The sequence below is a fragment of the Halalkalibacter sp. APA_J-10(15) genome, assembly GCF_023017105.1.
Taxonomy (GTDB): domain Bacteria; phylum Bacillota; class Bacilli; order Bacillales; family Bacillaceae_D; genus Halalkalibacter.
Map to the genome: position 1 here is coordinate 57,672 of NZ_JALKEV010000015.1, position 57,671 is coordinate 115,342.

A 57,671-nucleotide genomic window follows, 5' to 3' on the forward strand; every position below is an offset into this window, starting at 1 on the left:
GGATGGAACGAGCTATAATGACGGCTACATAAAAGGTTCGGAAGGAGGAAGTTTGATGAATGGGTCATTTGAATTAGTGTCGCCTTACAAGCCTGAGGGGGACCAGCCCAAGGCGATTGAAAAGATTGTTGAAGGAATCCGACAGAATGCTAAGCATCAAACACTTTTAGGAGCGACGGGGACTGGGAAAACATTCACGATGTCGAATGTTATTCAAGCTATCAATAAACCAACGTTAATTATGGCTCATAATAAAACGTTGGCAGGTCAGCTATATAGTGAGTTTAAGGAATTTTTCCCGAATAATGCGGTTGAGTATTTTGTGAGTTATTATGATTATTATCAGCCAGAGGCTTATGTGCCTAGCTCAGATACGTTTATTGAAAAGGATTCGAGCATTAACGATGAAATTGATAAGCTGAGACACTCGGCGACAAGCGCTTTATTTGAACGAAACGATGTCATTATTATTGCGAGTGTGTCTTGTATATACGGTTTAGGTTCGCCTGAGGAATATCGTGACCTCGTAGTTTCACTTCGAATAGGGATGGAAATTGAAAGGAATGATTTACTCCGTCAACTCGTCGACATCCAATATGATCGGAATGATCTTAATTTTGTTCGCGGAACGTTTCGTGTTCGTGGAGATGTCGTTGAAATTTTCCCAGCATCTCGTGATGAACAGTGTATCCGTATTGAGTTTTTTGGTGATGAAATTGATCGGATTACCGAGGTGGATAGTTTAACAGGTGAAATAAAAGGGGAACGGAATCATGTTGCCATTTTCCCAGCATCTCACTTCGTTACTCGTGAAGAAAAGATGAAAATAGCGATCGCGAATATTGAGAAAGAGCTGGAGGAGAGGCTTGCTGATCTGAGAGAAGAGGGCAAGCTACTAGAAGCGCAGCGGTTGGAGCAGCGTACTCGATATGATATTGAAATGATGAGCGAAATGGGGTTTTGCTCGGGGATTGAAAACTATTCTCGTCATTTAACATTACGTGAATCTGGAGCGACACCGTATACATTAATTGACTTCTTTCCTGAGGATTTCCTATTAATTATGGATGAGTCCCATGTTTCGCTTCCACAAGTGCGTGGTATGTACAATGGAGATAGAGCGCGTAAAGAGGTGCTTGTGAATCATGGTTTTCGACTTCCCTCAGCTCTTGATAACCGTCCATTACGGTTTGAAGAATTTGAAAAAAAGGTGAATCAAGCTGTGTATGTATCAGCAACACCAGGATCTTATGAGCTAGAGCATTCACCTGAAATGGTTGAGCAAATTATTCGCCCAACTGGTTTATTAGATCCAACGATTGATGTTCGTCCGATTGAAGGCCAAATTGATGATCTAATTGGTGAAATTCATGAGCGTGTCGAGAAAAATGAGCGCGTACTCGTGACGACGTTAACGAAGAAGATGTCGGAGGATTTAACTGATTATTTGAAAGAGATCGGTATTCGAGTGCGATACTTGCATTCTGAAATAAAGACGCTTGAGCGGATTGAGATTATTCGTCAGCTACGTATGGGGACGTTTGATGTATTGGTTGGAATCAATTTATTACGGGAAGGTCTCGATATTCCTGAAGTTTCATTAGTTGCGATTTTAGATGCGGATAAAGAAGGCTTCTTACGTTCTGATCGCTCGCTAATTCAGACGATTGGCCGTGCAGCGCGAAATTCAAATGGGCATGTCATTATGTACGCTGATAAAATCACAAAGTCGATGAAGATCGCCCTCGATGAGACAAAGCGCCGTCGTACTTTGCAGGAAGAACATAACGAGAGAAACGGTATTACGCCTAAAACAATTCAAAAGAAAATACCAGAAGTGATTCAAGCGACTCTTGTTGCAGAATCGACAGAAGATGGTTACAGTAGACCGAAGGCGAAGCTAAGTAAGAAAGAAAAGGATGCCATGCTTGAGCGGATGGAGCAAGAAATGAAGGATGCTGCACGTGAGTTGAATTTCGAGAGAGCGGCAGAGTTACGTGATCTTATTTTAGAATTAAAAGCAGAGGGGTGATGTGTGGTGGCTTTAGAAGAAATCGTTGTAAAGGGAGCACGATCACACAATTTAAAAAATATTGATGTAACCATTCCACGTGATAAGCTCGTTGTATTAACGGGCTTATCTGGATCTGGTAAATCATCATTAGCATTTGATACGATTTATGCTGAAGGTCAAAGACGGTATGTTGAATCATTATCCGCCTATGCACGTCAATTTCTAGGGCAAATGGATAAGCCAGATGTCGATGCAATTGAAGGGCTGTCTCCGGCGATTTCGATCGATCAGAAAACGACAAGCCGTAACCCACGTTCAACCGTCGGGACAGTAACGGAGATTTTTGATTATTTACGTCTTCTCTATGCTCGGATTGGAAAGCCTGTCTGTCCGAAGCATGGAATCGAAATAACATCACAAACGATTCAACAAATGGTCGACCGTTTGAAGGGTTTCCCGGAGCGAACGAAAATGCAAATTCTCGCACCGATCGTCTCAGGACGTAAAGGAACGCATGCGAAAGCACTTGAAGATATTAAGAAGCAAGGCTACGTTCGGATGCGCATTAATGGAGAAATGTATGAAGTGGCAGATGAAGTGACACTAGAGAAAAATAAAAAGCATAACATCGAAGTTGTCATTGACCGAGTGGTCATGAAGGAAGGAATTGAAACCCGCCTCGCCGATTCACTAGAGACGGCACTTGCATTAGCAGATGGTCGAGTATTAGTCGATGTTATCGGTGACGAAGAGCTGTTATTTAGTCAGCACCATGCTTGTCCAGAGTGTGGCTTTTCGATACAAGAATTAGAGCCACGAATGTTCTCTTTTAACAGTCCATTTGGAGCGTGTCCGACGTGTGATGGTTTAGGGTTAAAGCTCGAAGTTGATGTTGATCTCGTTATCCCAGACCGTTCAAAGACAATACGTGAAGGTGCGATCATTGCTTGGGAGCCTACGAGCTCGCAATATTACCCAAAGTTGCTCGAAGCGGTTTGCTCTCATTATCAAATTGACATGGATATGGCTATTGATCAATTGCCTACGAATTTGCTAGATAAAGTGTTGTTTGGTAGCGGGTCTGAGAGAATTTATTTCCGTTACGAAAATGAATTTGGTCAAGTACGTGAGAATGATATTTTATTTGAAGGTGTCATTCATAATATTAGTCGTCGTTATCATGAAACAAGCTCGGATTACATTCGGGAGCAAATGGAAGCATACATGACGCAGAAGAAATGCCCAACTTGTAAAGGATATCGACTCAAAAAGGAAGCGCGCGCTGTCTTTATAGGTGGTTCTCATCTTGGACAAGTAGCTGCTTTATCGGTGAAGGATGCGTTGATTTTCTTTGAGAGCTTACAGTTAAGTGAAAAGGATTACGCGATTGCTCGACTTATTTTAAAGGAAATTAACGATCGTTTAGGCTTCCTTGTAAATGTAGGGCTTGATTATTTGTCATTAGATCGAGCTGCGGGAACACTATCAGGTGGTGAGGCCCAACGAATTCGTTTAGCTACGCAAATTGGCTCATCGTTAATGGGTGTTCTATATATATTAGATGAACCATCGATTGGTTTACATCAACGAGATAATGATCGTCTCATTCAAACACTTGAACATATGAGGAATTTAGGGAATACGTTAATCGTTGTCGAGCATGATGAAGATACGATGTTGGCAGCTGATTATATTATTGACATTGGACCTGGAGCTGGAATCCATGGTGGAGAAATAACGGCACAAGGAACACCGCAGGAAATTATGGTAAATGAACAATCTTTAACAGGTCAATATTTGGCTGGGAAAAGGTTTATTCCGGTTCCGCATGAGCGTAGACGAAGCGCGGGGCGCTCCTTCACTGTTAAAAAGGCGAGTGAAAACAATTTAAAAAATGTGACGGTTACTTTCCCTTTAGGTGTATTTACAGCGGTAACGGGGGTTTCGGGATCAGGAAAGAGTACCCTCATTAATGGAATTGTTCATAAGGCTTTGGCTCAAAAGCTCCATCGTGCAAAAGAGAAGCCTGGTGCTCACAAGGAAATCACGGGCCTGGACGAAATTGATAAAGTGATCGATATTGACCAATCGCCAATTGGCCGAACACCACGCTCGAATCCAGCAACATATACAGGAGTCTTTGATGATATTCGTGATGTTTTTGCGATGACGAATGAGGCGAAGGTGAGAGGGTATAAGAAGGGGCGCTTTAGCTTTAACGTAAAAGGTGGACGCTGTGAAGCATGTCGTGGTGACGGTATCATTAAAATTGAAATGCATTTCTTACCTGATGTATATGTGCCATGTGAGGTGTGTGAAGGAAAACGTTATAATCGTGAAACGTTAGAAATAACCTATAAAGGAAAGACGATTGCTGATGTGCTTAGTATGACGGTCGAAGAGAGCTTAATCTTCTTTGAAAATATTCCGAAAATCAAACGGAAGATTCAAACGTTGCTTGATGTCGGATTAGGCTATATAAAGCTCGGACAGGCAGCAACGACATTATCTGGTGGAGAAGCGCAGCGAGTGAAGCTTGCCTCCCAGCTTCATAAACGAGCAACAGGGAAAACGTTGTACATTTTAGATGAGCCGACAACCGGGTTACATGTTGATGATATTGACCGCTTATTAAATGTATTGCAAAGACTTGTTAATAACGGTGATTCCGTTATTGTCATTGAACATAATCTAGATGTCATTAAAACCGTTGATCATATTATTGATCTAGGCCCAGAAGGTGGCGATAAAGGAGGACAAATTGTTGCGGAAGGCACACCAGAGAAAGTAGCAGAAATAAAAGGCTCCTATACCGGACAATATTTGAAACCTATCCTTGAACGAGATCGTAGAAGAATGGAAGAGCGAGTGGTTGAAAGTGTGTGAGTAGATTTTAAGTAAGAATAACATTCGTGGAAGGAATCTAGGGTAAAATGTAAATAAACCCTAAGAAAAGCCGCAATCGCGGTTTTCTTAAAAGGTAAGAATGTATAAAATTCGAGGAAGAAAAGTGAGAAAAACCGAAGAAGCTAATGGGATCATTCAATGAAGGGCGTTGGCTTCGCACGTTACACGTTTTTCTGAAAGAACCCCACTTTCAAAAAAACGTAAAACCATTGTAACGGCTCAGCACCACGTAATTAAGAAAAGCCGCAATCGCGGTTTTCTTATTAAATTTCTTTTAGGAGGGACTAAGTAATGGAAGAGCGTAAGATGATATTGAAGATGATTGAGGATGGGAAGATTACTGCCGAAGAAGGAGTAAAGCTATTAGAAGCAATTGAAGACAAAGAGCCTATTGAGCCAAATCAGGAAGCTAAGTCTGAAGTGACTACTAAGGTGAACTGGGATGAAGGGGATTCCTACAGGGAGCGTGCCCGTCATTCTCGAACATCAACGACGAACTTATTTACTTCTTTCATTGATAGTGCCATTCAAAAAATTAAAGATGTCGATCTCGATTTTAATTTTGGCGCATCGTTTGATGTCGATCATATTTTCCAGCATCGCGAACATTCCCCGACCTCCATTGATGTCTCCTTAGAAAATGGTTCGATTACGTTTCAACCGTGGGATGAAAAGGACGTCCGAGTTGAATGTACAGCGAAGGTTTATCGGGCGAAGGATTTAGAAGAAGCACGTCGAATTTTCCTAGATGAATGCTCCTTCCGTATATCCGAACAACGTATGCTTTTTCATACGAAAACAAAATCAATAAAAGTGCAAACCGTTATCTATGTACCTCGAAGGGAATTTGAACATGTGAAGCTGTATACGTTTAATGGTCAAATTATTGGGGAAAGGATAGAAATCGATACGTTTGATATTAATGCGATGAACGGTTCATTGAAATTAACTGATGTACAGTCGAAAAAGCTAATTGCTGAGACAGTGAATGGCGCCATTGATTTGACACAATCAAAAGCAGAGCTCGTTGATGTGAAAACATTAAATGGTGCCATTACAATCGATGGTCAAGTACAAGATTTAGATGCTGAGTCTGTCAATGGGTCGATCACGTATCATGTTGGCCGACTAGATGAATCAGGATATGCCGATTTAAAAGCAGCAACAGGTAGTATACACTTAGTCGTTCCGAAGAGCTTACGAGTTGAAGGGAAATTAAAGACAAATGTCGGAGGGTTTTCAGTCGGAATGTATGATCATGAAAAGCTTGAAGAGAAGAAGGAGTTTGCCCAAAAGCAATTAACGTTTATCGGTAACCAGCAATCATCTCCGCGAGTGAAAGTGAATGCATTAACGAATACCGGCTCAATTGTCGTAAAAGATCAAGTAAACTGAGGTGGTTAACAATGAAACGATTATATCGCTCACAATATGATCGGAAGTTAGCAGGCATATGTGGTGGGCTTGCTGATTACTTTAAAATCGATGCAACGATTATTAGAATTGTCATGGTTATTTTGTTTTGTATTTCTATAGGATTCCCTATGTTAGTTGCTTATATTATCGGTGCCTTTATTATCCCAAATGAAGAGGATGTGTCTTAATATGTTACGTTGGCTCATTGGATTAGTATTAAATGCACTTGTCCTAATGGGCATTGCGTACTTATTTTCGGGCTTTGAGATAGCTGGCTTTGGAACAGCGATTTTAGCAAGCTTATTACTTTCGATTGTCAATATGATTGTCCGCCCAATTTTAGTTATATTCACATTTCCGATTACGATTTTAACATTAGGTCTCTTTTTATTTGTTATTAGCGCTGTAACCTTAATGTTAACAGCGTGGATGATGGGTGATGCCTTTGTCATTGATGGCTTTTTCACAGCGGTATTAGCTGCTATTTTAATTGCATTAGCGCAAACCTTTGTTATCAAACCGTTAAAGAAGAAATAATTGAATGAGAGCACCACTTTCTTTTTGTACGTGGGTACTGTAAAAGTACAAATTAACTTTTTCAGTGCTCATGTTTTTACAGGTGGTGCTTTTTGCTATCGCTCCTTTTACAAACTCATGGTCATAGCGATGTCCGGTTGAACATGCTAGAATGTGTATAAGCACATTTGTTGCATTTTGCTGACAGCTTGTTAGAACGAAAAGGGTGGGATAGATTATGGATAAGGTGACAGTCAAGGATATTGTAGAGAAATTTGATTTAGAAATTTTAGCCGGTGAAGAAGGAATTCACCGAAAGATTCCAATGAGTGATATTTCACGTCCTGGGATTGAGATTGCGGGATATTTTAATTTCTATCCTGTTAAACGGTTACAATTACTTGGACGAACAGAATTGACCTTTCTTGAACATATGGATCCAATTGTCAAAAAAGAAAGAATGGACAAGCTCTGTACATATGATACCCCTGGAATTATTATTACTCGTGGGATGGAGCCGCCACAAGAGTTAATTGAAGAAGCGGAAAAGGTCGGTCTTCCTTTGCTGAGATCATCTTTTTCAACAACAAGATTAAGTAGTAGCTTAACTACGTACCTTGAAAGTCAGATGGCACCAACAACAGCCATTCATGGTGTGTTAGTGGATATTTATGGTGTTGGCGTTTTAATTACAGGTAATAGTGGTGTTGGTAAAAGTGAAACAGCTCTTGACCTCGTACGACGTGGTCACCGTCTTGTAGCCGATGATTCTGTTGAGATTCGTCAAGATACAGAAGGAACGTTAATTGGTAGTTCTCCAGAGTTGATTCAGCATTTACTCGAAATTCGTGGATTAGGTATTATTAATGTGATGACGTTGTTTGGAGCAGGTGCGGTTCGTCCTTTTAAACGAATTGTCCTTTGTGTTAATTTGGAGCTTTGGGATCAGAAGAAGGCGTATGATCGCTTAGGTTTAGAAGAAGAGAAAATGAAAATTATTGATACAGATATTACGAAATTAACGGTTCCTGTTAGACCTGGTCGTAACTTAGCGGTTATTATAGAAGTAGCTGCCATGAACTTTCGCTTAAAGCGATTGGGGTATGATGCGGCACAAGAATTTACAAAACGATTATCGAATGTTATTGAAGAAGGAGATCATGATGATTTCCATTAAGAGGAGTGAGTTGAGTGGAGGGGCAAATTGAACCACTAAATCCGGTGTTTTTAGAGCTAGGACCTTTTACGATTTATTGGTATGGAATTTTAATTGGATTTGGAGTCTTTCTAGGTTATTTCTTAGCATCTAGAGAAGCTGTGAAGAGAGGAATGCCTAAGGATACGATTGCTGATTTATTACTATATGGTATTCCGATTTCGATTCTTTCTGCAAGACTATATTATGTCGTATTTCGATGGGAGCATTTTGCCGATAACCCAATAGATGTCATTAAGATTTGGGAAGGTGGATTAGCGATTCATGGTGCTTTAATCGGTGCTGTGCTTACATGCTATGTGTTCACAAAAAAGAAAAATTTATCTTTTTGGCAGTTAGCTGACGTAGTTGCACCTAGTATCATTTTAGGTCAAGCCGTCGGACGGTGGGGGAATTTCATGAACCAAGAAGTTTATGGGGGACCTGTTACAAGAGAATTTCTTGAAGGACTGTTTTTACCTGAATTTATTATTAATCAAATGTACATAGGCGGCACCTATTATCATCCGACATTTTTATATGAATCGATTTGGAATTTGCTTGGGCTAGTCTTATTACTATGGCTTCGTCGCTTTAGTGTGCGCCAAGGGGAAATATTCTTATCATATCTTATTTGGTATTCTGTAGGCCGTTTCTTTATTGAAGAAATCCGTCTAGATTTCTTACTTGTCGGTGGCTTGAAGACGGCACAGGTCGTTTCGGTGCTTCTTGTTATTGGGGCGGTTATCCTAATGATCTACCGTCGTAGACAACCAGATACACCTCGCTACCATGATCCGGCATTGCCAGAAGCTAAGAAGAAAAAGAGTACAAAGCAAAAGAGTGCTAAGAAAAAGAAAAAATAAGCTGTAGTGATTGAAAGGAAGCTTACGTATGCCAACAATTGATACGATACTTTTTGATTTAGATGGAACGTTAATTAATACGAATGATTTAATTATTGAGTCGTTCCTACACACACTCGACCATTTTCACCCAGGTGAGTATAACCGTGAAAAAGTGATTGAATTTATCGGGCCCCCACTAGTAGATAGCTTTCAATCTGTTGATCCAGGTCGAGTTGATGAGATGGTGACTCATTATCGAGAGTTTAACCATCGAATGCATGACGAGCTTGTGACAGAGTATGTTGGGGTGTATGAGACGATTGAAAGGCTACATAAGCAAGGCTATAAGCTAGCCATCGTCACAACAAAAATTCGCAAAACGGCAATGATGGGGTTACAGCTAATGAAGCTAGACCAATTCTTTGATGTTGTCATTGGTTTAGATGATGTCAAGCATGCAAAGCCACACCCTGAACCACTTGAAAAAGCGCTGGAGCAATTAGGCTCTAAGAAGAAATCATCGATGATGGTCGGTGATAGCCATTCTGATATTTTATCAGGAAAAAATTTAGGAATACCAACAGTTGCGGTTGCTTGGTCAATAAAAGGGATGGATAAGGTAAAGAGCTTTGGAGCTGATTATATCATTGATGAGATGGCCGAGCTGCTGCCAATCGTAGGAGCTGATCATAAGTGAGCCGAAGAACTGAACGCTACCCTGTCAAAACAGCTAATTCTCTTTGGCATGTGTATAAAACAGTTCCCTTTTTCAAAGTAGTAAAGAACTTCATTGTGATTCAGCTAGCTCGTTATACACCTATTCTAGGACTGAAAAATTGGATGTATCGCCGGTTATTACGAATGAAGGTTGGCGATGAAACAGCCGTTGCGTTAATGGTCATGATGGATGTCATGTTTCCAGAACGTATTCATATTGGGAGCAATTCAATAATTGGCTACAATACAACTATTCTTGCACATGAATATTTAATTGAAGAATATCGCTTAGGGGATGTCATCATTGGTGATCGAGTGATGGTCGGTGCTAATACAACGGTCTTACCGGGTGTGACGATTGGTGATGGTGCAATCGTTTCAGCAGGAACGCTCGTTCATAAAGATGTACCCGCTCACACGTTTGTTGGAGGCAATCCTATGAGAGTGATAAGGGAATTGAACGAGTCTACTCATCAAAGTGAAAATACTTAATAAATGTTATTCGCTGGGGAAGTGTGAAAGCACTAACCTCAGCGTTTTTTTCGTTGTGACGGTTTTCATACTGAAGAGTGATGAGTATTATTTTTTTTAAAAGATACGAAAGTATAAAATGATTAGAAGTACTGTGGTGAACCAAGAAGACGGAAGCAGACTCAGTGACGTGCGTCGGCTTCGCTCGTTACAAGTTATTCTGAAAGAACCCCACTTCAGAATAACTTCAATCCATCGTAACGGCTCCGCACAACGCAATTAAGAAAAGACGCTATCGCGTTTTTCCTAAACTATTTCGTCTTTTGTTGTTGACGCTAATGGTAAGACGGTGTACACTACTAATATCTTTAACTTGTTAGCACATTAGCGAACTAAAGTATTTGGTGAATATAAAATGAATCTGCAAGGAGTGGCTAGAATCATGTCTAAGTTGTTTATGTTTGAAAAGCCAATAGGAATGCGAGATACACTACCGCACATGTATGTGACAAAGAAAAACGTACGTGAACAGCTCGAACACGAAATGGCGAGCTGGGGTTATCAAATGATTGAAACACCAACTTTAGAGTATTATGAGACGGTTGGTGCGGAGTCAGCCATTTTGGATCAGCAATTATTTAAATTACTTGACCAGCAAGGCCATACACTCGTTCTTCGTCCAGATATGACGGCTCCGATTGCCCGACTTGTTGCTTCGAGCTTGAAAGGTGAAGCATATCCACTTCGTTTAGCGTATGGATCAACGGTTTTTCGTGCACAGCAAAATGAAGGTGGGAAGCCAGCTGAATTTGATCAAGTGGGGATTGAATTGATTGGAGATGGAACGGTAAGTGCGGACGGTGAAGTGATATCACTTATGATCGCAGCTCTAAAACGTGCCGGCCTGTCTCACTTTAAAGTCGCATTAGGGCATGTAGGCTTCGTAAATGCGTTTTTATTAGAGATCGTTGGCAGTGAACAGCGTGCCGATTCATTACGTCGCTTCCTATATGAAAAAAATTATGTTGGTTACCGTGAACATGTGAAAAATCTACCACTTTCCTCCATTGACCAAGGGAGATTATTAGGTCTATTGAAGCTACGTGGAAATGAAGGAACATTAGATGAAGCGAGAAAGCTTGTTTCAAGTCAACAAGGATTAAAGGCGATTGAAGAGCTGTCTGAACTATTGGCTGTATTGGAGAGCTATGGTTACGCAGACTATGTGAAATTTGACTTTAATCTTGTGTTGCATATGAGCTATTATACAGGTGTTGTGTTTGAGGGCTATGGTGGAAACTTAGGAGTGCCATTAAGTAGTGGCGGTCGTTACGATGAATTGTTAGCCAAATTTGATCGCCCTGGTCAAGCAACAGGCTTTGGCATACGTCTCGATTTGTTAATTGAAGCTTTAGGGGAAACGAAAGGAATAGAGCAAACGTGCATTTTATTTAGTAAAGAGCGTCGAAAAGAAGCGTTTGAGAATGCAGCGTCTTTAAGAGAAGCAGGCAAAGCCGTTGTTCTGCAAGATATTGCTGGTGTAGTAGATGTAGACGCGATGTCAGGACAATATGAAGAGGTGCTTTACTATATCGGTGCCAAGAAGGGAGAGGTGTAGGATGACCGACTGGTTAACAGTAGCAATGCCAAAGGGACGGATTTTTGAAGAAGCTGTAGAGCTATTACGGAGAGCAGGCTATCAGCTTCCATCTGAATTTGATGATTCACGTAAACTGATCATTGATGTTCCTGAGGAAAAGATGCGCTTCATATTAGCAAAGCCGATGGATGTACCGACCTATGTCGAGCATGGAGTAGCTGATATCGGAGTTGCAGGAAAGGATGTCATGATTGAGGAGGAGCGAGTTGTCTATGAAGTACTTGATTTGCAAATTAGCGCTTGCTATATGGCTGTGGCCGGACTTCCTGGTTATGAAAAATCTGATATTAATCCTAAGGTTGCCTCGAAATATCCAAATTTAGCGACGCAATACTTTAAAGAGCAGGGGGAGCAGGTCGAGATTATTAAACTAAATGGCTCGATTGAACTAGCTCCGCTCATCGGCTTAGCAGACCGGATTGTTGATATCGTTTCAACAGGACAAACGTTAAAGGAAAACGGATTAATTGAGCTTGAAACGATGGTTACGATTACGTCACGCTTAATTGTTAACCCTGTAAGTTACCGCATGAAGGATGAACGTATTGATCAAATGGTTGAGCGATTATCAAAGGTGATTGAGGAGGAACGTGCATGAAAATCATCCGAGTCGAAGGTGAAGTGAGCTTAAAGCGTGATATTGATACAGGAACAGCTCAGCAGCTTGAAGCAGTCGAACGCATTATTCATCAAGTGAAAGAAGAAGGAGATCAAGCATTGTTCACTCTAACTGAACAATTTGATCGTGCCGTATTGTCGAAGCTTCGTGTTGAACAAGAAGAAATGCTCACAGCACATGAGCAAATGGATGACGACGTACTGGGAGCACTTCGTGAAGCGATTATGAACGTGCGAGATTTTCACGAACGTCAAAAGCGCCAGTCTTGGATGACGACTAAGGAGGATGGGACGATTCTTGGTCAGAAAATCACGCCTCTCGATTCAGTCGGTGTCTATGTACCAGGTGGAAAAGCGGCTTATCCATCTTCGATTATGATGAACGTCGTACCAGCACAGGTCGCTGGTGTCAAACGCATCGTAATGGTTTCTCCCCCGCAAGCAGATGGGACATTACCAGCAAGTGTACTGGCAACTGCTTATGAGCTTGGTGTTGAGGAAATTTATAAGGTTGGGGGTGCACAAGCAATTGCTGCGCTAGCATTTGGAACCGAAACGATTCAACGAGTTGATAAAATAACCGGACCAGGAAACATTTACGTCGCCTTAGCGAAGCGTGCTGTGTTCGGTGAAGTCGATATTGACATGATCGCTGGTCCGAGTGAAATTGTTGTGTTAGCTGATGAACAAGCGAACCTGCGATATATTGCAGCAGATTTGCTTTCACAGGCTGAGCATGATGAGCGTGCCTCAGCGGTACTTGTGACCCCTTCGCAGTCGTTGGCAGAACAAGTTAGCAACGAAGTTATGAACCAGCTTGAAACATTACCGAAAAAGGAAATAGCAGAGAGTTCGATTCATGATTATGGTGCGATTTATGTAACGGCTAATTTAGACGAAGCGATTGAAGTAGTAAATGAATTAGCACCAGAGCATTTGGAATTGTTAACGAAGGAGCCGATGGCATTAGTAGGACGTATTCGCCATGCGGGGGCAATTTTTGTTGGTCCTTATAGCTCGGAGCCTGTTGGTGACTATTTTGCTGGACCGAACCACATCTTACCGACCAATGGTACAGCTCGTTTTTCAAGTCCTTTAAATGTCGATGACTTTACGAAGAAATCAAGTATTATTTCATATAGTCAACAAGCACTACAACAGAATGCTGGAACTATTTCTAAGCTAGCTCGATTAGAAGGGTTAGAAGCTCATGCAAGAGCAATTGATATTCGTTTGGAGGGAAAGTAAGTGAGAGAAGCGACGATTGAACGTCATACAGGTGAAACACAAATTAAGCTTGCTTATACGATTGATGGAGAAGGAGTATCAAAGCAGGAATCCGGTGTACCGTTTTTAGATCATATGCTTGATTTATTCGCAAAGCACGGTCATTTCAATTTAGAAGTTGACGCAAACGGCGATACAGAGGTCGATGATCATCATACGACGGAGGATATCGGCATTTGCCTAGGCCTTGCGATTAAGGAGGCACTCGGCGATAAAAAAGGGATTCGTCGCTACGGAAATGCCTTCGTGCCGATGGATGAAACGTTAGCACAGGTTGTCGTTGATTTAAGCAATCGCCCTCACTTAGAATTTCGTGCTGAATTCCCGAGTCAAAAGGTGGGGACATTCGATACCGAGCTTGTCCATGAATTCATGTGGAAGCTTGCGCTTGAAGCACGAATGAATTTGCATATTATCGTTCACTACGGTCAAAATACACATCATATCATTGAAGCGGTTTTCAAGGCATTAGCTAGAGCACTTGATGAAGCGACGAGTATTGATGAACGAGTAAAAGGGGTTCCATCCACGAAAGGAATGTTGTAAATGATCGGTATTATTGATTATGGAATGGGGAACTTGCATAGTGTCAGCAAGGCGTTAGAACGACTTGATTTAGGCTATATCATGAGCGATAAAATCGATGATCTTCAAGGGGTAGATGGCTTACTACTTCCAGGAGTGGGAGCTTTTCCTGATGCGATGAAAACATTAAATCATATGGGAATGACAGGATTTATTCAGCAATGGGCAGAAGAGGGGAAGCCGTTGCTGGGCATTTGTCTTGGAATGCAGCTGTTATTTGATGAAAGTAGTGAGTATGGCCGAACAGAGGGCCTTCAATTACTCCCTGGTCGTGTCGAACGTTTTAATGGTGTCGATAAAAACGGTGAGACGTATAAGGTACCTCACATGGGCTGGAACCAACTTCATTTTCAACAGGTCGATCATCCTTTGTTAGAAGGCGTTGATGAGGGGCACGTTTATTTTGTTCATTCGTATGTTGTGAAGCATGACGAGGAGGATGTTCTCATTGCTTCTAGTGAATATGATGGCGTCGTTCCAGCTGTTGTTGGGAGAAAAAACGTGCTTGGCACTCAATTTCACCCTGAAAAAAGTAGTGATGTAGGGATGACGATTTTACGCAATTTCGGCAAGCTAGTGAAGCAAGGGGGAGAAGCGCGTGAGCACGTTTAATATTTATCCAGCGATTGATATGAGAGATGGCAAATGCGTTCGCTTAGTTCAAGGAGATTACGATCAGGAAACGATCTATGGTGATTCACCGTTCCATATGGCTGAACAGTTTGCCAATGATGGAGCTAGTTGGATTCATATGGTTGACCTTGATGGAGCAAAAGCAAAGAAACGAATCAATCATGAGTATGTGATCAGAGTTGCGAAAGAGCTTAATGTAAAGGTACAAATTGGTGGGGGAATTCGCACAGCGGACGATGTCGCTTTTTACCTAGAACGTGGAGTAGACCGAATTATTTTAGGAAGTGTTGCGGTAAATAATCCACAGTTCACGAAAGAAATGCTGAAAAAGTATGGTGGGGAACGGATTGTCATTGGTCTCGATGCGCGAGATGGATATGTTGCAACAGAAGGCTGGCTGGAAACATCGTCCGTTAAAGCGGAAACACTCGCTCAAGAGCTCGTTCGTCATGGTGCGGAAGTGTTTATTTTTACTGATATTTCTCGTGATGGGATGTTATCAGGACCGAATACAGAAGCGATTACAGCGCTTGCTGAAGCAACGGGTAAAGAAGTGATTGCCTCAGGTGGCGTTAGCTCGCTTGCAGATTTGGACGAACTGAGAGAACGTGCAGGTAGAGGTGTGGGTGGAGCGATTGTCGGTAAGGCTTTGTACACGAACCAATTTACGTTGCAAGAAGCTTTAAAAGGAGGCAGCTAAATGCTTACAAAGCGTATTATCCCGTGCTTAGATGTCAAGGAAGGTCGGGTCGTGAAAGGGGTTCAGTTTGTTGACTTAAGAGATGCTGGTGATCCAGTGGAACTGGCTGCTTTTTATGATGAACAAGGGGCAGATGAACTCGTTTTTTTAGACATTTCAGCGTCTCATGAAGGCCGTGAAACGATGATTGAAGTCGTCGAGCAAGTGGCTGGGACATTGGCGATTCCATTTACAGTTGGTGGTGGCATTAATAAGCTTGAAGATATGAAGCGTGTTCTCCGTGCGGGCGCTGATAAGGTTTCGTTGAATACAGCAGCGGTCCTCCGTCCAGAGCTTATTAAAGAAGGAGCTGATTTCTTCGGCTCACAATGTATCGTTGTGGCGATTGATGCGAAGTATGATGAAGAGCTAGGCTCATGGCGTATTTACACTCACGGCGGACGCAAGCCAACTGTATGGGAAGTAACGACGTGGGCGAAGGAAGCCGTACGATTAGGTGCTGGAGAGATTTTGCTAACGAGCATGGACCAAGACGGAGCGAAAACAGGCTTTGATTTAGCGTTAACGAAAAAGGTGAGTGAAGCTGTGTCTGTTCCAGTTATTGCCTCTGGTGGTGCAGGAGGACAGGAAGATTTTAAGGATGTATTTGAGGATGCAAAGGCAGATGCAGCACTAGCCGCTTCAATCTTTCACTACAAGGAAACGTCTGTAGCGGAAGTGAAAGGGTATTTAAGAAAAGAGGGTGTGACAGTACGATGAGTATAGAAGCAATCCAATTTGATGAAAAAGGGCTCGTTCCAGCTATTGTGCAGGATGCGGCTAGTAAAGAAGTACTAACGCTTGCTTATATGAACGAAGAATCGTTGAAGAAGTCGATTGAAACGAAAGAAACGTGGTTCTATTCCCGTTCAAGACAGGAGCTATGGCACAAAGGAGCGACATCAGGAAATATACAAGCAATCGTTGATATGCGCTACGATTGTGATGCTGATGCGTTAGTTGTATTGGTCAATCCAGCAGGGCCAGCTTGTCATAAAGGAGTTTATACGTGTTTTGCCGACTCGTTATTAAAGGAAGAAGTGAAAGTGAACCCGTCCAGATATGCGATATTAGATGAGCTTGAACGAGTCATTGCTGAGCGTGAGGCTGAACGTCCTGAAGGTGCATATACGACTTATTTATTTGAAAAAGGCGTCGATAAGATTTTGAAAAAGGTCGGTGAGGAAGCCGGTGAGGTGATCATCGCTGCGAAAAACCGCGACCATGAAGAATTAAAATGGGAGGTTGCCGATTTATTCTATCACACACTCGTTTTATTACGAGAACAAAAGCTTCCGTTTGATGAAGTGCTACGAGTGTTAGAGGAACGGCATAAAAAGTAGGGGCAACAGCATTCTCGAAAGAGGATGCTGTTTTATTTAGTAAGCCCGAAATATAAACAGGATTCTTACGAAAAGAAAGAGTAAAGCCGACCGTTCCTGGAGCTCGAACCTGTAGGCGGACGCTGAACTACTTGGCTAAACTAGCCCGTGGATTTCAGCTTGCCTTATCTTCCTGCCGGAGTCGGCCCATCCCGTCCACTTGAGTTTCATTTCTGCCAAGATAATTAGAATTAGAACGCAAGAAATGAGAGGTAATCAACTCCCTCCGAGTGATAAAATATTACTGAAGGAAGGGATGTATAGTGGAAAAACGTTCGATTGGTTTATATGAAGGGATTGCATTGTATATTGCTGCAATACTGGGATCGGGTGTTCTGTTTATATCATCGGTTACTGCTTCTATTGCAGGCCCTGCATCCATATTGTCTTGGATAATTGTCATTCTTGCTAATCTTCCACTTGCCTACACATTTGCATGTCTAGCTAGTAAATATCCGGATGCCGGGGGTGCAGCTACTTTTGTACGAAGGTCATTTGGATTTCATTTTGGAAATATTGTAGGTTGGTTTTACTTTTTCACTGCTGTAGTAGGACAAACAATTGTGTCTTTAACTGGGGCATTTTACGTTAGCCAGGCTTTTGGGTTTTCTGACTTTACAAGAAGTTTACTTGCATTCACAATTCTAGTTATTGCAGGTATAGCTAATTATAATGGAGTTAAGATGAGCGGTAGAGTCGCATTAGTCTTGAGTGGTTGTTTATTATTATTACTTACACTTACTGTTATAGTTTCAATACCGAGTATTGATTTAGAGAATTTCACCCCATTTGTAACTAGTGGATGGTATTCAATTGGAATAGCAATAACAGCGATATTTTGGGCGTTTTTTGGATGGGAGGCTATTTGTAATCTTTCGAACCACTTTAAAAACCCCGATAAAAACATTGTTAATAGTACGATTATAAGCGTAATAATCATAGGTGTATTATTTTTATCATTAAGTTTTGTAACAATCGGAACCGGGACATATGGTAGTAAAGAGAGTGACCTTTCACCAATCGGTGCTATAATGGGAGAAACACTAGGAATAGGTGCCCAAATTGTGACCGCTCTATTGGCATTCTTTATATGTGTCGGAACTTCGAATGCGTTTGTAGCAAGTCTAACGCAACTCGGTTACTCTTTGAGTAGAGACGGTGCTTTTCCAAAACAATTTTCACATATACATCCAATTAAGCGAATTCCGAGACGTATGGTTGTTATTGTAATTGGCTTCGCAGGTACCGGAGTTATTATTACAGAATTCTTTACAATGACATTTAATGATATTTTATTTATCCCGACCTCGTTAGGTGTGTTTGTGTATATTTTTTCTATGGCTGCTGGTGTTAAACTTTTTAAAAATAAATCCTTACCCTGGTGGTCCTCTTTAGTATCACTAATCCTATGTATCCTTGTGTTACCGTTTTTTCAATTGTACATTTTTGTCCCGGTAATTATCGTTGGTTTATACATTGTCTTCATGATATTTCAAAAATGGTTTATGTCTTCCAATGAAAGGAAATCTAGTCAAAATTCAATTCAAAATGCACCATAATTAGATTGTTTTTATAAAGATTCTTTATTGATTGGAGCGAGATTATTTCATGAAGTCTAAGTTAATGTGGAGCGCAGTAGTTAAATGTGATAAAAGATATGATGGTAAGTTTTTTTATGCGGTAAAGACAACGGGTATTTTTTGTCGACCATCTTGTAAATCTAAAACTCCAAATTATGATAATATATGTTTCTTTGAAAATGCTACGGATGCTATAGAACAAGGATTTAGACCATGTAAAAGATGTCAACCTGAACGATCTATTAAAACATTTGATCCACAGCAGGAAATAGTAGATGATTCTATTATTTATTTGAAACAGCACTATCAAGAAAAAATAACTTTAAACTCCCTTGCCTTCAAAATTGGTGTAAGCCCGTATTATTTAAGCCGCATCTTCAAAAAAAAATTAGGCATTACCCCACATAAATACTTAGAAATCATTAGAATTCATAAAGCTCAGCGACTATTATTGAATACAGTTCATACTAGCACAGAAATTTGTTTTCAAGTAGGATACAAGAATTTTTCAAGTTTTTACAGACATTTTAAAAAAATATACGGATGCTCACCCTCCCAATTTAGAATTCAAAATGGGAAAAGAAATAGAGAGCCATTGCTTAAAGGTCACAAAAAAAGTTAAAAACCAAACTTTTTCAGTGGCCTCTTTTTTTACCTTTTTCTGCACGCTTGATTCTTTCTAAGGGACTGTGCGAGTCGACAAAAATTGTGTATACTGAGGAGATAGAATAGGAAGTATGAAACAAGTGGAGGGAAAAGGCTGCATGAGAGTAACCGAACATGATCAAGGAAATCAAAATATTGTCCCTTTTTATCAAACAGGTGACTATTTCTTTCATCGTGGAGTCGAAGCGTTTAGAAAGAAGAATCACCAACGAGCGATTAAATTGTTGGAACGAGCGATTAAATTAACAGCACAAGAGCCTGTTTTTCATGTTCAGTTAGCTGCCATCCTTTCTGAAGTTGGAGATTATGAGCGTTCGAATGGTATTCTAAAGCGCGTATTAAAGGAACAAGACGGCAATGTGGCGGAATGTTACTTTTTTATGGCGAATAATTATGCTTATTTAGGCTTTTTTCATGAAGCTGAGCAAGCAACAAAGAACTATTTAGAGTTGAGTGAAGATCAACGTTTTGCTGAGGATGCGAGAAATTTGTTGGAGCTTCTTCGGTTCGAGGCTGAGGATACAGATTGGGAGGATGAGATGGTCGTTGAAGAAGAGTATGAGCTTCTCATGCAACATGATCAAGCTTTGCGACTTCTACGCTCCGGTCAATGGAATGAATCGATCCCTCTTTTAGAAGAGATTATTGATGAGCATCCAACCTATTGGGCAGCATATATTCAAGCTGCTGAAGCGTACTTTCGTATTGGTGATAAGCAATCGGCTTATGAGCTCTGCCAAGCTGTTTTAGATAAAGAACAAGGAAATGTGTTGGCACTGTGTCAACTAGCCATGTTGTATTGGCAGGATGGACAGACTAAGAAGGCTGAGCCCTATATTCATGCTTTACGTCAGCTTTATCCTATCGACGTGGAACAGAAGATGAAGGTCGCAGAGGTGCTCTGTCAATGCGGAGACTACGAGCAAGCTTATCAACGATTAAAATCGATGAAAAAAGCGATACTAGAAACGAAGACGTCCGCATTGTGTTGTTTAGGGATTGCGGCTCATTTTTTATATGACCCTGATGCTATGCGTTTCGTGCAACGAGCAGCAAAGCTCGGTGATGAGCAAGCGAAGAGAATTGTACGTGGAGAGTTAAACATAAGCGAGGCGCAAATATGGCAAGGGTCTTTTTGAATGGGCAAACGGAAACTCATTCCGTTAATGTGTGAAATGGGGCGTTTAAACGTACGAAGTGGAACGTCATTCCGCTAATAGACAGAAAGAAGAGCAAAGCGAAGCACGTATGATCAAATAGCGGAACGAGGATCCGGAAGGGCAATTAAAAAAGGCTGTATGAAGGAAATAGCGGAATGAGATTCAATCAAGGGTTCACGGGTGACCTCGGCTTCGCGCAACGCTTTAAGAAAAGAGCTATCGCATTTTTCTTAAGCAATTAAATAGACAGAATCGGTCGTTTTGATTACGATAAAGATATAAATAAAGAGATCAAAGGAGTGTAGAAAACATGTCTGAAGAAAATGTGTATGATGTTGTCATTGCGGGTGCAGGACCTGCTGGAATGACAGCTGCTGTCTATACATCGCGTGCTAACTTATCAACGATTATGCTTGAGCGTGGAATGCCTGGTGGACAGATGGCAAATACGGAGGATGTCGAGAATTACCCAGGTTTTGACCATATTCTTGGACCTGATTTATCAACAAAAATGTTTGAGCATGCGAAGAAGTTCGGTGCTGAATATGGCTATGGTGACGTGAAGGAAATTATCGACGAAGGTGATTTTAAGCTCGTTAAAGCAGGCTCAAAAGAGTATAAGGCTCGTGCAGTAATCGTAGCAACGGGTGCTGAATACAAGAAGATGGGTATTCCAGGGGAGAAGGAATTTAGTGGACGTGGTGTTTCCTATTGTGCGGTTTGTGACGGTGCTTTTTTTAAAGGCAAAGAACTTGTCGTTGTTGGTGGAGGAGATTCAGCGGTGGAAGAAGCTGTGTATTTAACGCGTTTCGCTTCAAAAGTAACGGTTATCCACCGTCGCGATGAATTACGTGCTCAGAAAATTTTACAGCAACGTGCTTTTGATCATGACAAGGTTGAATTTATTTGGAATCACGTTGTCAATGAAATTCATGGTGGTGATAGTGGCAAGGTCGATCGTATTTCAATAGAAGATGTGAATACAGGAGAACAACGTGAATTCAAAACAGACGGTGTCTTCATTTACATTGGAATGTTACCTCTCAATGACAGTGTGAAACAATTAGGCATTACGAATGAAGAGGGCTACGTTGAAACGAATGAGGAAATGGAAACAAAAGTTCCTGGTATCTTTGCGGCTGGTGATATACGTGAGAAATCCTTGCGTCAAATTGTGACTGCAACAGGTGATGGTAGTGTTGCTGCACAAAATGTCCAGCACTACATTGAAAGTTTGCAGGATAAAGCGAAGGTCTGACATCAATTCGCAATCAAACGTCACTCGTTCTTAATCGCTCTGTAACAGTCATGAAATATAAAAAGGGTACTATAGAGATAAGTAATTGACCCCCTTTTTTATATACTTTATCGCACGGACTACGGTTCGTGCCCTTTTTTTTATAAAAAGGTTGGAATATTGTGTAAAAACGGATTTCGTTGCGACAAAACTTTTAAAATTTGAAATAATAATAGGACTTCTTATAAAGGTTGTTCTTGAATGACCTCGAAGCAATGAGTGTAGTGCTACATCTTTTTAAGTCTCGTGGTGAGTGGTTTTTTCGCCACAAGGCGCGTAGCGAACGGAGCTATTGCTATGCTTTGTTGGTGCTCTTTAAACAGGCTCTAATAGGGCATCTTAGAGACTAAAGTCCTGACTTGGAATGAAAAGAACTCCAGTCGCTTGAGGTGAGAGTGGATTCAAGGGAGAGCATTGACTTTGCTCGTTACATACTGTCTGAAAGAAAAAACGATTTGAAATACTGGCTTTTCGGTCTTTCTTAAACATGTTTTGACGACCTTTCTTGATTGTAGGAACGTTCACTTGAGGGTATAATATAATCATAGTGAGGTGGAAATGTTGCAGCGTGTTACGAATACAGTCTTACAATCAGATGGGAAAGTGTTACTTTTACAAAAGCCTAGTCGGCATTGGTGGGTTGCTCCTGGTGGGAAAATGGAACCAGGTGAGTCGATTATTGAATCTGCCAAACGAGAATTTCGTGAAGAAACTGGCTTACATATAAAGGATCCTAACCTTCGAGCTGTGTTTACGATGGTCATGATGAAGGATCAGAAGGTTGTGAATGAGTGGATGATGTTCACCTTTCATGCAACTGATTATGAAGGACAGTTACTGAAAGAGTCACCAGAGGGGAAGCTTTCGTGGAAGCAAGAGCAAGAAGTGCAACAGCTGACGATGGCTGAAGGAGATTTGTATATGTTTGAGCATGTTTTACAACGTAAAGGGGTATTGTATGGTACCTTTTATTACACAGAAGAGTTTGAATTAATCTCGCAACGATTAACTCCGGATTTTACATAATGTGCTGAACGAAGATGGCACTGAAAAAGTTAGTTTGTCTTTTTTAGTAGTGTCAAAAGAGGGGGAGCTTGATGAACAGCAGCCGTGAAGAAATCGAAATCGTTATTATTACAGGTATGTCTGGGGCAGGGAAAACGGTCGCTGTCCAAAGCTTTGAGGACTTAGGCTATTTTTGTGTGGATAATTTGCCACCTGCCTTAATTCCAAAGTTTATTGAATTAATCGAAGGGTCGAATGGGAAGATGTCGAAGGTTGCGCTTGTGATGGATTTGCGTGGACGGAAGTTTTTTGATCATCTATTTGATGCCATTGATGCGATTAGCTTAGCGCCACATTTACATTTTAAATTACAAATTTTGTTTTTGGATGCAAAGGATGCTAAGCTCGTTCAACGCTATAAGGAAACGAGACGTTCACATCCGTTAGCTCCTGATGGCCTACCGCTTGAAGGCATTAAGCTCGAACGTGAGATGCTAGAGGAAATGAAAGGAAGAGCACAACAAATTATTGATACGACTGATTTAAAGCCGATCCAATTACGTGAACGGATTACACAACAGTTTACGTTAAATGAGCGACACCCCTTTTCCATTAATATGATGTCATTTGGCTTTAAATATGGAATGCCGATTGATGCGGACCTCGTTTTTGATGTGCGTTTTCTCCCAAACCCCCACTATATTGACCACATGCGTCCAAAAACAGGATTAGAAGAAGAGGTCTCTTCCTATGTTTTAAAATGGACGGACACGCAGCAATTCATTGAGAAGCTAACCGATTTGTTGCAATTTATGCTACCTCAATATAAACGTGAAGGGAAGAGCCAGGTAGTCGTTGGCATCGGCTGTACAGGTGGAAAGCACCGTTCTGTTACATTGGCAGAATATTTTGGGAAGGAATTTGCTGATGAGTACAAGGTTCACGTTCGACATCGTGATATCGATAAAGGGAAGGAAACGAAATAAGTGAAAAAAAGAGATCAGATTGTCGTTATTGGGGGAGGCACTGGGTTATCAGTATTATTAAGAGGTCTAAAAACATTTCCAATTGATATTTCAGCAATTGTGACTGTTGCCGATGATGGTGGTAGTTCAGGACGACTACGCAAAGAATTAGATATTCCACCACCAGGTGATGTGCGCAACGTATTAATCGCTCTTGCTGAAGTTGAGCCGTTAGTAGAAGAATTGTTTCAGCATCGTTTTGCAAATGGGAATGGCCTATCAGGGCACTCATTAGGAAATTTGTTATTGGCAGGGATGACGTCAGTTACTGGGGATTTTGCTCGCGGAATTTCAGAATTAAGCAAAGTATTAAATGTTCATGGCAATGTGTATCCGGCTGCCAATCGTAGTATCGTGTTGCATGCTGAAATGACAGATGGCACGATTGTGACTGGAGAATCACGAATCCCATTAGAGAAGAAACGAATTAAGCGAGTCTTTCTTACTCCTAGTAAGGTCGAACCGTTAGAGGAAAGTGTGCAAGCTATTTTACAAGCTGATGTGATTTTATTAGGTCCTGGTAGCCTCTATACAAGTGTGTTACCAAATTTGATCGTTCCTGGTATTCAGGAAGCGATTAAACGCTCACAAGCTAGGAAAGTCTATATATGTAATGTGATGACACAAAGTGGTGAGACTGATGGTTTTTCTGCTGCCGAACATGTTCAGGCGATTATTGATCATGGTGGTGTAGAGCTAGTTGATGAGATTCTCGTTAATGGTGCTCCGATTTCACCATCATTACAGGAACGCTATGCAAAAGAAGGAGCCGTACCTGTTGAAGTTGACCAACAACGACTAGAGAAGATGGGTATTCAAGTTATTCGTGATGAATTTGTCATCGAAGCAAATGGTGTTTTGCGTCATGATGCAGTTAAGGTATCAAAAGCGCTATTACGATCAATGTAAGTCATTCAAGCTGAAGGGAGGGATGGCATTGTCCTTTGCAGCTACAACAAAGAAAGAATTAACACAATTAGAACAGGATGATTGTTGTGCGAAAGCTGAGCTCGCTGCACTTGTGCGTATGAATGGTACGTTATCCTTTAACCAAATGAAAATTAGTTTAGATGTGACGACGGAAAACGCAGCGATCGCAAGGAGGATGTACACGCTTATAAAGCGGGTTTTTCCTAACATGTTTGTCGAGTTGCTAGTGCGAAAGAAAATGCGCTTGAAGAAAAATAATGTCTACCTCGTAAGAATGAAGCATGGTGCTCAGCCATTATTAGAAGACTTAGGGATTTTGGCAGATGGCTTTCAATTTATTCGCACGATTTCCGAATCATTAACGGAAAAACCTTGCTGTAAACGAGCTTATTTACGTGGTGCATTTCTGGCAGGTGGTTCTATTAACCATCCTGAAACGTCTTCCTATCATTTGGAAATTTATTCAATGTATGAGGAGCACAACCATTCGTTATGCGATTTAATGAACGAATATGAATTAAATGCAAAAATGTTGGAACGTAAGAAGGGGTTCATTACGTATATAAAGGATAGTGAGAAAATTGCGGAGCTTTTAAATATCATCGGTGCTCATCAAGCATTGCTTTATTTTGAAGATGTACGCATTATGAAAGATATGCGAAACTCTGTCAATCGCTTAGTTAATTGCGAAACTGCTAACTTAAATAAGACGGTTGGTGCAGCCCTGCGACAAGTAGAAAACATTCGCTTTGTCGATCGTGAAATCGGTTTAGCTGAATTACCGCCTAAGCTTCGAGAGATTGCTGAGCTCAGAATTCGTCATCAAGATGTCACATTAAAAGAGCTCGGCGAAATGGTCGAAAGTGGTAAAGTAAGTAAGTCAGGGGTCAATCATCGATTAAGGAAAATTGATGAGATTGCTAATAAGCTACGTAATGGGGAAGCGTTTGATGTATCAACATAGAACGAAAATTAGGAGGGAGGATACGAAATGGTTGAAAAAGATGTCATTGTGAAACGTAAAACAGGTTTACAAGCAAGACCAGCAGCACTATTCGTACAGGAGGCAAATCGTTTTTCATCGGAAGTGTTTATTCTAAATGGAACGAAGAAAATAAATGCGAAAAGCATTATGGGTCTAATGAGCTTGGCTATTAGCCACGGAACGGAATTGACGTTAAGTGTCGACGGTCAAGATGAAGAAGAAGCGTTAGAAGCTTTAGTGAATTTTATTGAAACGGAATGAATAGAGGCGGCCTTTGGTCGTCTTTTTTACATATTTAGAATTTATAAGTGGAGCCCTCTCCGATAAATAGGTGCTGCATTGGTGGCGTACTGTATGAGGTTCCTCATTCCTCGATTTTTTCTCTATTTCGATATATAGACTTCATTTTTTGTGTTTTTGCTGCAATAGAGGGAGGGAGATTCCATTATGCTACGCTATTTTTTCCATTATGGGTAGGAGGATTCCCTGTGGCGTGCCCTCTTCCCACCCGTGCGATGATAGAACAGAGTACGACGACGAGGCAGGTGACCTCGTGCGACATGTAATCCTCGTTCCTCTATTCACTCTGACTTTCCCTTTTTACAGTCGTTGCGGTCTCCTCATGCCTCTATTTCGGGTTTTACTCCTTTTTTACCTTGTTTAGCTCAAATAGCGGAAGGAGGAATCCTTTTTCTTCTCAGTAAGTCGGATTATCACAATTAACGGAAGGAGGATTCCCTTTGTTTTTGAGCGACTCATGTACCTTGACAGGATATGCGGATTCGAAGCGATTTATAATGGTCATATTCTTTAATCACAAAAAAACTGTCGACTATCTCGCTTATGTGAGACAGTCGACAGGTGTGGCTACTATAACGTGCTACTTTTTTAGTTAGCTGGAATGACGCTATCAATTAAGCCGTATTCCTTTGCTTTTTCCGCGATCATGAAGTTATCACGGTCTGTATCGCGCTCGATCACTTCTAATGGTTGACCAGTACGCTCAGCTAGAATTTTGTTTAAGCTTTCACGCATTTCAAGAATACGCTTAGCGTGGATTTGAATGTCAGATGCTTGACCTTGTGTTCCACCAAGAGGTTGATGAATCATCACTTCACTATTTGGAAGGGCGAAACGTTTGCCTTTCTCACCTGCTGCTAGTAAGAAAGCACCCATTGATGCTGCCATACCGATACAAATCGTTGAAACCTTTGGCTTGATGTATTGCATCGTATCGTAGATGGCCATACCAGCTGTAATCGATCCACCTGGACTGTTAATGTAAATCGAGATGTCCTTCTCTGGATCTTCTGCTTGTAAAAATAATAGCTGTGCGACAATAGAGTTGGCAACATTATCGTCAATCGCACTTCCTAACATAATAATACGGTCTTTTAATAATCGTGAGTAAATGTCATAAGCACGTTCGCCACGGTTTGTTTGTTCAATGACTGTAGGGATTAAATTCATTGTTCATTCCTCCTTGAGTTATACTTATTCTTTTCTTTAGAAGCAATTAATGAAATCGTTACTTCTTTCTTATGTACTTATCATACCTAAAAGGTCAAAGAAGGTCAAATGATATACCTCCATACTATACTATTCCCTATTTATATATTTAAACCCTGCTTTCATGATAACCGAATTTCGCTGAATGTAAACGAAAAAGCCTATCTGGATTTGTTGTTGTCTTTCTTCAATAAATATAATATACTACATTACAACAGTAATGCACTATATTAGTCATGAAGAGAGGTGGGTTGAGTGATCCTTGACCATGATAATGGTAAGCCGTTGTATATCCAAATAGCTGAATGGATTGAAACCGAAATTTTGAGACGGAATTTAACGACTCATGATAAAGTTTATTCACAGTATCAATTAGCTGATATGTTCACGATTAATCCGGCAACAGCCGCTAAAGGGTTAAATCGATTGGCTGATGATGAAATTTTGTATAAAAAGCGAGGACTCGGAATGTTTGTTTCAGAGAAAGCAGAGGAGATTATTCTAAGCCGAAGGAAAGCACTACGACTGCAGCAGTTAGTCGATGATTTAGTGATCGAAGCTAGACATGTTTATGTTGAATTGGACGAAATCATTGACATGATTAAAGTGGCGCACGAGAAGGAAATGGAGGGGAAATGATGAGTGTCATATTTTGTGAGAATGTGAGCCAAACGTTTCAGAAGACGGAGGCGTTAAGAGGGTTGTCATTTACGATTCAACAAAATTCAATAACAGGTATAATTGGGAGAAATGGAGCAGGCAAAACGACTTTACTTAAGCTGCTTGCGGGCTTTACGAAGCCTAAAGCTGGGGAAATTAAAGTTTTTTCTGAACATCCTTTTGATAGCCTGACGGTTTCAGCGAATTCGATATTTGTGGATGATCAAATGAGCTTTCCATCATCGTTGAACTTGAAAGAGATTTTACAGTTCGCTGCTCATTTCTATCCGAACTGGGATCAGGAGCTGGCAGAGCGATTATTTGATTATTTTCAATTTCAACCAAAGCAAGGTCATCAAAAGCTATCGAAAGGAAAGCGAAGTACGTTTAATGCCATTATCGGATTATGTGCACGCTGCCCATTAACGATATTCGACGAGCCGACAACGGGGATGGATGCCGCAGTTAGGTCGGATTTCTATCGGGCATTGATGAAGGAATATTTGGCTTATCCACGTACGATTTTATTATCGAGTCATCATATTGAAGAAATCGAAGAATTGTTAGAGGATGTTCTACTCATTCATGAAGGAAAGAAGCTCATGCATATTCCTGTTGATCAATTAAGTGAGATGGCCGTTCGACTTTCAGGATCAAAAGATGCTGTTGAGAAATGGATGAATAATAAAAAAGTATACGATCGAAAAATGGTTGGAACAGATCAAGTCTACATTGCTGTTGAAAATGATTTCACAGACGATGAAAGGACACAATTGAAGCGAGATGGACTTGATGTTGTGAACGTCTCGGCCAATGATATGTGTGTATATGTGACGAAAACAACGGAAGGTGGGATTGATGATGTCTTTCGCGAGCGTTAAATTTTCAGATGTTGTCAAGAAGCAGTATGCCTTTAAGGTTCGTTCTTATATGGGTTCAATTTTGACGCTAATCTTTCTGCAAATAATAGCCATTTTCCTAGCATCATCGACAGCTAATTATGGCTCACATGGATCGAATGGGATTACGATTACAGGGCATATGTATTCAAGTGATATGGTGTTAATCTTTACTTTTTTGTGGGCAGTTATTACAGCGATCCTCCTTACTACGAAGGCGTATCGTTATGACGATCATTCGTACATTGCAACACGAAATAGTAGCAATCTCGCAAATGTCCTCTATCTTTTGTCAGCTAGTATATTTGCAGGGGTTACGGCGATGTTATCTAGCTTTCTTATTAAAACAATTGGTTATTTTGTACATGAAGTACACATTTATGAACGGGTTTCAATTAGTGTAATCGAATATATGACCGGGTTAAGCGCAAGTGTATTATATGTATGTCTATTTGCAATGGTCGGTTACGTTATTGGTTTGCTCGTGCAATGGAGGAGACTGTTCATCGTTGTCATTCCTGTTCTTTTCATTGGTTCGATGTTTAGTACGAATACGCATCATTCTAATCCAACTGTACTTGAAGTCATTACGAGCTTTATTTTTCAGGAGTCATCCTTTCTACTATTCTCAGTAAAGATCATCGTCACCTGCGTTGTGTTGTTCCTATCATCGATGGTGATCTCTAAACAATTGGAGGTTCGATTATAATGGTCATACTAAGCTTTCTACCATTGATCGTCATCCTTGTTTTGTTATTTGGGTTGGCGAAAGTTCCGAATTACGTTGGTGGGACTGTCATGAAGTGGATAATTGCCGTTTATGTGGTTATTGTATTAGGTTCAATCATGACGTATTCATTGATTCCTGCTTCAAATGCTGAGTCTCAGACATCTTGGGGTGACGATAATGATCCTGAGATGACGATCTTTGAAGCGATAGAAACGGATCGATTAGAAGAGTTTGAACCTTTTGTTCATCAACGGTGGAGTTTTCCGTACGATCGTCAAGATGAGGCATTTACTATTCGTTCATCTAGTCATGATTACGTGGAATATAACGTTTTCTTTATTGAAAAGGAAGAAGATGATGGAGTGATCGATGTTGCTTATTATGCGTCCGATTTTATGGTCAATGGACATCCTATAGAAGATGAACGGCTACACCCTTCTCTTGATTTAATCGGAGATGAATTACTTGTACGAAATCCGGACCCAGTCGAGATTACAATAGCTATGGAAGAGCCTGAGCTTGTCATTCGCCAATTTTCTAATGATCAAGGAGGTTTCTTCAGTGGGGGATTTGGAACCTATACTTATTATGAAAATACGCTTGTTGTGTACGTTCCAGTTGATACGGAGATAGAAGAAGGGATGAATGTTTATCCTATAGAAGATTGATAACTTGACTCATGTTCGTACAACAGTAAAATGATTGTAAATGAAAAAATCGATCCTTATTCCGTTCGTAAGCTTCAGTAATACTGAATGCAAGAAAACATGCAGAAGTGGAATGAGGATTCGATTATGAAATTAATCAACTGACTTCAATGGGAAGTTAGACTAAAGGGGGTTATGTATAATGACAGAAATTGTTATCTATTCTAAACACCATTGTCCATTATGTGATAAAGCGATTGCTAAAATAAAGACGTTAAAGGAACAATATGAGCTATCAATTCGCGTTATTGATATTTATGAAGATGACGAGCTACTTGAGAAATACCAATTAATGATTCCGGTTGTTGAGATAGAAGGAGAAGAGATTGATTTCGGACAAATTTCAGAAAATAAACTATTAAAGCGGTTACAATCGAAAAATGGCGAAAATTAACTTGTGAAATACCGCTATCCTTGTTACTATAAATATGAGCCTGTGGTTCTCTTTTTTTATAGCGATCGGGACATGAAACGTCTATACGGGACAAAAAAAGTCCATTTATGAAAAGGAGCTTGACTCGTAATGAAGCGGATATTAGACATTCAACGGAAATTATTGCCCGATTTGCTTGATGTGATGATCAAGCGCTATAGAATTATTCGATACATAAAATTGATGCAGCCGATTGGGCGTAGAAGCCTGGCGCAAAACCTTCAGCTTTCTGAACGTGTCTTGCGTAAAGAGGTAACGTTTTTAAAGGATCAAGGACTTGTTCATTTTGCTTCAGCAGGGATGAGTATTACGCCAGATGGCGAACAGCTTTTCTTAACACTTGAAGAAGTGATGAAGGAATTGTTCGGTTTACGTGACCTTGAGAAGAGCTTGGAAAGACGCTTTGGCATTAAACGTGTCTTCGTCGTTGCAGGAAATAGTGATGAAGATGAATGGGTGAAAAAGGAGCTTGGACGTGCTTGTATTCAGCTATTGAAATCACGCTTAAAGCCTAACGATGTCGTTGCGGTGATGGGTGGTACAACGCTTGCTGCTGTTGCCGATATGATGATGCCTGAGGTGAATATGCGTAGTGTGACCTTTATTCCAGCACGTGGTGGACTTGGTGAGCAAGTGGAGAATCAAGCGAATACGATTAGTGCAAAATTAGCTAGTCGTGCTGGGGCACAGTACAGGCTGTTACATGTTCCTGAGCAAATTAGCGAGGAAGCATATGCATCTCTTGTATTAGAACCTTCTTTACAGGATATCCTAAAGCTGATTAAATCAGCATCGACTGTTATCCACGGAATTGGAGATGCGAAAACGATGGCGCTCCGTCGTCAGTCTCAGCACTCCTTTGTTGACAAGCTCGTTGACGAGGATGCAGTTGGTGAGGCATTTGGTTTTTATTTTGATCGAATGGGTAAGCCGATTCATAAACAACGGACGATTGGCTTACAGCTAGATGATCTCGAAAATGATGATAAATATGTCATTTCCATCGCTGGTGGAGACTCAAAAGCACAAGCGATATCAGCCTTTATGAACTATCGCCCTAGTGACGTACTCATTACGGATGAAGCAGCGGCTGAATCATTATTAGCATTACCCCACGAATAAGTAGAAAAGGCGCTATGCGTTTTTCTTATAAATTAAGATTCATATTTAGGAGGAGATTGAACATGGCAACAAAAATTGGTATTAATGGTTTTGGACGTATCGGACGTAACGTTTTCCGTGCAGCTTTAAACAACTCTAACGTTGAGGTAGTTGCAATTAACGATTTAACAGATGCAAACATGCTTGCACATCTTTTAAAGTATGACACTGTACATGGCAAGCTAGATGCTGAAGTATCAGTAAATGGTGATGCATTAGTTGTTAACGGAAAAGAAATCAATATTTCTGCTGAGCGTGACCCAGCAAAGCTTGAGTGGGATAAGCGTGGAGTAGAGGTTGTTGTGGAATCAACTGGTTTCTTCACAAAACGTGCGGATGCTGCTAAGCACATTGAAGCTGGTGCTAAGAAGGTTATCATTTCTGCTCCTGCATCTGATGAAGATATTACAGTCGTAATGGGTGTTAACGAAGACAAATATGATGCTGCAAGCCATGACGTTATTTCTAACGCTTCTTGTACAACTAACTGTCTTGCGCCATTCGCGAAAGTTCTTAACGATACATTCGGTCTTAAGCGCGGTATGATGACAACTGTTCACTCATACACAAATGACCAACAAATTCTTGATTTACCACACAAAGATTACCGTCGTGCTCGTGCGGCTGCTGAGAACATCATCCCTACAACTACGGGTGCTGCGAAGGCTGTTGCTCTTGTTCTTCCTGAGCTTAAAGGTAAATTAAACGGTGGAGCAATGCGTGTACCAACTCCAAACGTTTCTCTTGTTGATTTAGTTGCAGAGCTTGACAAGGATGTCACTGTAGAAGATGTAAACGGTGCTTTCAAAGCAGCGGCTGAAGGTCCTTTAAAAGGAATCCTTAACTACAGCGAAGAGCCATTAGTATCTACTGATTACAATGGTAATGCACACTCTTCTTCAATTGATGCTCTTTCAACTATGGTTATGGAAGGGAACATGGTTAAAGTGATCTCTTGGTATGACAACGAGTCTGGTTATTCTAACCGAGTTGTGGACTTAGTTGAATACATTGCAAGCAAAGGACTATAATAGATAGCACAGTAGATAGAGGAGGTAGAAGGTTATTCTCCTCCTCTTTCCGCTGTCTTAAAGCGTATAAACAACTTGAAGGGGGTCTCCACTCTAATGAATAAAAAGTCTATACTTGATCTTGATCTAAAAGGAAAAAAAGTATTTTGTCGTGTTGACTTTAATGTACCAATGAAGGACGGCGAAGTAACGGATGAAACACGTATTCGTGCTGCTATTCCGACGATTCAACATCTTGTTGAGCAAGGTGCTCGTGTTATTTTAGCTTCACACTTAGGTCGTCCGAAAGGTGAAGTTGTCGAAGAGCTTCGGTTAACGCCTGTTGCGAAACGATTAAGTGAATTACTTGGTAAGGACGTAAAGAAGGTAGATGAAGCACACGGGCCTGTAGCAGAGGAAGCGGCGAATGAATTGGCTGACGGTGACGTGCTATTATTAGAGAATGTACGATTCTATGCTGGTGAAGAGAAGAATGACACTGAGCTAGCGAAAGCATTTGCAGCTTTAGCTGATGTGTATGTGAACGATGCATTTGGTACAGCTCACCGTGCTCACGCGTCAACAGAAGGTATAGCACATCATATACCATCTGCAGCCGGTTTGTTAATGCAAAAGGAATTAGAGGTTCTTGGAAAGGCTCTATCAAATCCAGAGCGTCCATTTACAGCGATTATCGGTGGTGCGAAAGTAAAGGATAAGATCGGTGTTATTGAGAACTTATTAGAAAAAGTCGATAACTTAATTATTGGTGGCGGACTTGCGTATACGTTTGTTAAGGCATTAGGTCATGAAATTGGACTTTCTTTGCTTGAAGAGGATAAAATTGAATTGGCAAAATCATTCATGGAAAAAGCAAAGAAAAATGGTGTGAATCTTTATTTGCCTGAGGATGTAACGGTTGCGGATGATTTCTCGAATGATGCGAACATTAAGACGGTTGCGATCGATTCGATTCCATCTGATTGGGAAGCACTAGACATTGGTCCAAATACACGTGCTACATATGAAAAAGTCATCAAAGATTCAAAGCTTGTTATTTGGAATGGACCGATGGGTGTATTCGAATTAGAAGCATTTTCTAAAGGAACGAAGACTGTTGGACAAGCGCTGGCAGACAGTGATGCGTATACAGTAATCGGCGGAGGAGATTCAGCAGCAGCTGTTGAAAAGTTCAACATGGCTGAGAAAATGAGTCATATTTCGACTGGTGGCGGTGCATCATTAGAGTTCATGGAAGGTAAAGAGCTTCCTGGAGTTGTCGCATTATCAGACAAATAATTTAAATCATTAAACGGGGTGAAAAAATGCGTAAGCCAATTATTGCAGGTAACTGGAAAATGAACAAAACGTTAGGTGAAGCAAAGCAATTTGTTCAAGAAGTAAAAAATAGTGTTCCAGCAAATAGTGAAGTGGATGCTGTTGTTTGTTCACCAGCGTTATTTTTAGAAAGTTTAGTAAATGATACAAAAGGTACAGACTTAAAAGTAGGTGCACAAAACGTTCACTTTGAGGAAAATGGTGCATTTACAGGTGAGATTAGCCCAGTCGCTTTAGCGGATATCGGCGTTGACTATGTGATCATTGGTCATTCTGAACGCCGTGAAATGTTTGCTGAAACGGATGAAACGGTCAACAAAAAAGTACATGCCGCGTTCAAACATCACCTTGTTCCGATTATGTGTTGTGGGGAAACGGATGAAGAGCGTGAAGCGGGTAACACGAATGATGTTGTCAAAGTCCAAGTAGAAGCTGGTCTTGCTGGATTAACAGAGGAGCAAGTGAAACATACAGTAATCGCGTATGAGCCAATTTGGGCTATTGGAACAGGGAAGTCTTCGTCTGCCACAGATGCAAATGAAGTATGTTCTTATATTCGTAAAGTCGTTGCCGAGGCGTTCTCACCAGCTGCAGCAGAAGCGGTACGTATTCAATATGGTGGAAGCGTGAAGCCTGCTAACATTAAAGAGTACATGGCGCAATCTGATATCGATGGTGCCCTAGTTGGTGGTGCAAGCTTAGAGACAGCTTCATTCTTATCTCTATTGGAGGAAGGCAAATGAGCAAGAAACCGGTAGCTCTCATCATCCTTGATGGATTTGCGATGAGAGAGGAAGAAAAAGGGAACGCTGTCGTACAAGCGAATAAGCCTAATTTCGATCGCTATTGGAATCAATATCCGCACGCTACACTTGAAGCACAAGGGGAAGCGGTCGGTTTACCTGAAGGGCAAATGGGGAACTCCGAAGTGGGCCATTTAAATATTGGTGCTGGTCGAATCGTTTATCAAAGCTTAACGCGAGTGAATTTATCGATTCGTGAAGGTGACTTCTTTGAAAATGAAACATTTCTTGATGCGATGAACCATGTGAAGAAAAAGAACAGTGCTTTACATGTGTATGGATTACTGTCAGATGGTGGAATTCATAGTCATATTAATCATCTATTTGCCTTACTTGAGCTTGCAAAACGAGAACAAGTGGAGAAGGTCTATGTACATGGCTTTTTAGATGGTCGTGATGTCGGCCAAACATCAGCTGAAATCTATGTTCGTAACTTGCAGGAAAAGTTACAAGAGCTTGGAGTAGGTCAGATCGCTTCTCTTCACGGACGCTACTATGCGATGGATCGTGATAAGCGTTGGGATCGAGTGGAGAAATCATACCGTGCAATGGTGTATGGAGAAGGTCCAACGTATACAGATCCTGTACAAGTGATTGAAGATAATTATAAAAATGACATCTTTGATGAATTTGTCATTCCTTCTGTGATAACAGAGGAAGATGGTATTCCAATTGGAACGATTCAAGATGATGATGCGGTTATCTTCTTTAACTTCCGTCCTGATCGTGCGATTCAAATGTCTCAAGTCTTTACGAATGAGGACTTCCGTGGCTTTGATCGTGGTGATCAGCATCCAACGAACCTTCATTACGTTTGCTTAACTCATTTTAGTGAAACGGTTGATGGGTATGTGGCATTTAAGCCATCGAACCTTGATAACACACTAGGTGAAGTGTTGGCACAACAGCAGTACAAACAGCTTCGTATTGCTGAAACGGAAAAGTATCCTCACGTGACCTTCTTTTTCAGTGGCGGTCGTGAAGAGCCATTTCCGAATGAAGAGCGCATCTTAATTGATTCACCTAAGGTTGCAACCTATGATTTGCAGCCTGAAATGAGCGCATATGAGGTAACGGATGCATTAGTGAAGGAAATTGAAGCTGATAAGCATGATGCAATTATTTTAAACTTTGCTAATCCGGATATGGTTGGACATTCTGGTATGCTTGAGCCTACAATTAAGGCGGTAGAGACTGTTGATGAATGTCTTGGACGTGTCGTTGATGCGATCTTGGCAAAGGGTGGTGCTGCTGTCATAACAGCTGATCATGGTAATGCTGATGAAGTTGTAACGCTAGACGGCAACGCGATGACGGCACATACGACGAATCGTGTTCCTGTTATTGTGACAGATGAAGGACTTTCGTTACGTGAAGACGGCATTCTTGCAGATTTAGCGCCAACCGTTTTAAGTATTTTAGGTGGAAGTCAGCCGAAAGAAATGACAGGAAAGACATTAATTAAATAAGCGACTTCAGTCGTTTATGATAACTAATAAGGAGTGAATGATAATGACAATGATTACAGATGTTTATGCTCGCGAAGTATTAGATTCTCGTGGTAACCCGACAGTAGAAGTAGAAGTATATCTTGAGTCTGGCGCTATGGGGCGTGCACTTGTTCCAAGTGGTGCATCAACTGGTGAATACGAAGCGGTTGAATTACGTGACGGCGGCGATCGTTACATGGGTAAAGGTGTATTAAAGGCGGTTGAGAATGTTAATGAAATCATTGCGCCAGAATTAATCGGAATCGACGCACTTGACCAAGTCGGCATCGATCAATTGATGATTGAGCTTGACGGAACGGATAACAAAGGAAAATTAGGCGCTAATGCGATTCTAGGTGTATCAATGGCTGTTGCACATGCAGCTGCAGATGCTCTAGGTATTCCTTTATACGTCTACCTTGGTGGATTTAACGCAAAGCAGCTTCCGGTACCAATGATGAACATCATCAATGGTGGTGAGCATGCTGACAATAACGTTGACATTCAAGAATTCATGGTTATGCCAGTAGGTGCTGAAAACTTCCAAGAAGCCCTTCGCATGGGTGCAGAAATTTTCCATAACCTTAAAGCGGTTCTTAAGAGCAAAGGCTACAACACAGCTGTAGGTGATGAAGGTGGATTCGCACCTAACCTATCATCTAATGAAGAAGCTCTTTCAACAATTATCGAAGCCATCGAAAAAGCAGGCTTCAAGCCAGGTGAAGAAGTGAAGCTGGCTATGGATGTTGCTGCTTCTGAAATCTACAACAAAGAGGACGGTAAATATCATTTAGCTGGAGAAGGTAAGAGCTTGACAGCTGAAGAAATGGTGAACTTCTATGAGGAGCTTGTATCGAAATACCCAATTATCTCAATTGAAGATGGTCTTGACGAAAACGATTGGGAAGGCTTCAAGCTTCTGACAGATCGCCTTGGTGAGAAAGTTCAGCTTGTCGGCGATGATTTATTTGTTACGAACACGAAGAAGCTTTCTGAAGGTATTGAAAAAGGAATTGGAAACTCTATCCTAATCAAAGTAAACCAAATTGGGACGTTAACAGAAACGTTTGAAGCAATTGAAATGGCGAAGCGTGCTGGTTACACAGCAGTCATCTCTCACCGCTCTGGTGAAACAGAGGATGCAACGATTGCGGATATCGCTGTTGCGACAAACGCTGGTCAAATTAAGACTGGTGCTCCTTCACGTACAGACCGTGTAGCGAAGTACAACCAGCTACTTCGCATCGAAGACGAGCTAGCTAGCGTGGCAACATACGGTGGACTATCTTCATTCTACAATTTAAATGATAAGTAATTTTTAATGAAAAGCCTTAAGAAGGGAGTATGTGCCCTTTTTAAGGCTTTTTTCTTTTGGCGAGCAGTCTCATAGCTCGAAAAGGAATGGGGTGTAGGTTGGAAAGAGAATCGAGAGAAAAGCTATGCCAGTGAGGGTGAGAGGCGCAAGGTTTAGGAGAGAATCGAGAGGAAAGATGGGCCAGCAAGGGTGATAGGTGTATGTTTGGAGGAGGATCAAGAGGAAATATGCGTCATAAAAAGTATAGATGCATGTTTGACTTGAATGCACTTTTAAATCTGCATCCAAGAAAAAAAGCCATTAATTTGAATATCAGTATTTCACTAATATGGGGTTAGTGTAAATACACGGATCTCATTATTACAGGTCTAAAGGGCTTATCTTTTTTATACATATAATTAATGAGTCGGATGACAGAAGGGACTGACAAAGGTGCGCTTTGTTTTTGATCAAGATCAATTAAAAGAATATGATCCAATTCCACCAGGAATTCAATTGTACTCTGTGCGAAAGGAATTTAGAGAACATCCTTTGCAAACGTTACAAGCATTATCGGCCATGGGATATGAGACAGTAGAGTTTGCTGGTTATGGTGATGTGTCTGCATCTGTTATGAAACAATATTTGCGAGATGCCTCTTTACAAGCTCCAGCTTCTCATGTTCAATTTGAGCATCTAGTAGAAGATTTACAAGCTGAAATTGAATATGCGAAGGTCGTTGGTACCACATACATTGTTATCCCTTTCGTTGAGCCTGACATTTTTAAAGAGGAAGCTGCTTTTCAACAACTTATTTATTCTATAAAAAAAATAGCTAAAATCGTTAAAGAAGAAGGTCTCCAACTTGTTTATCACAATCACCAAGAAGAATTTGAACCTTTGCCATCAGGAGAATTAGTCATTGATCGACTATTACGAGAAGTAGATAGTGATTTGGTATTAGAGATAGACCTTTACTGGACATTTAAAGCAGGTTTTGAACCGTTAGAAATGTTAGAGAAATATAAGGGGCGAACACCACTTGTTCATATAAAAGAAGCGGGACCTACATGTGAAACAATCGAATTAGATCGGGGGATTATCGATTATCGCCTAACTTTAAAACAGCTTGAACGATTCGGAGTACGTTATTATTTTGTCGAACAGGAGCATTTTGAACGTCCACCATTAGAAAGTGCGCAAATCAATAGCGAATTTGTTCAGAAATGGAAAGGAAGGAGTCGATAAAAGATGGGTCAACGCTTTTTTTCTCAGGAGGAATATACGCACCAAGAGTTCCAACCGGATCAGATTCCGATTTGCCCACCAGACCGACCAGAGAAACCATTAGATACGTGGGTTCCACTAACGCCTATTGAAGAAATGGCTAAACAAGAATATGATGTGATAATTGTAGGAACAGGTGCAGGGGCCAGTGCGCTTATATGGAAGCTGGCGCAAGAGGAAGGGATAGAAGAGAAAAAGATTGGAATGATTGATGCGGGTGGATTGTATATTCCAACTCATGTTAATAATATTCCAACTTTAGAGGGACGGCGCGATGCGTATCGATTTAACGATAACATTAGCCGACCGATCGGGGAACCGGATTTACCAGCCTCTAAACAGTTGATTGGATTTGGGGGAAAAGCGATCATATGGGGGGGAGTCGCGGTTCGGTTTCAGCCGTATGAATTTACCTTTTGGCCGATTTCGTATGATGATATTGAACCGTATTATGAATTAGCCGAACAAATCCTCTATGTCCAGGAGCCGTCGACAACGGTGGAAACGAATCTTTTTTTACAGCAATTGTGGCGAGATAATTACCCCGCTTTTATTATGCCGTTTGCCGCACGATTAGAGTGGCAGGAAGGTCGAGCGCTTCCTGATGTGTTTTCAAGCTCGCTCACTTTAATTGGAGCAGCATTAGGTAAAAGGGACATCGATATTGCTATTCATGCACCTGTGCAAAAAGTGTTGATGAATGGAGACCAAGTTCAAGGTGTTGAAGCCATCGATCGTGACGAACGTGTTCATCAAATTAAAGCAAAAAAAGTCGTTTTAGCTGCCAATGCATTTCAAACTCCACGTATTTTGTTGCAATCATCATTTGATCATTTACCTGTCGGGCGCTATTTAATCAAACATACTTTCTTCAAAATGAGAGCATTCACATCTGAAAAAGTGGGAGACTTTTTTTCAGAAATTACACCTTGCTACGTCAGACAGCGTCCGGATGCTCCATATTTCGTACAAATATTTCCAGAAGCCGATCGACAGTTAGGCTTTTACGGTTTTGTTAAAGTACTTTCACGTTATCGAAATCGTGTGACATTAGATAATAACAAGCTGTTGACCCTTTATCAAAGTAGTGAATTAGACAGGCAATTGCTACATCAAGCACTAATTGATACGGAGCGAATGATTCAGTCAATTGGAGCTGAAATAGGTACGGAGAAGGAGGGGGATGAACCGCTTTGTTTAACAATTCCAGGAAGTGATTATCACGAGTCAGGGACATGTCGGATGGGAATGAGCCCGAGTGATTCAGTTGTTGATTCCACTTGCGCTGTTCATGGTGTAAAGGGGCTATGGATAGCTGATAACAGTATTTTACCGACTCTCGGATCAAACCCTACGTTAACGACGATGTCTTTAAGCTTACGAACGGGAGATACAATCATTAGGGAATTAGTAGATGAATGATTTGGACGATGAAAAACAATAGTATTTGTTGCATGAATATAACAAAATTGCTCATCCTAACTATAAACTTTCGTAAAACGAGGAGTAATTGGTATGAGCCCACGTCGAAATGGATGGCGTATTAAGCAGAGGTCTGGTGTTAGCAAGAAAGAGCAGCTTATTGATGATTCCATTAAGCAAATGAAAAGAATAGACAGTCAGCTTAAAGATAGTAGATCAAAGATGGGCGATATTTTTAAAGACTCAGACGATATTAGTTTTCACGATTATCAGTTTGGGCCTCATCTGTCTATTCAATCATTCATTATGCATTGTCAATCACTCGTTCAAAAAGAAAAAGTGAACTTCGTGAAGTCGTTATTACAGGATGTTGTAAAGCATGAAGTAGGTCCAGCTAATGAAATTACGTTAGATCGTCTTAAGCATTTTGTTATAAACCATGGCGTAACAAATGAAACCCCTGTTCTAATTAATGATTATGAAGAAGCGACTACAAAAGTATTGGCGGGCTATTTTGTCCTATTTATTGATGGTTGGGATCAAGCATTAGCGTTTGAGGCGATTTCAATTGAAGGTCGAGCTGTTGACGAGCCCTCGACAGAATCAGTCATTATAGGTCCTCATGAGGGGACGGTAGAAGATTTAAAGAAGAATATCGGTTTAATTCGTTCGAGGATGCAGTCGAAGCATTTGAAGCTTAAATCCATGCATGTTGGTAAAGTGACTCGTACGGAAATTGCGTATATGTATTTAGAAGGTGCTGTTGACGCTGAAGTTTTATCTGAATTTGAAAGGCGTATGGAAAAGGTGAAGGAATTAGAAATATTAGAAACGACATTTATAGAAGAACTAATTGAAGATTCAACTCTTTCTCCTTTTCCACAATATCGATATACAGAGCGCCCGGATACGGCTAATGCTGCCTTACTTGATGGAAAAATTATTGTGCTTGTTCATGGAACGGGCTCTATCCTAATCTGCCCTGCACTCTATTTAGAGTTATTTCAGTCTGTTGAGGATTATTACCAACGTTCGATCATTTCAACTACAATTCGGTTAATGCGCTTTATTGCCGTTATTATCGCGCTAACATTACCGAGTGTTTACATTGCGTTATCTACGTTTCATCCAGAGATGATCCCAACGATCTTACTATTGGCAATTATTAATACGAGAGAGGGGATTCCGTTCCCTGCTTTAATTGAAGCATTGATTATGGTTTTCTTTTTTGAGCTGATGCGTGAGGCTGGAATTCGTATGCCTAAGCCTGTTGGACAAGCCGTTAGTATCGTAGGTGCACTCATTATTGGTGAAGCGGCCATTCAAGCAGGAATTGCTTCACCTATCATGGTCGTTGTTGTGGCGTTAACAGGAATATCATCCTTTGCAGTACCACAATATAACTTAGGTATTAGTTACAGAATCTTACAGTTCCCTTTAATGTTTTTAGCTGCGACGTTAGGTGGGTTTGGTATCATGGTTGGCCTATTGCTCATCCTTCTTCATTTAAGCTCGTTAAGATCATTAGGTATCCCATATTTAGCCCCGTTTGCTCCATTAAGACCAAAGAAGCTAAGAGATGCCTTCATCCGAGTGTCAATTGGGAAATTATTGCGTTCTCCTCGCAACCATAAAGAGCATCAATATCCACAACCATCGAATGAGAAATGAGGGTGAAAATATTGAAGCGTATATTCTTATTGATGATCGCTCTTCTATTTCTTGCTGGCTGTTGGGATCAACGTGAATTAATGGAGAGAGGATTTATTTTAGGAGCGGCGATTGATGAAGATCAAGAAAAGGTTGAACTAACGGTTCAGTTTTACCGACCTGTTATGATTGGTTCCTCTGAAGGCGGAGGTGGTGGTGGTAGAGAACCAATTGTAACGACAATTGAAAGTGAGTCGGTATCTGAAGCTGCTAGAAATTTAGTGAACTATTTTGGGAGAAAAGCGAATTGGAGTCATATGCAGGTAATTGTTGTTGGGGAAGAGACTGTCCGACACCGCCACTTTAATGACATCCTAGCCTTTTTTTATCGGGAGCAAGAGCCGCGTGCAACGACTAATTTAATGATCGGAAAAGGTAAAGGAAGTGACTATTTAGCGACCGAACCAATGTTTGAATATGCATCAAGTCGTCAGCTTCGTGAGCTTCAAAGGATTTCTCATGATGAGGCGGGAAATACATTGGATACGACACTACATGAGCTTAGTCTGCAGCTTCAAAGTGAGCTAGGAGTGGCGATTGTCCCACTAGTTGAGAAGAAGATTGAAAAAGAAATTACAACATCTCCTCTTACAGGAGTTGCGATTATTAAAGATGGAGTTATGGTTGGAGATTTAGATGGTATAGAAACCCAGCATGTTCTAATAATTCGACAACAATATAATCGGGGAATTTGGAAAATACCTTGTGAAGAAGATCCGAGTGTATCGAAATCGGATAATATGGAATTAATTGTAAGAGAATCTCGAGTTTCTCCAGATTTAGTAGGTGAACAGATAATTGTGGATGTTGATATCGAATTTGAAGTAAGAGTTCGTGAGTTAATGTGTGATACGGTTTTAGAAACATCGGAAGAAGTAAATGCATACGCTCAAAAAATAGAAGAGACGATTGAAGAAGATTTGAATAAAACGATAGAAGGAGTAAAAAAGAAAAAAATTGATGTTCTAAATATAGGAAATGATTATCATAAAAAGGATGCTAAGAAATGGGAAGAAATAAAGGACGATTGGGAAGAGTATTTTGAAAGTGCTCAATTTGTTTATGATATTAACGTGGAAATTGTAAGCTCTGGACTAGTCGATTTAAAACCATTTGTGGAAATGGATTAGGTGATGGGTCATGACTACAAAAGTGATCATGTTGACAATATTATTTATAGGTTTAATGGTCTATGATTTTCCTAAGCTGAAAAAGAAAGGTCGCAAAATCAACATCATTTATTTTACCATTGTAGCTGTAGCTATTTATTTAAGTGCCGATTTTATTCTCATTTTAAATTGGTACAATTTATCAGACTTGTTGCATGATGTACTGTACCAGCCGGCTAAGCAAATAGTCGATTGGATGGTCATCGAATAAGGAGGGAAGGGATGGAACAATCAAAGGAAATAGTAAGTGATCATCAGATGGCGTTTATTTTCTTATGCTATATGGTAGGCTCTGCTTTAGTAAATATCCCTTCTCCATTAATTACAAATGCTGAAAATGGAGCTTGGATTTCGTTGCTTCTTACTTCTATTGTTGGCTTTGGGATCTTAATCGTCATCTTGTATTTAAATAAAGCGCATAGAGGTAGTACTTTTTTTGAATATACGAAAAAGGTTTATGGAAAGTGGCTTTCTTATGTTGTCATCGGATTAATATTGATGCTATTAGTCATTATGGTGTCAAATATTATATTGGATGTAGGTATGTTTTTACATAACACAGTTATGCGTGCAACTCCTTTATACATTGTCCAAGGATTTATTTTTCTTGTTGCAGCATTAACGATTTTTTGTGGGATTGAAGTCATTGGTCGAATGTTTACAATGTTGATTCTTTTTGTCATGGCTGTATACGGTGTGTTTTTGCTGATGATTGTGCCCGTTATTGAACCGCAATACATTCTCCCGCTTACCCCTGATGGATGGAAGCCGATTTTGCATGGAGCGTATTTTGTATTTGGTTTTCCTTACAGTGAAGTTATTTTATTTGCGATATTACTACCATTTGCTCGTCAGAAGGAAGCCGGTACTTTAAGACGCGGAATGATTGTTGCATACATTTTAACAACGCTACTTTTATTAACTGCTGTTTTCATTTCAATTATGGTTTTAGGACCAATAGGAACAAAGGTGAAATATTCGTTGTTTTACATATCTACTTTAATTGATGTACAAGATATACTAACGCGTATCGAAGCGGTAATGGCAATGAGCTGGATTATTGGTTCTTATATGAAAGCAACGATTGTTCTTTATATGATTCATACGTTATTTAATGAAATGGTAGGGGAGAAGAGTACAAGAATATTCGTTTTTCCAATTTCATTTTTGTGTTTACTTATGTCTGTGACATTGTATGAGCATGAGCTCGAATTTGCTGATCATGTAGGAGTCATTTGGCCTCTTTTTATTACAATTGTCGCAGTTATACCTATAACATTAATGGCGCTAATAACTATGATTAAAAAATGGCGGAAAAGGAAGAAGCGTTCAAAAGAAGAATCAAAAGAACTGGATATTTAAGTCGTAGAATGGATACAATTTATATTTTTTAGTTGTAGAATGGACATCCTTTATGCTACATTATAAATAGTGTGTATTTACGGTGTGGAGGTGTAGGTTGTGGAAACTGTAGCATTTGTTCTACTTATCATTGTATCGATTTTATTAATTACGGTTGTATTGTTGCAATCTGGGAGAAGTGCTGGTTTATCTGGCGCGATCTCAGGTGGTGCGGAGCAGTTAGTCGGAAAGCAAAAAGCACGAGGATTAGATGCGGTATTAATTCGTGCGACAGTCGTGCTCGCTGTTTTATTCTTTGTACTAACGGTAACGGTTGCATATTTCCTATAATGAACGAAGCGGTAGGTGATTAGCACCTACCGTTTTTTCTATAGAAAAAAGCCGCTCCCTTGTGTTTTTTACAGTATCAGCATGTATAAAAGCCTTTGAAGTTTAATCAAGGAGCACATAGCGGATTCGCGAGTGGCATCGGCTGCACACGTTACACGCATTTTTGAAAAAACTTTCAGAGAAGCTGTAGCCCTTGTAACGGCTACATACGACGCTGTAATAAGAAAATCACTGCGTGTTTTTCTTATTAGATGGTTAGTTTAAGGAGATATCGGGAAAATTGATAGGGAAGGTTATTTTGGAATGAGGGTATGATCATGAGAACTGTTGCACCGCAACCGTTTACGTTTACGGGAGACGGAGAGCGTGCTGTGTTGTTATTACACGGATTTACGGGAACGACTGCTGATGTGCGAATGCTCGGTCGCTTTTTGCAAAAGAAGGGCTACACCTCTCATGCACCATTGTATAGAGGGCATGGTAAGGAGCCGCAGCTGCTTTTACAAGCGAGACCCAGTGAGTGGTGGGAGGATGTCAAAGCGGGGTATCACTATTTACATGAGTTAGGGTATGAGAAAATAGCCGTAGCAGGGTTATCTCTTGGAGGTCTGTTTAGTTTGAAGCTGGCCTATTCCTATCCGGTTGTCGGAGTTATACCGATGTGTACACCGATGAAGCTAAGAGCAGAGCGTGCGATTTATGAAGGACTACGAGATTATGTCAGCCACTATAAAAGAAAAGAGCAAGTCGCAATAGATATCGAACGATTCCGCCGAGAGTCAATGGATATACTAGTCGCATTACAGGAGGAAATGATTCAAGTCAAACAGTCACTTGAAGAGATTCATGCGCCAGCGATGATCATCCAAGCACGGCATGATGAAATGATTGATATCAATAGCGCAACGATCATTCATCAACGTATAGCATCAGAAGAGAAAGAAGTAAAGTGGTATGAAGATTCAACTCATGTCATTACTTTAGGAAAAGAACGAGATCAGCTTCATGAAGATATTGGTCATTTTTTAGATCAGTTACATTGGAGTTGATGGAGAAAAGGAGTGAAGTATAAATGAATGAACAAAAAATACAACAGCTAACCTCATTGTTTCAAGAAGCGGAAAAGCCGTTATTAATAAACGAAATTGAAGAGTTGTTAGCAGTTAGTGGAAGTGAGCAATTTAAAGACTTAGTAAAAGTGCTAAATGAAATGGAGGAGCGCGGCCTAGTCGTTCGTACGAGAACAAACCGTTACGGCGTTCCAGAGAAAATGAATCTTGTGCGCGGAAGAGTTCAAGGACATGCGAAGGGGTTTGCTTTTATTATCCCTGAGCAAGCCGGTGTAGATGATGTATACGTATCCCATGCCGACTTAAAAAGTGCGATGAATGGTGATACGGTGTTAGTTCGCCTTCATCAACAAACATCTGGTGAACGTCCCGAAGGTCAGATCGTTCGAATATTGGAAAGAGGGGTAAAGACGACAGTAGGAACGTTTGTCGATCAGAAATCATATGGCTTTGTTGTGGCTGATGATAAGCGGATTGCCAATGATATCTTTATTCCGAAAGAAGAAAAAAATGGCGCGATTGATGGTCATAAAGTCGTTGTCGAAATAACGAAATATCCTGAAGGTAGAATGAGTGCAGAAGGGAGCGTTATGAATGTATTGGGTCATAAAAATGACCCAGGGATGGACATCATCTCAATCATCTATAAATATGGTATCCCTATTGACTTTCCGGATGAGGTGCTTGAACAAGCGAATGCCGTTCCTGATGAAATTGATCCAAATGACTTACAAGGGCGACGTGATTTGCGTGATGAAACGATTGTTACGATTGATGGAGCAGACGCAAAGGATTTAGATGATGCGGTTCATGTGAAGCAGCTTGATAATGGTCACTATTTGCTCGGTGTCCATATTGCCGATGTGTCTCACTATGTGAAGGAAGGCTCGCCGATTGATGTTGAAGCGAGTGACCGAGCAACAAGTGTCTACCTAGTAGATCGTGTGATTCCAATGATTCCACATCGCTTATCAAATGGGATTTGTAGTTTAAACCCACAAGTCGATCGTTTAACGTTATCGTGTGAAATGGAAATCAACTCACAAGGACATGTCGTTAAGCATGATATTTTCCAAAGTGTGATTAAGACGACGGAACGAATGACGTATACTGATGTGAATAAAATTTTAGTTGATAAGGATGAGGAAACAAAGTCGCGTTATGAAGAGCTTGTGCCATTCTTTGAATTAATGGAGGAGCTGGCTGCGACTTTACGGAAAAAGCGCTTTGATCGTGGGGCAATCGACTTTGATTTTAATGAAGCGAAGGTGCTCGTTAATGAGGAAGGTGAACCAACAGACGTTGTGCTGCGAACACGTTCTGTTGCAGAAAAATTAATTGAGGAATTCATGCTAGCGGCGAATGAAACTGTTGCGGAGCATTTTCATTGGCTGAAGGTGCCATTTGTGTATCGAATTCACGAAGATCCAGATGCGGAAAAGCTATCAAAGTTTCTCGAATTTATAACGAATTTCGGTTATGTCGTTCGTGGAAATGCGAATACCGTTCATCCACGTGCGTTGCAAATGCTTCTTGAAGAAGTAAGGGGAGAGCCAGAGGAAACGGTCATAAGTACGGTCATGCTACGTTCGATGAAGCAGGCGAAGTATGATGTAAATAGTCTAGGGCACTTTGGCTTATCGACGGAATTTTATACACATTTCACGTCTCCTATTCGCCGTTACCCTGACTTGCTCGTCCACCGTTTAATCCGTGAATATGCGATCAAAGGGAATGTTGATGAACAAACACAGGAGAAAATGCGTGAAATCTTACCGGAGTTGACTAAGCATTCTTCTGAAATGGAGCGTCGTGCTGTTGAGGCAGAGCGTGATACAGATAACGTGAAGAAAGCACAATTTATGAGTAATAAAGTTGGTGAGACATTCACAGGGATTATTAGTAGCGTGACAAATTTCGGTTTGTTTGTTGAATTAGAAAATACGATTGAAGGTCTAGTTCATGTTAGCTACTTAACAGATGACTATTATCGTTTCGATGACCGTCATTATGCGATGATTGGTGAACGCACTGGACAAATATTTCGAATCGGTGATGAAATCGAGGTTCGTGTCGCAAGTGTCAATGTTGATGAGTCATCGATTGATTTTGAAATTGTCGGTATGAAGCCTCGTGCTCGTCGAGAAGGACGAGACCGACCGAAAGTCATTGTCGGTGGAAAGCGTGAAAAGAAGCAAGGATTAAAGCTGAATGGAAAAAGCAATCAAACAAATGGAGATGGCAAAAAAAAGAAGAAAAAATTCTATGAGAATGCCCCTAGCATCAAGCGGAAGAAAGGGAAGAAGCGTCGAAAATAGAACGTTCATCGTGCTTGATTAGGAATAGTATGAGGGCGGAAATCTAAAATCAACGGGTATGCTCTAAGCCTCTTAGAGCATACCCGAACGTAATGAGTGATAGTGCAGTGTTCCTTTAAAGGCATTGAGAGAATGGTGCGCACTCTATGAATGCCGTATGAAACGATTACAGCTTCAAATCAATCGTTCCTCCTAAATGTGGCTGAGCCGCTTGCTGAAGCTTCGCCACATCACCAGAAGACATTAGCTTTTGTAGCGCTTCTCCTTGCTGTTCAGCAGTTCCGAGCGATTTTTTCATCAGCGCTAATGAGACATTTTGATTCACTTGGTTTTGGCTCATTCCCATTGATAATAAGGCAATATCCATCAAATCCCACCTTTCTATTACTTACTGTACACTAGTTTGCAAGTGCATTTCTAGTTATTTAAGTAATAAATAATAATCACCTTGTTGAAGAGGATATGTGATTTAGAATAAAAGAGTTTTTCCAGTATTAATCTACGTTGTCATCTAATAAATTTTTCAAATTCGAGAGTTTACATTTCATTGAAAAGGTAAATGATTTCCTTTTTGGTGAACTTGAAATTGACGTCTATTCATGTGCTTTGCTATCATATAAGCATGTCGCAAGAAAAAGGGTGTTTAATATATGTCAAAGAACGACAGGGACTCAAATCTAATTGCTCAAAATAAACGGGCAAGACATGATTATTTTATAGAAGAAACGTTTGAAGCTGGTGTTGTGTTAAAAGGGACGGAAATCAAGTCGATTCGTGCAGGTCGCATGAATTTGAAGGATTCCTTTGCACGTGTTGCAAACGGAGAAGCGTATTTGCATAATGCTCATATTAGTGAATATGAGCAAGGGAATCGCTACAACCATGATCCTGTAAGAGCACGTAAGCTATTGCTTCATAAAAAGGAGATCAATCAGCTTATCGGTCAAACACAGCAAAAAGGGTATTCCCTAGTGCCGTTAAAGGTTTATTTGAAAAACGGATTCGCGAAAGTACTAATTGGACTTGCCAAAGGGAAAAAGAATTATGATAAGCGAGAGACGCTTAAGCGAAAGGATGCGAAGCGCGAAGTTGACCGTGCGTTAAAGGAACGAATGAATGGATAATAATTACCAGTTGAAACGTAAGCTAGCTATGCTATAATAAGAAGTCCAGGGCGAAATGATGTTCTGGATTCTTCTCATAAAAGGTGCAAGAAGCTTTTATGATATCAAGGGGACGTTTTGGATTCGACAGGGATAGGTCGTGCTTACGTGGCGAGCCGAGGGGGTCGGCCTCGTTAAAACGCCAAAGCCAATTAACTGGCAAAGAAAACAATAATTTCGCAGTAGCTGCCTAATAGCACTCTGCGGTTCCGCCCTCCATCGCCCATGTGGTAGGATACGGGACTCACTCTAAGTGGGCTACGCCGGTTACCCTCCGTCTGAGGGTGAAGGAAGAGAACAATCAGACTAGTCACAAGGAAGCCTGTCATTGGGCTGAATTGTTGGCGAACTGCTAATACAGTGACTACGCTCGTAGAAGCGTAAGTGTCGTTATTTCTGGACGTGGGTTCGATTCCCACCGTCTCCACCAAAATAAACGTAAATTACTTAATTGCTGTTTGTGACTTGAAGCATAAGTTTGCCTAAGTGGCAACAATATGCTTTATAAAACTTTAGGTAAGTATATGCTTTATATCCTGTTAGTGTATCTAAAATCTTAACTTTAAAAATGTGTTCGTAAAATATAAAAGACTGATTTTAACTATTTCATAAATAAGTTAAAATTGGTCTTTTATATTTTGAAATTATTTTCTTGAAGCTGACCGATTATTTGAATCATTATTTTGTTTAGATCCAAGAGTTACCGCTGTAAAGCGTGTCAGATTACTTTCACATATTTTACGAATTACCGTTTAAAAAGTTGTTGATATTAGAATATATTAATACTACTGAAAAATCAGAGTAAACTGAAAAGTATTTATATAATAAGGGCATTTCATTTTGATGAGTTAGAAAAGTAAGGTAGTGTTTGTTATATGAACTGTATTGTAAAGGAGGAGCAATATTTTCTATGAAATTTATTATCAAATCTATTACTGTAATATTAATCCTTATATTTGGTTATATATTAGGGAATATCGGTCTGGAAAATATTACTACTAAACTAATAAAGCAATATGGAGATACAAATTTTGTTACTTTAATTGGAGTTATTTCTTCGATAATTACTGTAATATTATTCTTTACTTATATTATAGGTAAAGTGTTTTTAATAAAACAAATGGAAATGACACTATTTGAAAGTATAGATGTATCCTATATTGATGAAGAAAAACATTATAAAATAACTGAAATTATTGATTTAGGAGAATTAACAAATGAAAAAATTTATATTACACCATCTCAGCCTTTAAGATATTTAAAAATATATGACTTTGATATAAATAAATTAAAAAAAGGGAAACTAATAGCTAATCTCGGACCTATAATGAATGGACATACTATTCAACTAAATTCTTACATAACTGGAGGTATGCCTAATTTTGTAGTTGAATATCAAAGATTCGATTTTGTACTTGGAAACCTAGACTTAGTAGAGAATGGCAAAAGTGGTGTTCTTGGTGAAAATCTAAGAATTAATCATACATTTAGAAGTTTTATTTATTATATGAATCAATTTCATAATTTGAGCCCTTGGTCTCGCAAGGCTTACCAAACACAAAAAAGGAGTACCTCCCCAAAAGTCGAATTAGTAAGTTACCACACAAAACTAACGACTGGAGGAAGACTCCCTTATGACCATTATACGACAAGGAAGCCTATTTGACCTGCAAGATTTATATGATTTAGAACCTACCCACCGATTTGAAGCCGTTTTTTCAATGATTGATATCTATCCAGTGTTAGCTGTGGTGTCCAAAAAAGCCTTGTATGGCGCGCCTGTTCAACTTAATTATGCCGCGATGATCTACTCGCTTGCCGCTAGAATTCTTGAACGTATTCCAACGATAAAAGATTTGATTAAACGTCTCAAACATGATTATATGTTCCGTTTAGATTGTGGTTTTCTGCTATCTGATGCGATTCCATCTGAAGCGTCTTATTCAAGGATGCTCACAAAATTAGTTGAATCAAACGTTCTTGAATGTGTTCAAGAAACACAAATCCTTCAAGCTGTTTTAGAAGGGTTTATTACAGATGAAACGATAGCTATTGATGCCACTCATATTGAAGCTCGTGACCAGGCACCAGCAAAAGAAGAAAGATCTAAACCACAGCCAAAAAAGCGCGGGCGTAAATCCAAAGAAGAACAAGAGAAATGGCTTCAAGAAAAAGCTGAACACGAAGCAGCTTTACCTCTTTATGAGAAAAAGGTTGAAGCTCAACTTGATGCTTCTTTGAATGAGTTACGATCGACTGTACCTCTTGATCCTAAGTGGGGCATCAAGAAAAACAGTGAAGGAAAAAACGTCTTTTGGTTCGGTTATAAAGGACACTTTGCGGTCGGAACCAAAAGCCAATACATTCTTCAATCGCTCTTTTCTTCTGGTAACTTGAATGATGGAAAAGCCGCTATCCCTTTATTAAAGGGTGTTCAAGAGCGGTTATCCACTCTTGCAATTCGCTTTGGCACACTTGATGCGGGGTATGACTATCCAGCGATTTACCAACAACTCTATCGAATGGGAGCTCAATCGGTGATTGCTTACAACAAGAGAAATGAGCCTGAGATTGAAGGGTTTGATCGACATTTTGCCCCCACTTGTGTGCGAGAACATTCTTATCGTTATGATAGTTATGACTCGAAGTACGAGACGATCAAATATACACGTCCGAAAGAGTGCAGCGGCTGTCCTTTAGCTGACGATTCGTTATGTCAAAAGGTGTATAAAGTAAAGGTCACCACTGATTTGCGTCGTTACACAGCTCCAGCTAGAGGTTCAAAAGCATGGAAAACCATCTACAAGCAACGAAATTCAGTGGAACGAGTCATTGCTTATCTCAAAGGATTTTTCCAATTAAACAACGTTCGTTACTGCACAGGAAAACGAGCAAAAGTACAGTTTGATTTGACGCAATTGGTTTATAACGGAGCGAAGCTCGCGTGTGATCGTATAGCTAAGTCATTTTCTGAAGATAAGGGCAACCTAGCTGCTTAAACACATGTTTTAAAAAACGTAAGAAGAAAATTCGGCTTTTATCGGTACGTTGAAATAAGCGTTATGAAATTGATTCATTTGTAAAATTTTTGTATTTGGCCTTTAAAAATGTATGCCACTTGCCACCTCTTATTTTATTCTGATATTGATTCTTTGTAACGATAACTTTCACCCGTAAATAGTAGTAAATGTGAGTGATGAATCAGGCGATCAATCACCGCTTCAGTAAGTATTGGATCGCCAAAAACATGATTCCACTGTCCAAATTGAAGGTTCGTTGTTATAACGATACTTTTAGTTTCATAACACATAGAAATTACCTGGAAGAGAAGTTCTGCTCCTTCTTTGTTTAAAGGGATATATCCCAACTCGTCCAGAACTAAAAGGTCCAAATTCTCAATCTGCTTCATGAGCTTCGAAAGGTTCCCTTTCTGGTTTGCATCAATGAGACTATTCACCAATGATGCCATCGTGAAAAACTTGATTCGAATGCCAAAGTTATGTATGGCATTTAAGCTAATTAACGTGGCCAAATATGTTTTTCCTGTTCCCACACCACCATATAAAATCAGATTTTCCTTATTCTGAATAAACTGTCCTTCAAGAATGTTTGTCCGATCAATCCCTTGAGGGATTTGTATATGATCCCACTGAAACGGGGATTTCCCAGTCTTGGGAAGTTGAGCTTGACTAAGCAATAAGTTAACTTTGCGTTCCTCTCGATTTTGGACTTCTTTCTCAAATAACTTTAGTAAATATTCTTCATTACTACCAGCTTGGATCTCTCTATAATTCTCTCGAATCCAGCTTAATTTCAAGCGCTTGGCATAATCTTCAATTTGATCAATCATTTTACATCACCCCCAACCTGGAACATAGTATCATAGTGGGAGAGACCTCTTGCTGCATTAGGCATAAACGGTACAGAATTTCGAGGTGTAATTGTATTATGAGAATGATCTTCGTTCAATATTGAATAAAAACAATGCTTGATTTGATCAATACTAGGATGGCCATAATTAGATGCCATTTTTAGAGCCTCATTTAATAACGTGAATTCATCATTTTTTAATAGCTTACCTAATAAGCTTAATGCACGTTTTTGTTCTTCTTCTGTACAATTTTGTAGGTACTCTGACCAAATAGGTGGGAAGTTCTCATATATACTTGAATATTTAATGGCTCTTGGCCTTTTAGACAACAATTCTAAGTACGGCTGCCATACCATGGACTTGCGTTTTATACCATACAACCGAGTGTGTTTAACGATGGGCTCATTTTCCTCATTTAAAATGACAACTTCGTTATAAGTAATTACTACTCTTACTTTTTGTGAGGCAAATCGTGGTGATGTAGAGTACTGTTTATTATCAATTGAAACCATCCCATATTTATCTGCTTTGACGTCTTTATGATAAGCACATTCAAACTTCTTTTCTGGTAACACAAGCCATTTGTCTTTGTCCCCTTGATATAACTCAGATTGGAGAACCTTCTTTTCATAGTGATGTCGATCCCTATCTTCCTCAGCCAAACTCCAAAGCGTCTCATTAAACTGATCTAGGTTTAGAATGGTATTCTCAGGTAATAAGAAGTTATTACGGACATACTTAACCATTGCTTCGACATGCCCCTTTTCATTTCCCTTACCAGGATTACAGAATTCATATTTAAACCCATAATGTAAGACAAACCGTTCAAAAGTATCTGTTAATTCACGCTCTCCTTTAGAAAGAATTTTCTTAACTGCTGGTGATAGATTATCAAACCGAATGGTATGAGGGACACCTTCCATATGATGAAACATCCGCTGTAAACCCTCTAGTAAACATTCGGTGTTTTCCGAAGGAAATACCTGAAAATAAAAGCTGTTACTGTAAGGAAAAGACATCACTAAATACGGAAGTTCAATAGTTTCTGAATCGTAGCTAAATGGTGCTGTTCCAAAGTCCACTTGCGCTGTACCAGGATATGATTCTAAAGGTAATGCAGCTCTTTGGTTGATTTCCTTCAATTCATGTTTCCGTTCAGAGACATATCTCCTAACTGTTCGATAAGCACCTTTGAAACTATGAAACTTCACCAACTGTTGAAACATTTTTTTAGCTGTTCTATGATACTTTCTTTTCTTTTTTAAATCCTCCTTGATCCACTTATCTAATATAGGCTTCACAGGATCCATAACTGGTGATTTTCTTTTCTGTTTATCTTTCTGTTTGAATTCTTCTTGATTTGCATACTTATTAACTGTGCGTGGATCTATACCCATTCTCTTTCCCACGCTGGCATAAGTTTCTCCTTTTTGGTTTACTTCATGTCTGATATAATCTATTTGTGCCACTGCTAACATCTCCTAATATCCTCCTGTCAAACGTTGTTGGTCCAACGAGGAGTTTAAAGTTATTGGGAGAGGTTGGCAAGTGGTTTTTTTTAATTTATGTATGGCCCACCGGGCCATACATAAATTAAATGCCATTACCTACATATTTAGTTTGCCATAAACAAAATTTTTTTAATAAATAACTCAACTTTCGCATACCAAATTAGGAAGGTAAGCCCTGATGTAGTTTGGTAAACCTGCAATCCAATTTGACAGTTGATTTTTTATTAGTTTTTGTGTTTGTTTATTTGTTTTCTTCAAGAGATCTTGAAGAAGCTCGATTAATTGCTGCAATGCGACAGCCCAATCAAGTTCATTTACTTCGTCACAAAGGTCATAAAACAATCCACCCAAGGTTCGTTCATCGCTGTGGCAACGATTTTGCCAAGAAAGAACGATATACCTAGTAAAAACAATGGTTGTATGACTGATCAGTAAGTCATAAGAACGTCCTTGAAACTCTTTCTGTAAGCGAAGAAGTGATTTTGTCGTCTTAAAGAACACTTCAATATCCCAACGGATGCCGTAAATACGGACGATTTCTTGTTCGAAAAGCGTGCAATCTGTGCTTAGAATGGCAAGCCACTCACTCTTCTTATTACGGTTTTGAACGAACACGATTTTAACCGGTACACCGTTTTTCATCGTCGGCGTGATGGAGCGAAGAAGCCCTTTCTTTCCTTGAAGGGGCGAAGCGGTTCTGTAGAGTTCTTTTAATGAAACCATTTGACCATCAACTTGATAGCGTTGCTTCGCATTTTTGACCATGCCAATGACGTCAAGTCCTTGTTCGACGATCACCTGAATCAAAGGTTGTTGAGTAAACCACGTGTCCATTAATACGTAAGAGGCTTCGATACCATTGGATAATGCTCGTTCAATCATCGCTGGGATTTGAACAGGTGCTGACTGGAGCGCTTCACTACGGCGCTTGTAACCCGAACTTCGTTTATCAATTTCTTCGTTGATCCCATTAATAGAAGACGTTTTAGAGCTTAGTAAAGAGAAGTCAACCGGCATGAAAGTATAACCGTCTGACCAGCCTAATGTAAGCATTCGAAATCCTTTATAAAATCGCATTTTCAAAGAAGCATGATCAAAACAACGGGCTAGTAACTCCACATTTTTACTACGATTTCGATCAAACGTAGAATCATCAATAATGAGCACTTTTGGACGGTCCTTTGATGTAAGCGCGCTGACTTTTTGAATCGTAGCCGCACTAAAAAGTAAAAGGAATTTCCGCCAAGCAAACTTGGAATGATTTAAACGATAGACGGTATCTTTGCCTGGGTATCGCTCGCTCTTTTTAGAAGAGACAAGGGTAAACCAATTTTTTTGATGAAAGATCAGACTAAATACAAGCTGAAACAAATAGGCACATGAAAACCCAAAGTTTTTTCGGATACCTGCTTTGCGAAGGTATTTTGATACTTGTAATTCAGAGAAGACTGTAGAAAGTTCATTTGGTAGTTGCTCATTCGAGTGTTTTTCCTTTATCATTGAGAAGGCACCTCTTCTTTGTGGTAATGGTTTCTAGTCAATTCCACTATACCAAAGAATCAGGTGCTTTTTCTGTTTAAAAGCACTCGTCAAGTAACATAATTACTAGTTTTTAAAGCTTTGATAGACCTACTCAGAAGTTAATTTTCATGGTGCGAAAGTTGAGTAAATAAGAATCTTATAGAATTATCTATCTGATAAGTAATTGTAAACAAATAGAAAATTATGAATTCTAAATTATTAAAAATATCACTAATTTTTAATGTATTAATATGCTTTCAAGTTTAGTAATATAATTTTATGAATAATTGGAATAACCTTCAATAATTTTCAAATTTAACTTTTCTCCAATTGAATGAAAGCGTTTAACATATGGTGATAAACTGGATATGGATAGGAGAGTTTGCATTGTGATTAAAGTACAAGAGTTAAGAAAGGTATATAGACAACCTATAAAAAAAGAGGGTTTAAAAGGAGTCTTATTACACTATTTTAAGCCAAAGTATGTGGATAAGATAGCCGTGGATGAAATAAATTTTGAAATAAATGAAGGTGAGAGTGTAGCGTACCTTGGGAAAAATGGAGCGGGGAAATCTACTACAATTAAGATATTAACAGGAATTCTTCAACCTACAATGGGCAAAGTTTTGATTGATAATATTGATCCACAAAGGAATAGAAAGGATTATAACAAGACTATCGGAGTTGTTTTTGGCCAAAGGACTCAGCTATGGTGGGATTTACCAATTTCTGAATCATTTAAATTAATTAAAGAAATATATCAAATAGATGATAGAACATACGAGCATAATTTGACTATTTTTTCTGAACTACTAGATTTAAATGAATTTCTACATTTGTCAGCTAGAAAAATATCATTGGGACAACGAATGAGAGCAGATATTGCAGCTGCATTATTGCATAATCCTAAAATCTTATATTTAGATGAACCAACCATTGGTTTAGATATTGTGGCAAAAGAAAAAATACGAAAATTCTTAAGATTTATTAATAAAGAATTTAAAACAACAATTTTATTAACCACACATGATATGGGAGATATTGAAGAATTATGTGATAGATTAATTTTAATTGATAGCGGTAAAATCTTATATGACGGAGATTTAGAAAGCGTTATCAAAAAGTATGCTCGATTAAAGAAAATTCAAATTAGAGTTGAAAATATATCTAAATATGAAGTGCTAAATGGAGAGTTTTGTAATTTAGGGGCTACACTAGAGGCTTTATCTGAAAAAGAAATTTCAGTATCTTTCGACTATTTGGAGAT

Annotated in this window: 54 protein-coding genes, 1 other RNA gene and 1 pseudogene (1 of these 56 only partly in view); 51 read left to right on the forward strand and 5 right to left on the reverse strand. The window is 39.9% G+C overall.

Annotated features, from left to right (window positions below):
- The first annotated feature begins 55 nt into the window (after positions 1-55).
- The 26 genes and pseudogenes from uvrB (at position 56) to MW695_RS16810 (ending at position 25,897) form a co-directional block, all read left to right on the forward strand.
- Complete coding sequence (gene uvrB, locus MW695_RS16685) at positions 56-2,032, forward strand: excinuclease ABC subunit UvrB (protein ID WP_247106567.1); 1,977 nt, start codon at positions 56-58, stop codon at positions 2,030-2,032.
- Positions 2,033-2,038: 6 nt separating this feature from the next.
- Positions 2,039-4,900, forward strand: coding sequence for an excinuclease ABC subunit UvrA (uvrA, locus tag MW695_RS16690; RefSeq protein WP_247106569.1), 2,862 nt, complete (start codon positions 2,039-2,041; stop codon positions 4,898-4,900).
- A 312-nt stretch (positions 4,901-5,212) separates the two neighbouring features.
- A complete protein-coding gene (locus MW695_RS16695) occupies positions 5,213-6,316 on the forward strand; it encodes a DUF4097 family beta strand repeat-containing protein (protein WP_247106570.1) in 1,104 nt (367 codons plus the stop codon).
- 11 nt (positions 6,317-6,327) lie between these two features.
- Positions 6,328-6,525 carry a PspC domain-containing protein gene (locus tag MW695_RS16700; RefSeq protein WP_247106572.1) on the forward strand — a complete coding sequence of 66 codons (198 nt, stop codon included), beginning with the start codon at positions 6,328-6,330 and terminating at the stop codon, positions 6,523-6,525.
- Between the two features lies 1 nt (position 6,526).
- Entirely contained in the window at positions 6,527-6,874 is a 348-nt protein-coding gene (locus MW695_RS16705) for a phage holin family protein (protein ID WP_247106573.1), read from the forward strand.
- A 217-nt stretch (positions 6,875-7,091) separates the two neighbouring features.
- Complete coding sequence (gene hprK / locus MW695_RS16710) at positions 7,092-8,030, forward strand: HPr(Ser) kinase/phosphatase (protein WP_247106575.1); 939 nt, start codon at positions 7,092-7,094, stop codon at positions 8,028-8,030.
- A gap of 14 nt (positions 8,031-8,044) precedes the next feature.
- The gene (gene lgt / locus MW695_RS16715) at positions 8,045-8,914 is read left to right on the forward strand and encodes a prolipoprotein diacylglyceryl transferase (RefSeq protein WP_247106577.1); all 870 of its coding nucleotides are present in this window, start codon (positions 8,045-8,047) and stop codon (positions 8,912-8,914) included.
- A 28-nt stretch (positions 8,915-8,942) separates the two neighbouring features.
- Positions 8,943-9,593 (forward strand): pyrophosphatase PpaX, encoded by a 651-nt coding sequence (gene ppaX, locus MW695_RS16720; RefSeq protein WP_247106579.1) that lies wholly within the window; start codon positions 8,943-8,945, stop codon positions 9,591-9,593.
- Entirely contained in the window at positions 9,590-10,105 is a 516-nt protein-coding gene (locus MW695_RS16725; protein WP_247106581.1) for an acyltransferase, read from the forward strand. The genes ppaX and MW695_RS16725 overlap by 4 nt, the downstream gene beginning before the upstream one ends.
- A gap of 421 nt (positions 10,106-10,526) precedes the next feature.
- On the forward strand, positions 10,527-11,702 hold the full coding sequence (locus tag MW695_RS16730; RefSeq protein ID WP_247106583.1) for an ATP phosphoribosyltransferase regulatory subunit: 1,176 nt from the start codon (positions 10,527-10,529) through the stop codon (positions 11,700-11,702).
- Between the two features lies 1 nt (position 11,703).
- Positions 11,704-12,342 (forward strand): ATP phosphoribosyltransferase, encoded by a 639-nt coding sequence (gene hisG / locus MW695_RS16735; RefSeq protein WP_247106585.1) that lies wholly within the window; start codon positions 11,704-11,706, stop codon positions 12,340-12,342.
- Complete coding sequence (hisD, locus tag MW695_RS16740) at positions 12,339-13,610, forward strand: histidinol dehydrogenase (protein WP_247106587.1); 1,272 nt, start codon at positions 12,339-12,341, stop codon at positions 13,608-13,610. The genes hisG and hisD overlap by 4 nt, the downstream gene beginning before the upstream one ends.
- The gene (gene hisB, locus MW695_RS16745; RefSeq protein WP_247106589.1) at positions 13,611-14,195 is read left to right on the forward strand and encodes an imidazoleglycerol-phosphate dehydratase HisB; all 585 of its coding nucleotides are present in this window, start codon (positions 13,611-13,613) and stop codon (positions 14,193-14,195) included.
- On the forward strand, positions 14,196-14,846 hold the full coding sequence (gene hisH, locus MW695_RS16750; protein WP_247106591.1) for an imidazole glycerol phosphate synthase subunit HisH: 651 nt from the start codon (positions 14,196-14,198) through the stop codon (positions 14,844-14,846). It abuts the gene before it with no gap.
- On the forward strand, positions 14,833-15,567 hold the full coding sequence (hisA, locus tag MW695_RS16755) for a 1-(5-phosphoribosyl)-5-[(5-phosphoribosylamino)methylideneamino]imidazole-4-carboxamide isomerase (RefSeq protein WP_247106592.1): 735 nt from the start codon (positions 14,833-14,835) through the stop codon (positions 15,565-15,567). Before hisH ends, hisA begins: the two co-directional genes overlap by 14 nt.
- On the forward strand, positions 15,568-16,326 hold the full coding sequence (hisF, locus tag MW695_RS16760) for an imidazole glycerol phosphate synthase subunit HisF (RefSeq protein WP_247106594.1): 759 nt from the start codon (positions 15,568-15,570) through the stop codon (positions 16,324-16,326). It abuts the gene before it with no gap.
- Entirely contained in the window at positions 16,323-16,949 is a 627-nt protein-coding gene (gene hisIE / locus MW695_RS16765; RefSeq protein WP_247106596.1) for a bifunctional phosphoribosyl-AMP cyclohydrolase/phosphoribosyl-ATP diphosphatase HisIE, read from the forward strand. The genes hisF and hisIE overlap by 4 nt, the downstream gene beginning before the upstream one ends.
- A gap of 302 nt (positions 16,950-17,251) precedes the next feature.
- Positions 17,252-18,547, forward strand: coding sequence for an APC family permease (locus MW695_RS16770; RefSeq protein ID WP_247106597.1), 1,296 nt, complete (start codon positions 17,252-17,254; stop codon positions 18,545-18,547).
- Between the two features lie 64 nt (positions 18,548-18,611).
- Positions 18,612-19,190 carry a bifunctional transcriptional activator/DNA repair enzyme AdaA gene (locus MW695_RS16775; protein ID WP_483299868.1) on the forward strand — a complete coding sequence of 193 codons (579 nt, stop codon included), beginning with the start codon at positions 18,612-18,614 and terminating at the stop codon, positions 19,188-19,190.
- 115 nt (positions 19,191-19,305) lie between these two features.
- Positions 19,306-20,373: a tetratricopeptide repeat protein gene (locus MW695_RS16780; RefSeq protein ID WP_247106601.1), complete on the forward strand. Its 1,068-nt coding sequence runs from the start codon at positions 19,306-19,308 to the stop codon at positions 20,371-20,373.
- 322 nt (positions 20,374-20,695) lie between these two features.
- A pseudogene (trxB, locus tag MW695_RS16785) lies at positions 20,696-21,652 on the forward strand (thioredoxin-disulfide reductase); the annotation flags it as partial.
- A 597-nt stretch (positions 21,653-22,249) separates the two neighbouring features.
- Entirely contained in the window at positions 22,250-22,717 is a 468-nt protein-coding gene (locus MW695_RS16790; RefSeq protein ID WP_306421213.1) for an NUDIX hydrolase, read from the forward strand.
- Between the two features lie 71 nt (positions 22,718-22,788).
- Positions 22,789-23,682 (forward strand): RNase adapter RapZ, encoded by an 894-nt coding sequence (gene rapZ, locus MW695_RS16795; protein ID WP_247106607.1) that lies wholly within the window; start codon positions 22,789-22,791, stop codon positions 23,680-23,682.
- Positions 23,683-24,630: a gluconeogenesis factor YvcK family protein gene (locus MW695_RS16800; RefSeq protein WP_247106609.1), complete on the forward strand. Its 948-nt coding sequence runs from the start codon at positions 23,683-23,685 to the stop codon at positions 24,628-24,630.
- A 28-nt stretch (positions 24,631-24,658) separates the two neighbouring features.
- The gene (whiA, locus tag MW695_RS16805; protein WP_247106656.1) at positions 24,659-25,615 is read left to right on the forward strand and encodes a DNA-binding protein WhiA; all 957 of its coding nucleotides are present in this window, start codon (positions 24,659-24,661) and stop codon (positions 25,613-25,615) included.
- A gap of 27 nt (positions 25,616-25,642) precedes the next feature.
- Entirely contained in the window at positions 25,643-25,897 is a 255-nt protein-coding gene (locus MW695_RS16810; RefSeq protein ID WP_247106610.1) for an HPr family phosphocarrier protein, read from the forward strand.
- Between the two features lie 627 nt (positions 25,898-26,524).
- On the opposite strand, the gene clpP is transcribed toward MW695_RS16810, so the two are convergent.
- Positions 26,525-27,106, reverse strand: coding sequence for an ATP-dependent Clp endopeptidase proteolytic subunit ClpP (clpP, locus tag MW695_RS16815; RefSeq protein WP_035345505.1), 582 nt, complete (start codon positions 27,104-27,106; stop codon positions 26,525-26,527).
- Between the two features lie 294 nt (positions 27,107-27,400).
- Here clpP and MW695_RS16820 point away from each other — a divergent pair, with 294 nt between their 5' ends.
- The 20 genes from MW695_RS16820 (at position 27,401) to rnr (ending at position 48,338) form a co-directional block, all read left to right on the forward strand.
- Complete coding sequence (locus MW695_RS16820) at positions 27,401-27,784, forward strand: GntR family transcriptional regulator (RefSeq protein ID WP_247106611.1); 384 nt, start codon at positions 27,401-27,403, stop codon at positions 27,782-27,784.
- Positions 27,784-28,686 carry an ATP-binding cassette domain-containing protein gene (locus tag MW695_RS16825; RefSeq protein ID WP_247106612.1) on the forward strand — a complete coding sequence of 301 codons (903 nt, stop codon included), beginning with the start codon at positions 27,784-27,786 and terminating at the stop codon, positions 28,684-28,686. Before MW695_RS16820 ends, MW695_RS16825 begins: the two co-directional genes overlap by 1 nt.
- Positions 28,667-29,413: a hypothetical protein gene (locus tag MW695_RS16830; RefSeq protein WP_247106613.1), complete on the forward strand. Its 747-nt coding sequence runs from the start codon at positions 28,667-28,669 to the stop codon at positions 29,411-29,413. The genes MW695_RS16825 and MW695_RS16830 overlap by 20 nt, the downstream gene beginning before the upstream one ends.
- Positions 29,413-30,102: a hypothetical protein gene (locus tag MW695_RS16835; RefSeq protein ID WP_247106614.1), complete on the forward strand. Its 690-nt coding sequence runs from the start codon at positions 29,413-29,415 to the stop codon at positions 30,100-30,102. The genes MW695_RS16830 and MW695_RS16835 overlap by 1 nt, the downstream gene beginning before the upstream one ends.
- 181 nt (positions 30,103-30,283) lie before the next feature.
- A complete protein-coding gene (locus tag MW695_RS16840; protein ID WP_247106615.1) occupies positions 30,284-30,535 on the forward strand; it encodes a glutaredoxin family protein in 252 nt (83 codons plus the stop codon).
- 129 nt (positions 30,536-30,664) lie between these two features.
- On the forward strand, positions 30,665-31,696 hold the full coding sequence (locus MW695_RS16845) for a sugar-binding transcriptional regulator (RefSeq protein ID WP_247106616.1): 1,032 nt from the start codon (positions 30,665-30,667) through the stop codon (positions 31,694-31,696).
- Between the two features lie 62 nt (positions 31,697-31,758).
- Positions 31,759-32,766: a type I glyceraldehyde-3-phosphate dehydrogenase gene (gene gap, locus MW695_RS16850; RefSeq protein WP_035345521.1), complete on the forward strand. Its 1,008-nt coding sequence runs from the start codon at positions 31,759-31,761 to the stop codon at positions 32,764-32,766.
- 96 nt (positions 32,767-32,862) lie between these two features.
- Positions 32,863-34,044 (forward strand): phosphoglycerate kinase, encoded by a 1,182-nt coding sequence (locus MW695_RS16855; RefSeq protein WP_247106617.1) that lies wholly within the window; start codon positions 32,863-32,865, stop codon positions 34,042-34,044.
- Positions 34,045-34,070: 26 nt separating this feature from the next.
- Positions 34,071-34,826 carry a triose-phosphate isomerase gene (tpiA, locus tag MW695_RS16860; protein WP_247106618.1) on the forward strand — a complete coding sequence of 252 codons (756 nt, stop codon included), beginning with the start codon at positions 34,071-34,073 and terminating at the stop codon, positions 34,824-34,826.
- On the forward strand, positions 34,823-36,355 hold the full coding sequence (gpmI, locus tag MW695_RS16865) for a 2,3-bisphosphoglycerate-independent phosphoglycerate mutase (RefSeq protein WP_247106619.1): 1,533 nt from the start codon (positions 34,823-34,825) through the stop codon (positions 36,353-36,355). The genes tpiA and gpmI overlap by 4 nt, the downstream gene beginning before the upstream one ends.
- 43 nt (positions 36,356-36,398) lie before the next feature.
- Positions 36,399-37,691, forward strand: a complete 1,293-nt coding sequence (gene eno, locus MW695_RS16870; protein ID WP_247106620.1) for a phosphopyruvate hydratase — start codon at positions 36,399-36,401, stop codon at positions 37,689-37,691.
- 432 nt (positions 37,692-38,123) lie between these two features.
- The gene (locus MW695_RS16875; protein WP_247106621.1) at positions 38,124-38,918 is read left to right on the forward strand and encodes a sugar phosphate isomerase/epimerase family protein; all 795 of its coding nucleotides are present in this window, start codon (positions 38,124-38,126) and stop codon (positions 38,916-38,918) included.
- A gap of 3 nt (positions 38,919-38,921) precedes the next feature.
- The gene (locus tag MW695_RS16880; protein ID WP_247106622.1) at positions 38,922-40,379 is read left to right on the forward strand and encodes a GMC oxidoreductase; all 1,458 of its coding nucleotides are present in this window, start codon (positions 38,922-38,924) and stop codon (positions 40,377-40,379) included.
- A 93-nt stretch (positions 40,380-40,472) separates the two neighbouring features.
- The gene (locus tag MW695_RS16885; RefSeq protein ID WP_247106623.1) at positions 40,473-42,050 is read left to right on the forward strand and encodes a spore germination protein; all 1,578 of its coding nucleotides are present in this window, start codon (positions 40,473-40,475) and stop codon (positions 42,048-42,050) included.
- 11 nt (positions 42,051-42,061) lie between these two features.
- Positions 42,062-43,219 (forward strand): Ger(x)C family spore germination protein, encoded by a 1,158-nt coding sequence (locus tag MW695_RS16890; RefSeq protein ID WP_247106624.1) that lies wholly within the window; start codon positions 42,062-42,064, stop codon positions 43,217-43,219.
- 10 nt (positions 43,220-43,229) lie between these two features.
- Positions 43,230-43,469: a hypothetical protein gene (locus tag MW695_RS16895; RefSeq protein WP_247106625.1), complete on the forward strand. Its 240-nt coding sequence runs from the start codon at positions 43,230-43,232 to the stop codon at positions 43,467-43,469.
- 11 nt (positions 43,470-43,480) lie between these two features.
- Positions 43,481-44,620 carry a GerAB/ArcD/ProY family transporter gene (locus tag MW695_RS16900; protein WP_247106626.1) on the forward strand — a complete coding sequence of 380 codons (1,140 nt, stop codon included), beginning with the start codon at positions 43,481-43,483 and terminating at the stop codon, positions 44,618-44,620.
- Between the two features lie 99 nt (positions 44,621-44,719).
- Positions 44,720-44,950: a preprotein translocase subunit SecG gene (secG, locus tag MW695_RS16905; RefSeq protein WP_247106627.1), complete on the forward strand. Its 231-nt coding sequence runs from the start codon at positions 44,720-44,722 to the stop codon at positions 44,948-44,950.
- Positions 44,951-45,264: 314 nt separating this feature from the next.
- Positions 45,265-45,999, forward strand: a complete 735-nt coding sequence (locus MW695_RS16910; protein ID WP_308446099.1) for an alpha/beta hydrolase — start codon at positions 45,265-45,267, stop codon at positions 45,997-45,999.
- Positions 46,000-46,022: 23 nt separating this feature from the next.
- Positions 46,023-48,338 (forward strand): ribonuclease R, encoded by a 2,316-nt coding sequence (gene rnr / locus MW695_RS16915; protein WP_247106629.1) that lies wholly within the window; start codon positions 46,023-46,025, stop codon positions 48,336-48,338.
- 166 nt (positions 48,339-48,504) lie between these two features.
- Here the strand turns inward: rnr and MW695_RS16920 are convergent, their stop codons facing one another.
- A complete protein-coding gene (locus MW695_RS16920; RefSeq protein WP_247106630.1) occupies positions 48,505-48,705 on the reverse strand; it encodes a YjfB family protein in 201 nt (66 codons plus the stop codon).
- Between the two features lie 283 nt (positions 48,706-48,988).
- Here MW695_RS16920 and smpB point away from each other — a divergent pair, with 283 nt between their 5' ends.
- From smpB to MW695_RS16940, 4 genes are all read left to right on the forward strand, one after another.
- The gene (gene smpB, locus MW695_RS16925) at positions 48,989-49,462 is read left to right on the forward strand and encodes an SsrA-binding protein SmpB (RefSeq protein ID WP_247106631.1); all 474 of its coding nucleotides are present in this window, start codon (positions 48,989-48,991) and stop codon (positions 49,460-49,462) included.
- A gap of 108 nt (positions 49,463-49,570) precedes the next feature.
- Positions 49,571-49,931: a transfer-messenger RNA gene (gene ssrA / locus MW695_RS16930) on the forward strand.
- 480 nt (positions 49,932-50,411) lie between these two features.
- Complete coding sequence (locus tag MW695_RS16935) at positions 50,412-51,167, forward strand: hypothetical protein (RefSeq protein WP_247106632.1); 756 nt, start codon at positions 50,412-50,414, stop codon at positions 51,165-51,167.
- On the forward strand, positions 51,136-52,500 hold the full coding sequence (locus MW695_RS16940; RefSeq protein ID WP_247106633.1) for an IS1182 family transposase: 1,365 nt from the start codon (positions 51,136-51,138) through the stop codon (positions 52,498-52,500). Before MW695_RS16935 ends, MW695_RS16940 begins: the two co-directional genes overlap by 32 nt.
- A gap of 134 nt (positions 52,501-52,634) precedes the next feature.
- Here the strand turns inward: MW695_RS16940 and istB are convergent, their stop codons facing one another.
- The 3 genes from istB to MW695_RS16955 all read right to left on the reverse strand — a co-directional run bounded on the left by istB (position 52,635) and on the right by MW695_RS16955 (position 56,383).
- Positions 52,635-53,351, reverse strand: a complete 717-nt coding sequence (gene istB / locus MW695_RS16945) for an IS21-like element helper ATPase IstB (RefSeq protein WP_247106634.1) — start codon at positions 53,349-53,351, stop codon at positions 52,635-52,637.
- Positions 53,348-54,850, reverse strand: a complete 1,503-nt coding sequence (istA, locus tag MW695_RS16950) for an IS21 family transposase (protein ID WP_247106635.1) — start codon at positions 54,848-54,850, stop codon at positions 53,348-53,350. Before istA ends, istB begins: the two co-directional genes overlap by 4 nt.
- Before the next feature lie 174 nt (positions 54,851-55,024).
- A complete protein-coding gene (locus MW695_RS16955) occupies positions 55,025-56,383 on the reverse strand; it encodes an IS4 family transposase (RefSeq protein ID WP_247106636.1) in 1,359 nt (452 codons plus the stop codon).
- A gap of 410 nt (positions 56,384-56,793) precedes the next feature.
- Between MW695_RS16955 and MW695_RS16960 the strand changes: the two genes are divergently transcribed.
- Positions 56,794-57,671 carry the 5' portion of an ABC transporter ATP-binding protein gene (locus MW695_RS16960; RefSeq protein WP_247106637.1) on the forward strand. 136 nt of this gene lie beyond the right edge of the window, so the window shows 878 of its 1,014 coding nt (coding positions 1-878); it begins with the start codon at positions 56,794-56,796; the stop codon falls past the right edge of the window.

Bases quoted from the DNA above. Each gene is read 5' to 3' on its own strand.
- uvrB (WP_247106567.1), top strand. From the start codon at position 56: ATGAATGGGTCATTTGAATTAGTGTCGCCTTACAAGCCTGAGGGGGAC.
- MW695_RS16695 (WP_247106570.1), top strand. From the start codon at position 5,213: ATGGAAGAGCGTAAGATGATATTGAAGATGATTGAGGATGGGAAGATT.
- MW695_RS16700 (WP_247106572.1), top strand. From the start codon at position 6,328: ATGAAACGATTATATCGCTCACAATATGATCGGAAGTTAGCAGGCATA.
- MW695_RS16705 (WP_247106573.1), top strand. From the start codon at position 6,527: ATGTTACGTTGGCTCATTGGATTAGTATTAAATGCACTTGTCCTAATG.
- hprK (WP_247106575.1), top strand. From the start codon at position 7,092: ATGGATAAGGTGACAGTCAAGGATATTGTAGAGAAATTTGATTTAGAA.
- ppaX (WP_247106579.1), top strand. From the start codon at position 8,943: ATGCCAACAATTGATACGATACTTTTTGATTTAGATGGAACGTTAATT.
- MW695_RS16730 (WP_247106583.1), top strand. From the start codon at position 10,527: ATGTCTAAGTTGTTTATGTTTGAAAAGCCAATAGGAATGCGAGATACA.
- hisG (WP_247106585.1), top strand. From the start codon at position 11,704: ATGACCGACTGGTTAACAGTAGCAATGCCAAAGGGACGGATTTTTGAA.
- hisD (WP_247106587.1), top strand. From the start codon at position 12,339: ATGAAAATCATCCGAGTCGAAGGTGAAGTGAGCTTAAAGCGTGATATT.
- hisH (WP_247106591.1), top strand. From the start codon at position 14,196: ATGATCGGTATTATTGATTATGGAATGGGGAACTTGCATAGTGTCAGC.
- hisF (WP_247106594.1), top strand. From the start codon at position 15,568: ATGCTTACAAAGCGTATTATCCCGTGCTTAGATGTCAAGGAAGGTCGG.
- hisIE (WP_247106596.1), top strand. From the start codon at position 16,323: ATGAGTATAGAAGCAATCCAATTTGATGAAAAAGGGCTCGTTCCAGCT.
- MW695_RS16775 (WP_483299868.1), top strand. From the start codon at position 18,612: ATGTGGAGCGCAGTAGTTAAATGTGATAAAAGATATGATGGTAAGTTT.
- MW695_RS16780 (WP_247106601.1), top strand. From the start codon at position 19,306: ATGAAACAAGTGGAGGGAAAAGGCTGCATGAGAGTAACCGAACATGAT.
- MW695_RS16790 (WP_306421213.1), top strand. From the start codon at position 22,250: ATGTTGCAGCGTGTTACGAATACAGTCTTACAATCAGATGGGAAAGTG.
- rapZ (WP_247106607.1), top strand. From the start codon at position 22,789: ATGAACAGCAGCCGTGAAGAAATCGAAATCGTTATTATTACAGGTATG.
- MW695_RS16810 (WP_247106610.1), top strand. From the start codon at position 25,643: ATGGTTGAAAAAGATGTCATTGTGAAACGTAAAACAGGTTTACAAGCA.
- clpP (WP_035345505.1), bottom strand. From the start codon at position 27,106: ATGAATTTAATCCCTACAGTCATTGAACAAACAAACCGTGGCGAACGT.
- MW695_RS16825 (WP_247106612.1), top strand. From the start codon at position 27,784: ATGAGTGTCATATTTTGTGAGAATGTGAGCCAAACGTTTCAGAAGACG.
- MW695_RS16830 (WP_247106613.1), top strand. From the start codon at position 28,667: ATGTCTTTCGCGAGCGTTAAATTTTCAGATGTTGTCAAGAAGCAGTAT.
- MW695_RS16835 (WP_247106614.1), top strand. From the start codon at position 29,413: ATGGTCATACTAAGCTTTCTACCATTGATCGTCATCCTTGTTTTGTTA.
- MW695_RS16840 (WP_247106615.1), top strand. From the start codon at position 30,284: ATGACAGAAATTGTTATCTATTCTAAACACCATTGTCCATTATGTGAT.
- MW695_RS16845 (WP_247106616.1), top strand. From the start codon at position 30,665: ATGAAGCGGATATTAGACATTCAACGGAAATTATTGCCCGATTTGCTT.
- gap (WP_035345521.1), top strand. From the start codon at position 31,759: ATGGCAACAAAAATTGGTATTAATGGTTTTGGACGTATCGGACGTAAC.
- MW695_RS16855 (WP_247106617.1), top strand. From the start codon at position 32,863: ATGAATAAAAAGTCTATACTTGATCTTGATCTAAAAGGAAAAAAAGTA.
- tpiA (WP_247106618.1), top strand. From the start codon at position 34,071: ATGCGTAAGCCAATTATTGCAGGTAACTGGAAAATGAACAAAACGTTA.
- gpmI (WP_247106619.1), top strand. From the start codon at position 34,823: ATGAGCAAGAAACCGGTAGCTCTCATCATCCTTGATGGATTTGCGATG.
- eno (WP_247106620.1), top strand. From the start codon at position 36,399: ATGACAATGATTACAGATGTTTATGCTCGCGAAGTATTAGATTCTCGT.
- MW695_RS16880 (WP_247106622.1), top strand. From the start codon at position 38,922: ATGGGTCAACGCTTTTTTTCTCAGGAGGAATATACGCACCAAGAGTTC.
- MW695_RS16885 (WP_247106623.1), top strand. From the start codon at position 40,473: ATGAGCCCACGTCGAAATGGATGGCGTATTAAGCAGAGGTCTGGTGTT.
- MW695_RS16895 (WP_247106625.1), top strand. From the start codon at position 43,230: ATGACTACAAAAGTGATCATGTTGACAATATTATTTATAGGTTTAATG.
- MW695_RS16900 (WP_247106626.1), top strand. From the start codon at position 43,481: ATGGAACAATCAAAGGAAATAGTAAGTGATCATCAGATGGCGTTTATT.
- rnr (WP_247106629.1), top strand. From the start codon at position 46,023: ATGAATGAACAAAAAATACAACAGCTAACCTCATTGTTTCAAGAAGCG.
- MW695_RS16920 (WP_247106630.1), bottom strand. From the start codon at position 48,705: ATGGATATTGCCTTATTATCAATGGGAATGAGCCAAAACCAAGTGAAT.
- smpB (WP_247106631.1), top strand. From the start codon at position 48,989: ATGTCAAAGAACGACAGGGACTCAAATCTAATTGCTCAAAATAAACGG.
- MW695_RS16935 (WP_247106632.1), top strand. From the start codon at position 50,412: ATGAAATTTATTATCAAATCTATTACTGTAATATTAATCCTTATATTT.
- MW695_RS16940 (WP_247106633.1), top strand. From the start codon at position 51,136: ATGACCATTATACGACAAGGAAGCCTATTTGACCTGCAAGATTTATAT.
- istB (WP_247106634.1), bottom strand. From the start codon at position 53,351: ATGATTGATCAAATTGAAGATTATGCCAAGCGCTTGAAATTAAGCTGG.
- istA (WP_247106635.1), bottom strand. From the start codon at position 54,850: ATGTTAGCAGTGGCACAAATAGATTATATCAGACATGAAGTAAACCAA.
- MW695_RS16955 (WP_247106636.1), bottom strand. From the start codon at position 56,383: ATGATAAAGGAAAAACACTCGAATGAGCAACTACCAAATGAACTTTCT.